53 protein-coding genes and 1 pseudogene (1 of these 54 only partly in view) are annotated in these 56,469 nt (G+C 70.5%); 23 read left to right on the top strand and 31 right to left on the bottom strand.

The window, feature by feature from the left end; genetic code table 11:
- Together L6E10_RS10275 and L6E10_RS10270 are read left to right on the top strand one after the other, a co-directional pair.
- Window positions 1–620: the 3' portion of a YafY family protein gene (locus L6E10_RS10275; protein ID WP_236219109.1), read on the top strand. Its footprint begins 343 nt before the window's first position; 620 of the gene's 963 nt are visible here — the last part of the coding sequence; its start codon lies beyond the left edge, outside the window; its stop codon occupies window positions 618–620.
- Window positions 617–1,537 (top strand): sigma-70 family RNA polymerase sigma factor, encoded by a 921-nt coding sequence (locus tag L6E10_RS10270; RefSeq protein ID WP_236219107.1) that lies wholly within the window; start codon window positions 617–619, stop codon window positions 1,535–1,537. The genes L6E10_RS10275 and L6E10_RS10270 overlap by 4 nt, the downstream gene beginning before the upstream one ends.
- Here the strand turns inward: L6E10_RS10270 and L6E10_RS10265 are convergent.
- Window positions 1,497–3,260 (bottom strand): LamG-like jellyroll fold domain-containing protein, encoded by a 1,764-nt coding sequence (locus L6E10_RS10265; protein WP_236219105.1) that lies wholly within the window; start codon window positions 3,258–3,260, stop codon window positions 1,497–1,499. The two genes, L6E10_RS10270 and L6E10_RS10265, sit on opposite strands and share 41 nt — an antisense overlap.
- An 82-nt stretch (window positions 3,261–3,342) precedes the next feature.
- Here L6E10_RS10265 and L6E10_RS10260 point away from each other — a divergent pair, with 82 nt between their 5' ends.
- Entirely contained in the window at window positions 3,343–4,062 is a 720-nt protein-coding gene (locus L6E10_RS10260) for a sulfite exporter TauE/SafE family protein (protein ID WP_236219104.1), read from the top strand.
- Complete coding sequence (locus tag L6E10_RS10255) at window positions 4,059–4,322, top strand: hypothetical protein (protein WP_236219102.1); 264 nt, start codon at window positions 4,059–4,061, stop codon at window positions 4,320–4,322. Before L6E10_RS10260 ends, L6E10_RS10255 begins: the two co-directional genes overlap by 4 nt.
- Here L6E10_RS10255 and L6E10_RS10250 read toward each other — a convergent pair.
- The 8 genes from L6E10_RS10250 to L6E10_RS10215 form a co-directional block, all read right to left on the bottom strand.
- Window positions 4,307–5,905 (bottom strand): alpha/beta hydrolase, encoded by a 1,599-nt coding sequence (locus tag L6E10_RS10250; protein ID WP_236219100.1) that lies wholly within the window; start codon window positions 5,903–5,905, stop codon window positions 4,307–4,309. The two genes, L6E10_RS10255 and L6E10_RS10250, sit on opposite strands and share 16 nt — an antisense overlap.
- 105 nt (window positions 5,906–6,010) lie before the next feature.
- Window positions 6,011–7,609 carry an alpha/beta hydrolase gene (locus L6E10_RS10245; RefSeq protein WP_236219098.1) on the bottom strand — a complete coding sequence of 533 codons (1,599 nt, stop codon included), beginning with the start codon at window positions 7,607–7,609 and terminating at the stop codon, window positions 6,011–6,013.
- 63 nt (window positions 7,610–7,672) lie between these two features.
- Window positions 7,673–8,644 carry an L-histidine N(alpha)-methyltransferase gene (egtD, locus tag L6E10_RS10240; RefSeq protein WP_236219096.1) on the bottom strand — a complete coding sequence of 324 codons (972 nt, stop codon included), beginning with the start codon at window positions 8,642–8,644 and terminating at the stop codon, window positions 7,673–7,675.
- Entirely contained in the window at window positions 8,641–9,366 is a 726-nt protein-coding gene (gene egtC / locus L6E10_RS10235; RefSeq protein WP_236219094.1) for an ergothioneine biosynthesis protein EgtC, read from the bottom strand. The genes egtD and egtC overlap by 4 nt, the downstream gene beginning before the upstream one ends.
- Before the next feature lie 4 nt (window positions 9,367–9,370).
- Window positions 9,371–10,660: an ergothioneine biosynthesis protein EgtB gene (egtB, locus tag L6E10_RS10230; protein WP_236219092.1), complete on the bottom strand. Its 1,290-nt coding sequence runs from the start codon at window positions 10,658–10,660 to the stop codon at window positions 9,371–9,373.
- Entirely contained in the window at window positions 10,657–11,856 is a 1,200-nt protein-coding gene (locus L6E10_RS10225; protein ID WP_308102765.1) for a glutamate-cysteine ligase family protein, read from the bottom strand. The genes egtB and L6E10_RS10225 overlap by 4 nt, the downstream gene beginning before the upstream one ends.
- Before the next feature lie 140 nt (window positions 11,857–11,996).
- Window positions 11,997–14,465 carry a PQQ-dependent sugar dehydrogenase gene (locus L6E10_RS10220; protein ID WP_236219089.1) on the bottom strand — a complete coding sequence of 823 codons (2,469 nt, stop codon included), beginning with the start codon at window positions 14,463–14,465 and terminating at the stop codon, window positions 11,997–11,999.
- 162 nt (window positions 14,466–14,627) lie between these two features.
- Entirely contained in the window at window positions 14,628–14,780 is a 153-nt protein-coding gene (locus L6E10_RS10215) for a hypothetical protein (protein WP_236219086.1), read from the bottom strand.
- A 206-nt stretch (window positions 14,781–14,986) separates the two neighbouring features.
- Between L6E10_RS10215 and L6E10_RS10210 the strand changes: the two genes are divergently transcribed.
- Both L6E10_RS10210 and L6E10_RS10205 read left to right on the top strand, forming a co-directional pair.
- Window positions 14,987–15,580, top strand: coding sequence for a TetR/AcrR family transcriptional regulator (locus L6E10_RS10210; protein ID WP_236219085.1), 594 nt, complete (start codon window positions 14,987–14,989; stop codon window positions 15,578–15,580).
- A gap of 31 nt (window positions 15,581–15,611) precedes the next feature.
- Window positions 15,612–16,898 carry a cytochrome P450 gene (locus tag L6E10_RS10205; RefSeq protein WP_236219083.1) on the top strand — a complete coding sequence of 429 codons (1,287 nt, stop codon included), beginning with the start codon at window positions 15,612–15,614 and terminating at the stop codon, window positions 16,896–16,898.
- 160 nt (window positions 16,899–17,058) lie between these two features.
- Here the strand turns inward: L6E10_RS10205 and L6E10_RS10200 are convergent, their stop codons facing one another.
- On the bottom strand, window positions 17,059–18,534 hold the full coding sequence (locus tag L6E10_RS10200) for a peptide MFS transporter (RefSeq protein ID WP_236219081.1): 1,476 nt from the start codon (window positions 18,532–18,534) through the stop codon (window positions 17,059–17,061).
- Window positions 18,535–18,707: 173 nt separating this feature from the next.
- Here L6E10_RS10200 and L6E10_RS10195 point away from each other — a divergent pair, with 173 nt between their 5' ends.
- Window positions 18,708–19,241 (top strand): TIGR03086 family metal-binding protein, encoded by a 534-nt coding sequence (locus L6E10_RS10195; protein ID WP_236219080.1) that lies wholly within the window; start codon window positions 18,708–18,710, stop codon window positions 19,239–19,241.
- 188 nt (window positions 19,242–19,429) lie between these two features.
- Here L6E10_RS10195 and L6E10_RS10190 read toward each other — a convergent pair whose 3' ends face one another.
- Window positions 19,430–19,897, bottom strand: a complete 468-nt coding sequence (locus L6E10_RS10190) for a GNAT family N-acetyltransferase (protein WP_236219078.1) — start codon at window positions 19,895–19,897, stop codon at window positions 19,430–19,432.
- Window positions 19,894–20,394 (bottom strand): DUF4262 domain-containing protein, encoded by a 501-nt coding sequence (locus tag L6E10_RS10185; RefSeq protein WP_236219076.1) that lies wholly within the window; start codon window positions 20,392–20,394, stop codon window positions 19,894–19,896. Before L6E10_RS10185 ends, L6E10_RS10190 begins: the two co-directional genes overlap by 4 nt.
- Window positions 20,395–20,521: 127 nt before the next feature.
- Here L6E10_RS10185 and L6E10_RS10180 point away from each other — a divergent pair, with 127 nt between their 5' ends.
- Together L6E10_RS10180 and L6E10_RS10175 are read left to right on the top strand one after the other, a co-directional pair.
- Entirely contained in the window at window positions 20,522–21,358 is an 837-nt protein-coding gene (locus L6E10_RS10180) for a helix-turn-helix transcriptional regulator (protein WP_236219074.1), read from the top strand.
- Complete coding sequence (locus L6E10_RS10175) at window positions 21,355–21,528, top strand: DUF397 domain-containing protein (RefSeq protein ID WP_236219072.1); 174 nt, start codon at window positions 21,355–21,357, stop codon at window positions 21,526–21,528. The genes L6E10_RS10180 and L6E10_RS10175 overlap by 4 nt, the downstream gene beginning before the upstream one ends.
- Here L6E10_RS10175 and L6E10_RS10170 read toward each other — a convergent pair.
- On the bottom strand, window positions 21,502–22,065 hold the full coding sequence (locus L6E10_RS10170; protein WP_236219070.1) for a TetR/AcrR family transcriptional regulator: 564 nt from the start codon (window positions 22,063–22,065) through the stop codon (window positions 21,502–21,504). The two genes, L6E10_RS10175 and L6E10_RS10170, sit on opposite strands and share 27 nt — an antisense overlap.
- A 116-nt stretch (window positions 22,066–22,181) precedes the next feature.
- On the opposite strand from L6E10_RS10170, the gene L6E10_RS10165 reads away from it, so the two are divergent.
- The gene (locus L6E10_RS10165) at window positions 22,182–23,111 is read left to right on the top strand and encodes a chlorophyllase (RefSeq protein WP_236219068.1); all 930 of its coding nucleotides are present in this window, start codon (window positions 22,182–22,184) and stop codon (window positions 23,109–23,111) included.
- A gap of 56 nt (window positions 23,112–23,167) precedes the next feature.
- On the opposite strand, the gene L6E10_RS10160 is transcribed toward L6E10_RS10165, so the two are convergent.
- The 5 genes from L6E10_RS10160 to L6E10_RS10140 all read right to left on the bottom strand — a co-directional run bounded on the left by L6E10_RS10160 (window position 23,168) and on the right by L6E10_RS10140 (window position 28,005).
- Window positions 23,168–23,917 (bottom strand): YebC/PmpR family DNA-binding transcriptional regulator, encoded by a 750-nt coding sequence (locus L6E10_RS10160; protein WP_090103135.1) that lies wholly within the window; start codon window positions 23,915–23,917, stop codon window positions 23,168–23,170.
- On the bottom strand, window positions 23,914–24,546 hold the full coding sequence (gene pdxT, locus L6E10_RS10155; RefSeq protein WP_236219066.1) for a pyridoxal 5'-phosphate synthase glutaminase subunit PdxT: 633 nt from the start codon (window positions 24,544–24,546) through the stop codon (window positions 23,914–23,916). Before pdxT ends, L6E10_RS10160 begins: the two co-directional genes overlap by 4 nt.
- Before the next feature lie 54 nt (window positions 24,547–24,600).
- Window positions 24,601–25,269, bottom strand: a complete 669-nt coding sequence (locus L6E10_RS10150) for a VOC family protein (RefSeq protein ID WP_236219064.1) — start codon at window positions 25,267–25,269, stop codon at window positions 24,601–24,603.
- A gap of 71 nt (window positions 25,270–25,340) precedes the next feature.
- Window positions 25,341–26,678, bottom strand: coding sequence for an amino acid permease (locus L6E10_RS10145; RefSeq protein WP_236219132.1), 1,338 nt, complete (start codon window positions 26,676–26,678; stop codon window positions 25,341–25,343).
- 139 nt (window positions 26,679–26,817) lie between these two features.
- Entirely contained in the window at window positions 26,818–28,005 is a 1,188-nt protein-coding gene (locus L6E10_RS10140; protein WP_236219062.1) for a PLP-dependent aspartate aminotransferase family protein, read from the bottom strand.
- 74 nt (window positions 28,006–28,079) lie between these two features.
- On the opposite strand from L6E10_RS10140, the gene L6E10_RS10135 reads away from it, so the two are divergent.
- Window positions 28,080–28,520, top strand: a complete 441-nt coding sequence (locus tag L6E10_RS10135) for an Lrp/AsnC family transcriptional regulator (protein WP_090103141.1) — start codon at window positions 28,080–28,082, stop codon at window positions 28,518–28,520.
- Here L6E10_RS10135 and L6E10_RS10130 read toward each other — a convergent pair.
- Together L6E10_RS10130 and L6E10_RS10125 are read right to left on the bottom strand one after the other, a co-directional pair.
- A complete protein-coding gene (locus tag L6E10_RS10130; RefSeq protein WP_090103143.1) occupies window positions 28,517–28,825 on the bottom strand; it encodes an AzlD domain-containing protein in 309 nt (102 codons plus the stop codon). The two genes, L6E10_RS10135 and L6E10_RS10130, sit on opposite strands and share 4 nt — an antisense overlap.
- Complete coding sequence (locus tag L6E10_RS10125) at window positions 28,804–29,469, bottom strand: AzlC family ABC transporter permease (RefSeq protein ID WP_236219060.1); 666 nt, start codon at window positions 29,467–29,469, stop codon at window positions 28,804–28,806. The genes L6E10_RS10130 and L6E10_RS10125 overlap by 22 nt, the downstream gene beginning before the upstream one ends.
- Window positions 29,470–29,557: 88 nt before the next feature.
- On the opposite strand from L6E10_RS10125, the gene L6E10_RS10120 reads away from it, so the two are divergent.
- Window positions 29,558–30,112 (top strand): helix-turn-helix domain-containing protein, encoded by a 555-nt coding sequence (locus tag L6E10_RS10120; RefSeq protein ID WP_236219058.1) that lies wholly within the window; start codon window positions 29,558–29,560, stop codon window positions 30,110–30,112.
- Here the strand turns inward: L6E10_RS10120 and L6E10_RS10115 are convergent.
- A complete protein-coding gene (locus L6E10_RS10115) occupies window positions 30,109–31,560 on the bottom strand; it encodes a chromosome condensation protein (RefSeq protein WP_236219056.1) in 1,452 nt (483 codons plus the stop codon). The two genes, L6E10_RS10120 and L6E10_RS10115, sit on opposite strands and share 4 nt — an antisense overlap.
- Window positions 31,561–31,735: 175 nt before the next feature.
- Here L6E10_RS10115 and helR point away from each other — a divergent pair, with 175 nt between their 5' ends.
- On the top strand, window positions 31,736–33,907 hold the full coding sequence (gene helR / locus L6E10_RS10110) for an RNA polymerase recycling motor ATPase HelR (protein ID WP_236219054.1): 2,172 nt from the start codon (window positions 31,736–31,738) through the stop codon (window positions 33,905–33,907).
- 111 nt (window positions 33,908–34,018) lie between these two features.
- Window positions 34,019–34,720 carry a hypothetical protein gene (locus L6E10_RS10105; RefSeq protein ID WP_236219052.1) on the top strand — a complete coding sequence of 234 codons (702 nt, stop codon included), beginning with the start codon at window positions 34,019–34,021 and terminating at the stop codon, window positions 34,718–34,720.
- A gap of 53 nt (window positions 34,721–34,773) precedes the next feature.
- Here L6E10_RS10105 and pdxS read toward each other — a convergent pair whose 3' ends face one another.
- Window positions 34,774–35,667, bottom strand: coding sequence for a pyridoxal 5'-phosphate synthase lyase subunit PdxS (gene pdxS, locus L6E10_RS10100; protein ID WP_090103153.1), 894 nt, complete (start codon window positions 35,665–35,667; stop codon window positions 34,774–34,776).
- Between the two features lie 235 nt (window positions 35,668–35,902).
- On the opposite strand from pdxS, the gene L6E10_RS10095 reads away from it, so the two are divergent.
- Window positions 35,903–37,960 (top strand): elongation factor G-like protein EF-G2, encoded by a 2,058-nt coding sequence (locus L6E10_RS10095; protein ID WP_236219050.1) that lies wholly within the window; start codon window positions 35,903–35,905, stop codon window positions 37,958–37,960.
- Here L6E10_RS10095 and L6E10_RS10090 read toward each other — a convergent pair.
- The 3 genes from L6E10_RS10090 to L6E10_RS10080 all read right to left on the bottom strand — a co-directional run bounded on the left by L6E10_RS10090 (window position 37,896) and on the right by L6E10_RS10080 (window position 41,313).
- Window positions 37,896–38,426 (bottom strand): class I SAM-dependent methyltransferase, encoded by a 531-nt coding sequence (locus L6E10_RS10090; RefSeq protein WP_236219048.1) that lies wholly within the window; start codon window positions 38,424–38,426, stop codon window positions 37,896–37,898. The two genes, L6E10_RS10095 and L6E10_RS10090, sit on opposite strands and share 65 nt — an antisense overlap.
- A gap of 125 nt (window positions 38,427–38,551) precedes the next feature.
- A complete protein-coding gene (locus tag L6E10_RS10085; RefSeq protein ID WP_236219046.1) occupies window positions 38,552–40,033 on the bottom strand; it encodes a CoA-acylating methylmalonate-semialdehyde dehydrogenase in 1,482 nt (493 codons plus the stop codon).
- Window positions 40,030–41,313 carry an aspartate aminotransferase family protein gene (locus L6E10_RS10080; RefSeq protein ID WP_236219044.1) on the bottom strand — a complete coding sequence of 428 codons (1,284 nt, stop codon included), beginning with the start codon at window positions 41,311–41,313 and terminating at the stop codon, window positions 40,030–40,032. Before L6E10_RS10080 ends, L6E10_RS10085 begins: the two co-directional genes overlap by 4 nt.
- A gap of 107 nt (window positions 41,314–41,420) precedes the next feature.
- Here L6E10_RS10080 and L6E10_RS10075 point away from each other — a divergent pair, with 107 nt between their 5' ends.
- Window positions 41,421–43,013 carry a PucR family transcriptional regulator gene (locus tag L6E10_RS10075; protein WP_236219042.1) on the top strand — a complete coding sequence of 531 codons (1,593 nt, stop codon included), beginning with the start codon at window positions 41,421–41,423 and terminating at the stop codon, window positions 43,011–43,013.
- A 31-nt stretch (window positions 43,014–43,044) separates the two neighbouring features.
- Here L6E10_RS10075 and L6E10_RS10070 read toward each other — a convergent pair whose 3' ends face one another.
- Window positions 43,045–43,491, bottom strand: a complete 447-nt coding sequence (locus L6E10_RS10070; RefSeq protein WP_236219040.1) for a hypothetical protein — start codon at window positions 43,489–43,491, stop codon at window positions 43,045–43,047.
- A 527-nt stretch (window positions 43,492–44,018) separates the two neighbouring features.
- Here L6E10_RS10070 and L6E10_RS10065 point away from each other — a divergent pair.
- Both L6E10_RS10065 and L6E10_RS10060 read left to right on the top strand, forming a co-directional pair.
- On the top strand, window positions 44,019–44,642 hold the full coding sequence (locus L6E10_RS10065) for a bifunctional 2-polyprenyl-6-hydroxyphenol methylase/3-demethylubiquinol 3-O-methyltransferase UbiG (protein ID WP_236219038.1): 624 nt from the start codon (window positions 44,019–44,021) through the stop codon (window positions 44,640–44,642).
- Window positions 44,643–44,678: 36 nt separating this feature from the next.
- Window positions 44,679–45,185, top strand: coding sequence for a hypothetical protein (locus L6E10_RS10060; RefSeq protein WP_236219036.1), 507 nt, complete (start codon window positions 44,679–44,681; stop codon window positions 45,183–45,185).
- Window positions 45,186–45,224: 39 nt separating this feature from the next.
- Here the strand turns inward: L6E10_RS10060 and L6E10_RS10055 are convergent, their stop codons facing one another.
- On the bottom strand, window positions 45,225–45,506 hold the full coding sequence (locus L6E10_RS10055; protein WP_236219034.1) for a hypothetical protein: 282 nt from the start codon (window positions 45,504–45,506) through the stop codon (window positions 45,225–45,227).
- 125 nt (window positions 45,507–45,631) lie between these two features.
- Here L6E10_RS10055 and L6E10_RS10050 point away from each other — a divergent pair, with 125 nt between their 5' ends.
- The 5 genes and pseudogenes from L6E10_RS10050 to L6E10_RS40750 form a co-directional block, all read left to right on the top strand.
- On the top strand, window positions 45,632–47,140 hold the full coding sequence (locus L6E10_RS10050; protein WP_236219032.1) for an NCS1 family nucleobase:cation symporter-1: 1,509 nt from the start codon (window positions 45,632–45,634) through the stop codon (window positions 47,138–47,140).
- Entirely contained in the window at window positions 47,137–47,979 is an 843-nt protein-coding gene (locus tag L6E10_RS10045; protein ID WP_236219030.1) for a nitrilase-related carbon-nitrogen hydrolase, read from the top strand. Before L6E10_RS10050 ends, L6E10_RS10045 begins: the two co-directional genes overlap by 4 nt.
- Entirely contained in the window at window positions 47,976–49,361 is a 1,386-nt protein-coding gene (gene hydA, locus L6E10_RS10040; protein WP_236219028.1) for a dihydropyrimidinase, read from the top strand. Before L6E10_RS10045 ends, hydA begins: the two co-directional genes overlap by 4 nt.
- A gap of 17 nt (window positions 49,362–49,378) precedes the next feature.
- On the top strand, window positions 49,379–50,371 hold the full coding sequence (locus tag L6E10_RS10035; RefSeq protein ID WP_236219026.1) for a TIGR03842 family LLM class F420-dependent oxidoreductase: 993 nt from the start codon (window positions 49,379–49,381) through the stop codon (window positions 50,369–50,371).
- 16 nt (window positions 50,372–50,387) lie between these two features.
- A pseudogene (locus L6E10_RS40750) lies at window positions 50,388–52,340 on the top strand (tetratricopeptide repeat protein); the annotation flags it as partial.
- A gap of 83 nt (window positions 52,341–52,423) precedes the next feature.
- On the opposite strand, the gene L6E10_RS10030 reads toward L6E10_RS40750, so the two are convergent.
- From L6E10_RS10030 to pgsA, 4 genes are read right to left on the bottom strand one after another with little or no spacing between them, the layout of a single operon-like run.
- Entirely contained in the window at window positions 52,424–53,371 is a 948-nt protein-coding gene (locus tag L6E10_RS10030; protein WP_236219025.1) for an NUDIX hydrolase, read from the bottom strand.
- The gene (locus L6E10_RS10025) at window positions 53,368–54,480 is read right to left on the bottom strand and encodes a glycosyltransferase family 4 protein (protein ID WP_236219023.1); all 1,113 of its coding nucleotides are present in this window, start codon (window positions 54,478–54,480) and stop codon (window positions 53,368–53,370) included. The genes L6E10_RS10030 and L6E10_RS10025 overlap by 4 nt, the downstream gene beginning before the upstream one ends.
- Window positions 54,477–55,379, bottom strand: a complete 903-nt coding sequence (locus L6E10_RS10020; RefSeq protein ID WP_236219021.1) for a phosphatidylinositol mannoside acyltransferase — start codon at window positions 55,377–55,379, stop codon at window positions 54,477–54,479. Before L6E10_RS10020 ends, L6E10_RS10025 begins: the two co-directional genes overlap by 4 nt.
- Window positions 55,376–55,978, bottom strand: a complete 603-nt coding sequence (gene pgsA / locus L6E10_RS10015; protein ID WP_236219019.1) for a phosphatidylinositol phosphate synthase — start codon at window positions 55,976–55,978, stop codon at window positions 55,376–55,378. Before pgsA ends, L6E10_RS10020 begins: the two co-directional genes overlap by 4 nt.
- Window positions 55,979–56,469: the final 491 nt, after the last annotated feature.

The raw sequence follows: 56,469 nt of genomic DNA, 5'->3' as shown, positions 1-56,469 counted from the left end.
GGCTGCGCCGGCGGGTGCAGGCGCTGCAGGCGCACACCACCGCCCTGACCGCCGCGGGGCCGACGGTCGACGCGGAGACGCTCACGATCATCGCCGCCGCCTGCCGCGACCACCAGCAGCTGCGGTTCACCTACGCCTCCACGCACGGCGGGCCCTCGAAGCGGCTGGTCGAGCCGCAGGGCCTCGTGCACACCGGCCGCCGCTGGTACCTGGTGGCGTGGGAGGTGTCCAAAGAGGACTGGCGGACGTTCCGCGTCGACCGCGTCGAGGGAGAACCGGCGCTCGCCGCGCGGTTCACCCCGCGCGAGCCACCGGCGCGGAGCCTCGGCGAGTTCGTCTCGCGGCAGATCTCCTCCAACGTCTACACCTACCAGGCGGTGCTGACGATCCACGCGCCGCTGCGGGAGGTCGCGGACCGCACGTCGCCGATGTCCGCGTCGCTGGAACCGGTCGACGACGGGAAGTGCCTGATGCGCACGGGTGCGGACGCGCTCGAACGGATCCTGTGGCACCTGCTGTTCCTCGGCTTCGAGTTCGACGTGCACGAACCGGCGGAGCTCAAGGACTACATCCGCACCCTCACGGACAGGTTGCAGAACTCGATCGGAGCGCGGGCATGACGGTGGACTTCGAGACCGCGGCCGATCCGTTCCGGCGGGAGCTGCTGGCGCACTGCTACCGGATGCTCGGGTCGCTGCACGACGCCGAGGACCTGGTGCAGGAGACGTACCTGCGCGCGTGGAAGGCGTACGGCAACTTCGAGGGCCGCTCCTCGGTGCGCACGTGGCTGTACCGGATCGCGACGAACGCCTGCCTGACCGCGCTCGACGGCCGCGCGAAGCGCCCGCTGCCGTTCGGGCTCGGTACCCGCGGCGCCACCGAGGACGACCCGCTGAGCCAGGACCACGAGGTCCCGTGGCTGGAGCCGTTCCCGACAGACCCGGCCGCGATCGTCACCGAACGGGAGTCCACCAGGCTCGCGTTCGTCGCGGCGCTGCAACACCTGCCGCCGAGGCAACGAGCGGTGCTGCTCCTGCGCGACGTCCTGCGGCTCAGCGCCGCCGAGACCGCCGACGAGCTCGACATGACGGTCGCGGCGGTGAACAGCGCTCTGCAACGGGCGCACGCGCAGCTGCGGGACCTCACCGAGGACGAGGTCGTCGAGCCCGCGGACGCCAAGCCGCTGCTCGACCGGTGGGTGAAGGCGTTCGAGGCCAAGGACATCCCGGCGATCATCGGGATGTTCGCCGAGGACGTCGTCTGGGAGATGCCTCCGTTCCCGCAGTGGTACCGCGGCCCGGAGATGGTCGCGTGGCACCTCGAGCACCAGTGCCCGGCGGTTCCGCACGGCGCCAGGATGATCGCCGCCGAGGCGAACGGCCAGCCCGCCCACGGCCTCTACCTCCGCGCGGGGGACGGCGTGTTCCGGCCGTTCAACCTCCAGGTGCTGGAGGTGCGCGGCGACCGGATCACGCGCGTCTCGTCGTTCTTCGACCTCAGTCTGTTCCCGCGGTTCGGGCTGCCTTCGACCGCATGAACTCGGAGCGGTCCAGCGCGCGGTTGACGACGCGCAGGTCGCCGATCCAGCCGTGCAACGACTTCTCGACGACCCTGTTGTAGGCGTAGGCGCCGACGAGCCACGGGTCGCCGGCCGCCGAGATGCCGCGTGCGGGCGTGGAGGGGTTGCGCAGCAAGGGAGAGCCCTCGACGTACAACGTCGTGTGCGTGCCGTCGTTGACCACGGCGATGTGCCACCACGTCTCGTAGTCCATCTCGTGGCCCCAGTTCGTGGAGATGCCCGCCTGGTTGCGCGGGAACGCGGCCCACTGCAACTGGCCGCCGCCGGCGACGTTCAGCGTGGCGATCGGCTCGCTCGGGTCGTCGCCCGTCTTGCCGGCCGCCGAGCCGGGCGCGAGCTTCGTGAACAAGCCGCACCACGGGTGGTCGAACCCGGCGGGCAGCTTCAGGAACGCCTCGATCGTGTACCCGCGCTCGAACGTCTCGCGGTTCAGCGGCGCCGAGTCCACGGTGGACAGGTGGCCCTGCTTGCCGAAGTACAGCGAGCGGTGCGACGGCGCGAACCGGTGGTGGTCGTCGGAGGCGGTCACCGTCCCGTTCTGCCGCAGGTCGTTGCCGTTGCCCGACAGGTCTTCCAGGCTCTCGCCGAGCCGCCAGTACGCGACCGTGCCGCGCACCAGCACGTCCCGGACGGGTTGCGGGGGCGGCAGCACCGGCGGCGAGAACCGGGCGAACCGCTGCTCGAAGTCGATCGGCACGCTGAACCGGTCGGCCGGTCCGGTCAGCTCGACCTCCTTGCGTTCCAGCGGGTTGAGCGCCTTCTTGCCGAGCAGCCACGGCGACAGCGTGCGGACGTCGACCACCCCGCGGTCCAGGTCGAAGTGGTAGAGCCGGATCATCGCGCCACCGCCGTAGTAGCGGTCCTGGTAGTTCGTGATGTGCACGTGGACGTCGTTGCCCGCCGCGTTGCGCAGCGTCGCCCGCGCGGGCGGCCAGAAGTGGCCGTTCAGCGTCAGGAAGACCTGGTCGTTGTCCTTGATCAGCTCGTTCCACAGCTTGCGCCCGTAGTCGGACATCGCCGCGGCGCCGTCACCGCCGTCGTACGCGAGCTCGTGCGTGGTGAGGATGACGGGGAGCGCCGGGTGCTGCTCCAGGACCGAGCGCGCCCAGGCGAAACCCCGGGCGGACATGCGCCAGTCCAGGGCGAGGACGAGCCACTCCCGGCCGCCGGCGCGGAAGACGTGGAAGGTGTTGTAGCCGTCGGCGCTCGCCCCGCGGAACGTCGGCGACCTGCGGAACCGCTGCGGCCCGAACCGGTCGAGGTAGGGCGTGCGGCCGCGCTGGTCGTCGAGGCGCGAGTCCGGCACGTCGTGGTTGCCCGCGAGCACGCTGTAGCCGACGCGCCGGCGGTCGAGCACCTCGAACCGCGCGCTGATGTCGTCGATCTCGCTCTGGCGCGCGTTCTCGACGAGGTCGCCGAGGTGGCTGACGAAGACGATGTTCTCGGACCGCTGGTGGTCGACGAGGTACTGCAGCGTCGCCTTCAGCGGCGCCGAGTCGCCGCGGTCCAGGTCGAACATGTACTGCGTGTCCGGGATCACGGCGAGCGTGAACCGCCGCGACTCGGGGTCGGGACGGCCGCCGACAACGTTGTCAGCGGCTGCGGAGCCGGGCGTGACCAGGGCGGCAGCGGCGGCGGTCGCACCGGTGCCGAGCAGGAAGGAGCGGCGGGACGCGGTCATGGCGCGGAGCGTAGGTGCGCCCGGCCAACGCCCGGCGAACGGCGAGGAAAGCCTCGGACACCGATCTGTAGCATCGCTAAGCATGTCCTGGGGGTTGCTGGCGGTGGCCGGGGTGGTCGTCGCGTGCGGAGGGTTGTTGCAGGGTCTGATCGGCTTCGGGCTGGCACTGGTCGCCGTGCCGCTGCTCGCGCTGCTGGACCCGGCGCTCGTTCCCGTGCCCGTGCTGGTGGTCGCCTGCGCGCACGCGGTGATGTCGCTCGCGAGGGAGTTCGGCCACGTCGACTGGCGTGGCGTCGGCTGGGCGATGCTCGGCCGCCTGCCCGGAACGGCCGTCGGCATCTGGATCGTCGACTCGCTCGACCGCAGGAGCTTCGGCGTGGTCGTCGGCGGCGCGGTGCTGGCGTGCGTGCTGCTGTCGGTCACGTCGTGGCGCCCGCGCCCCACCCCGCCGTCGCTGGTGACCGCGGGCGTGGCGAGCGGATCGTTCGGCACGGCCACGTCGATCGGCGGCCCGATGGTCGCGCTGCTCTACCAGGACCAGGCGGGGCCACAGGTGCGGGCGACGCTGGCGGCGTTCTTCGTGCTCGGGTCCGGCGCCTCGCTCACCGGGCTGGGCGCCACCGGCAACGTCACGGCGCACGCGCTGTGGAGCGGGGTGCTGCTGATCCCGTTCCTGGTGGCCGGTTTCCTGCTGTCCGGGCCGTTGCGCGCGAGGGTCGACGCCGGAGGTGTCCGGACGCCCACGCTGGTCGTGGCGGGGACGAGCGCGGTGGTGCTGATCATGCGGAGCGTGCTGTCGTGAAGCTGTGGGTGTTGCCGGGGATCGGGGCGCTCGCGGCGCTGACGCGGGCCGTGCACGGGCCGCTGTGGGGCTCGGAACCCGAGAGCTACCAGACGCTGCGCGGCGTCGAGATGAGCCGGCGGTTCACGGAGATCGAGGTCGTCCAGGTCTACGACCCGGTGTGGCTGACCGTCGCCGCCGTGCTGGCCGTCGCCGCCGCGGTGGCGGTGCTGCACGAGCACCGCCACCGCTTCAGGCGAGGAGATCAGGCGAACGGCTGAACGTTCGGCTGGAACACCTGCCCGTCCGCCGGAGCGACCAGGTCGACGAGGTACTTCGCCACGACGGCGTCCGTGCCCGCCGAGCGACCGAGGATGCAGTGGCCGAACGCGTCGACGCTCACCAGGCGCGCGTTGCCGAGCTGCTTGGCCATGCGCTGCGCGAACAGGTACTGCGTCGCCGGGTCGTAGTAGTTGCCCACCACCACGACCGGGTTGGGCGTCTTGCGGTTCCACGGGCCGATCCAGCGGTCCGGGTGGCGCGCCGGCCACGTCGGGCACGTCAGCAGGTCGGACGCGGCCTGGTAGCGGCCGAACGTCGGCGACTCCCGCTCCCACTTCGCCGCGGTGCGCTCCCAGTTGCGGTTGGTGCGCGAGAACGGCTTGTCGGAGCAGTTCACGGCGTAGTAGGAGTCGTCCGAGGTGTACGGGGTGTCCGGCAGCGGGTCGACGTCCATGCGACCGGCGTTGTTGTTCAGCGGCGCCGGGAGCTCCACGGCGGACTGGACGCCGAGGGACGCGGTGGTCGCCGTGGACGGGTTCAGCGCCAGGTGGATGCTCTGCAGCCACGCGGCGAGCGGGGCGATCCGGGCGATCGAGTACAGGTCACCCGCGACCCGGCCGACCACGTCGGACAGCGTCACCTGCGTGCCGTTCGGCAACGTGACCGGCCCCTGGCCGAGGGCCTTCTTGATGTTCTCGAACTTCCCCCGCGCGTCGCCCGCGAACGCGCACTTCTCCGCGCCCACGCTGTCGCAGCGCTTCAGCATCGCGTCGAGGGCGATCTCGAACCCGTCGGCGCGCTGGCGGTCGTACTCGGCGCCGTTGGTGAGGCGCAGCTTCGGGTCGACGTTGCCGTCGATCACCATCGCGCGGGTGCGCTGCGGGAAGATGTTCGCGTACGTCGAGCCGATCAGCGTGCCGTACGAGAAGCCGACGAAGTTGAGCTGCCTGTCGCCCACCGCCTCGCGCAGGACGTCGAGGTCGCGGGCGACGGCCTCGGTCGACATGTGGTCGAGCAGCGGACCCGCGTTGATCTTGCAGTAGTCCGTGTAGACCTTGGACTGCCGGATCGAGCTCGCGATCTCCGCCTTGGTGATCGGCAGCGAGTACCAGCCCTCGTTGACGGAGTCGGCTTCCTCCTGGGTGCGGAAGCAGCGCAACGGGGCGGAGCGGGCGACACCGCGCGGGTCGAAGCCGATCACGTCGAACCGGTCGAGCACCGAGGGCTGGAAGTAGTTCTTCGCCACGGCACCGCGCAGCAGGCCGGAGCCGCCGGGACCGCCGGGGTTGAGGAAGATCGAGCCGATCTTGCGCGACGGGTCGTTCGCCGGGCGCTTCATCATGGCGATGCCGGTCTTCTCCCCGCGCGGGCGCGAGTGGTCGACGGGCACCTCCTGGACGGCGCACGTGAGCCGGGCCCGCTCCTCGGGCGTCACCGAGGCGGGCAGGCCGGCGAGGACGTCGGCCGCGCACTGCCCCCAGGCAGCGGGTCTGACGGAGGAGGCGTCGGCCTGGGCGGAGGCCGTGCCCAGGCCGGAAACGATGGTGCCGAGCACGAGCGCACTCGCGAGCGCGACACGCACTGGAACAGAGGATGACGTCACGGATGCACCCCATCACCCAGGGTGCACCGTTTGTACCCGCCTATCGTCGGGTTGTCCGGCGACAGGCGGGCGATCCGGGACGGATCAGAACGGTTGCGCGTTCGGCTGGAAGAGCGAGCCGTCCACGGGTGCGGTGAGGTCGACGAGGTACCTCGTCACCGCCGCGTCGGCGCCGGCCGAGTCACCGAGGATGCAGTGGCCGAAGGCGTCCACGCTGATCAGGCGGGCGTTGCCGAGCTGCTTCGCCATCCGCTGCGAGAACAGGTACTGCGTCGCCGGGTCGTAGTAGTTGCCCACCACGACGATCGGGTTCTCGGTGTGGCGGTTCCACGGCCCGATCCAGCGGTCCGGGTGGCGTGCCGGCCACGTCGGGCAGGTCAGCAGGTCGGACGCGGCCTGGTAGCGGCCGAACGTGGGCGACTCCTGCTCCCACTTCGCGGCGGTGGAGGCCCAGTTGCGGTTGCTGCGGGAGAACGGCTTGTCGATGCAGTTGACGGCGTAGTACGAGTCGTCGCTCGTGTACGGCGTCTCCGGCAGCGCGCGCACGTCCGCCTTGCCGCCCAGGTTGCCCAGCAGCGGAACGTCCACAACGGACTGGATGCCCGGTGCGGCGGCCGACGGGTTCTGCGCCACGTGGATCGACTGCAGCCACGTGGTCAGCGCCTTGAACGTGCTCGGGCTGTAGAGGTTGCTCGCCGTGCGGCCGACGACGTCGGTCAGCGTCACCTGCGTGCCGTTCGGTAACGTCGTCGGGCCCTTGCGCAGCGACTCGCGGAGGGCGTCGAACTTCTTGCGGGCGTCACCGGCGAACGCGCACCGCTCGACCCCCACGCTGTCGCAGCGCTCGAGCATCGCGTCGAGCGCGATCTCGAAACCGCGGGCGCGCTCGCGGTCGTACTGCGCGCCGTTGGTCAGGCGCAGCTTCGGGTCGACGTTGCCGTCGAGGACGAGCGCGCGCGACCGCTGCGGGAAGATGTTGGCGTAGGTGGCGCCGAGCAGCGTGCCGTACGAGAAGCCGACGTACGTGAGCTGCCTGTCCCCGACCGCCTCCCGCAGGACGTCGAGGTCGCGGGCCACCGCTTCGGTCGACATGTGGTCGAGCAGCGGACCCGCGTTGATCTTGCAGTAGTCCGTGTAGACCTTGGACTGCCGGATCGAGCTCGCGATCTCCTCCGAGGTGGTGGGGAGCGCGTACCAGCCGGCGTTGACGGCGTCGGCCTCCTCCTGGGTGCGGAAGCAGCGCAGCGGCGCGCTGCGGCCCACACCGCGCGGGTCGAAGCCGATGAGGTCGAACTTCTCGAGGACCTCCGGCGTGAAGAAGCTCCCGCCGTAGGCGCTGTAGATGAGGCCTGCGCCGCCGGGGCCGCCGGGGTTGATGAACAGCGAGCCGATCTTCTTCGCCGGGTCGCCCGCGGGGCGCTTCATCATGACGATGCCCGTCGAGTCCCCGCGCGGACGCGAGTGGTCGACGGGCACCTCCTGGACGGCACAGCTGACCCTGGTGCGTTCCGCGGCGGGGATCTCGGCGAGCACGTCCGCCGCGCACGGTCCCCAGGCGGCGGGTCTCGCGGTCGAGGTGGTCCCGGGCTGGGCCGACGCGGAGCCCAGGCCGGTGATGACGGTGCCGAGCGCGACCGCGCTGACGAGCGCAACGCGCACGGCCCGCGTTGATGCAGATGTCATCGATGCAGCCCATCACCGAGCGAGCACCGCGTGTACCCGCCTATCGGATGGTTGTGGCCTCGATTACAGGGCTCGGGCGAGCGAGACCGCGAACCGGTCCTGCCCGTCGGTCCACCACCGGTGCAGCGCGAACCCGGCGTCCTCCAGCTCCTGCTTCACGCCCTCCTCGCGGAACTTGGCCGACACCTCGGTGCGCAGCTCCTCGCCCTCGCGGAACTCCACGGTCAGGTCCAGCTCGGCGAGCGTCACCCGCATGGCCCGCCGGGCGCGCAGGCGCATCTCGATCCACTCCTGCTCGGCGTTCCACAGCGCCACGTGCTCGAACGCCTCCACGTCGAAGTCGCCGCCGACCTCGCGGTTGAGCACGTTCAGCACGTTGCGGTTGAACTCCGCCGTCACGCCCTGCGCGTCGTCGTACGCCCGCACCAGCGTGTCGCGGTCCTTCACCAGGTCCGTGCCGAGCAGCAGCCACTCCCCCGGCTCCAGCACGTCGCGGACCGTGCGCAGGAACTTCTCGCGCTCCTCCGGGATCAGGTTGCCGATCGTGCCGCCGAGGAACGCCACCACGCGCGGCGACTCACCGGGCAGCAGCGAGAGGTGCTGCGTGAAGTCGCCGACCACGCCGTGCACGCGCAGGCCCGGGTAGTCGGCCATGATCGCGTGCGCGGCCTCGGTGAGCGCCGACACCGACACGTCCTGCGGCACGAACTCCCGCAACGTCCCGTGCTCCCGCAACGCGCTGAGCAGCAACCGCGTCTTCTCCGACGAGCCCGACCCCAGCTCCACCAGCGAGTGCGCGCCGGTCGTCGCGGCGATCTCGCCCGCGCGCTCGGCGAGCACCTCGCGTTCGGCACGGGTCGGGTAGTACTCGGGCAGCCGGGTGATGTCCTCGAACAACGCGCTGCCGGCGGCGTCGTAGAACCACTTCGGCGAGACCCACTTCGGGTCCGCGGTCAGCCCGGCCCGCACGTCGGCGCGGAGCGCGTGGGCGGCGTCCTCGGGCGTGAGGTGAACGTCCAGCACCGGCTCGGTCATATCGGTCGAACCTCCACAGTGGATGGAACGGCGGTGACCACGTGCCGGTCGGGGATCTCCCGCCAGCCCGGGTCGTCGTCAAGCGGTTCGGACGCGAGAGTCACGCCCTGTGCCTTCTGCAGCACCCACAGGGCGTGTGTCCACGTCGTCCCCACGAGCACTTCTCCGTTGGTCAGCAGGAAGTTCAGGCGCGACCGGGGTGCCGCGTCCGCAACCTCGTGCACGAGTGCAACAAGCGCCTGCGCCGGGTTCTTCCCGGTCTCCAGGCGGCGTCGCAGGACCGTCCACAGCAGCGCGGAGTCGGTCGGCGCGTCCATGGTGAGCAGGTCCGCCACGTCCAGCGCCTTCGCGAGGCCCGCCACGGTGTGCGGCCAGCCGTCCACGCGTCCGTTGTGGCTGAAGAGCCACGTGCCGTCGGTGAACGGCGCGCACGCCGCGTCCGACACCGGCATGCCCGTGGTCGCCGAGCGCACCGCCGCGAGGAACGCCGTCGACTCCGTGGCGGCGAGCTGGCGCAGGTTCGGGTCGCTCCACACCGTGCCGGCGCGCCGGTACCGCACCGGGCCGGGGAACCAGCCGACGCCGTAGCCGTCGACGTTGACCGTTCCCCCGGACCGCATGTCGCCGGGCGCGTACGACTGGCGCTCCAGCGAGTGCGGTGCGTCGTACAGCGGCCAGGAGACGGGCACGGCGGCGCCCAGGTAAGCCAGGTGGCGGCACATCAGCCTAGGCGTCCCTGGCGCAGCGGAAGCCGGCGAAGATCTGCCTCCTGATCGGGTAGTCCCAGTTGCGGAACGTCGAGCGGATCGCGGAGGAGTCCGTGCCGAACGAGCCGCCGCGCAGCACCTTGTAGTCCGGTCCGAAGAAGACCTCGGAGTACTCCCTGTACGGGAACACCTCGAAGCCCGGGTACGGGCCGAAGTCGCTGGAGGTCCACTCCCACACGTCGCCGATCAGCTGGTGCACGCCGCTCGGCGTCGCCCCCGCCGGGTAGGCGCCGACCGGGGCGGGGCGCAGGTGGCGCTGGCCGAGGTTCGCGTGCTCCTCGGTGGGTTCCTCGTCGCCCCACGGGTAGCGGCGCGTGCGGCCGGTCGCCGTGTCGAAGCGCGCGGCCTTCTCCCACTCCGCCTCGGTGGGCAGGCGCTTGCCCGCCCACCTCGCGTACGCCTGGGCCTCGTGGAAGCACACGTGCACAACGGGTTCGTCCGGCACGATCGGCTCCGTCACGCCGAACGCCGTGCGCACGAACGAGTTCTCCTCGCGCTGCCAGAACCTCGGCGCCACGAGCTTCGCCGTCGTGCGGTGCTCCCAGCCCTCCTCCGTCCACAGGCGACGGTCGTCGTAACCGCCGGCCAGGACGAACTGGGCGTACTCGCCGTTCGTGACCGGTGTCGTGTCGATGAAGAACGAGTCGACGTGCACGGCGTGCGCCGGGCGTTCGTTGTCCAGGGCCCACGGCTCGTCCGAGGTGCCCATCTCGAACGGGCCGCCCGGGATGAACACCTCCGTCGTCGGGACGAGGGCGCCGGGCGGTGGCGCGGGCGCGTGCAGGACCGGGTCGCCCTTGCGCAGCTGGTGCGTGGCGAGCATCGTCTCGTCGTGCTGCTGCTCGTGCTGCACGATCATGCCGAACGCGAAGCCGTTCTCGACGAGCCGGCGGCCCTCCAGCGGCACCTCCTCCAGCACGTCGAACACCTTGCCGCGCACGTCGGCGACGTACTGGCGCGCTTCCCGCGGGTTCAGCAGCGGCAACTCGGGCCGCACGCTGCGGCCGTACTTGAACGCGTCGTAGTACTCGTCGATGTCGCTCCTGACCGGTTCGCGACCACCCACGTCGCGCACGAGCCAGAGCTCCTCCTGGTTGCCGATGTGCGCCAGGTCCCAGACCAGGGGCGACATCAGCTTCGAATGCTGCCGCACGAGGTCGTGCTCGTCGACGGCGTCGGTCAGGGCGGTGGAACGAGCGCGCGAACGCAACAGTTCCTCCGCCACCTGCTCGCGGAGTTGTTCGGTCACAGCTTCCCCTCAAGCTCCCGGCTGATGGTGCTGATCTGTTCTGGAGAGAGGCCCGTGCGGGGCAACGCCTCGATGCCCAGGGCCACGACGTCCTCGGCGGCCCGCGCGACGCGGTCGTCCGCCAGCCCGTGCCGTGCGGCGACGAGCCACCGCCCGGCGGCCCGTTCCGTCGCCGCCAGCACACCGTCCACGACGGACGGGTCGCTGAACAGCGCGACGAGCAGCGCACTCGGCGCGATCCACCCTCCCGGAGGGGGCGTGTCGAGGTATCTGATCTCGATGTACCCGCGCGGCCGCACCGGCGGGAACATCAACGACAGGTGGTAGTCCAGGTCGTCGCTCGTGGGGCGGCGGTCGTGCGCCCCGCCGATCCACTCGGCGAACGTGAACCTGCGCGGCGGGATCCAGCTGGAGCCGGGTCCGCGCACCGCGATGACCGGCGTGTCCAGCACTCTGCGCGCGTAGGCCCCGGCCGGATCGGCGCACACGGCACTCGGCCTGGTGCGCACGGGATCACAGCCGTAGAGCGTCCTCATGCGAGCGGACGCCCAGCCCTCGTGCAACCCGCCGATGCTCGGCGAGTTCGCGAACAGCGCGATCATCACCGGCCCGAGCTGGTGCACGGCCGCCCAGCGGTCCTGCAGGTGCTTCTGCTCACCGAAGTCGAGGCACACCTGCAGCCCCGCGGTGTTGCACATCATCGAGATGCCGTCCTGGCCGAGCTCGCCGAACGCGTGCTCCATCGCGGCGTACCGCGGCACCCGCAGCATGCGCGTGGGACGTCGGTGCTGGTCGGCGCCCTTGTCGCCGAGCACGAGGCCGTGGTCCGCCAGCAGGGCGGTGAGGTGCGAGATGTCCTGGGTGACCGTGCGGAGGAGGTCCGGGAGGCTGGTGCAGGGAGGAGTGGAGATCTCGACCTGCCCGCCCGGTTCGACGGTCAGCGGGGTGCCGCTGGGAAGCGGCCTCTGGGGGCTGTCCGGAACGAGAGTGGGTGGTGCGTGCCCGCCGAGCGCTGTGGCGAGCCTGTGAGGATCGAGGACCCTGGTGGGATCTTCGGCGTGGTGGACGGTCCACTCGAGCTCCACGCCGAAGAGCCTCGGAGGTCCGTGCTTGAAGCAGACCGAGGCGACGTAGGCCTCGGCCTCGGCGCGGTCGGCGAACACCGCCGGCGCCGGCTGGTCACGCAACGCAGTCACCGTTGCCACACTCCCCGTGATCGTCTGGCCCGATCGACGCTACACGCGGGGTCTGACACTCGCAGCTCTGAAATCCTTACGAAACAAGTGAAGTGCCCGTGTGCAGGCGTGCACACGGGCCCTTGTCCCACTACGTGGAGCTATGTCCTGACATTCGAACGCCCCGGTGACACCGGCTCGGCGGTTGACGCGCCGCCGTCCTCGTACACGACGTCGATGTGCAGGAGCCGGTCGTTGCCCGCCGACCCGTCCCTGTCCGCCGACGTGGTGAGCCAGATGTCGCCCTCCCGGTCGACTTCGACGGTGCGCAGGCGCCCGTAGGTGCCCTGGAAGTAGGTCTGCTGCTCGACCAGGTTGCCGTCGGCGTCGATGCGCATCCGGTAGATCCGCTGGCCCATGGTCGTGGCGACGAAGACGTGGTCGTTGATGATCGTCAGGCCCGAGGGAGAGGCCTGCGAGGTCGGCCAGGTCTTCTTCGGCGGCACGGTGCCGGCGCAGTCGCCGATCGTGCCCTCGCAGGGCTGCCAGCCGTAGTTGCCGCCCTTGGTGATCAGGTTGACCTCGTCCTGCCGCGAGTTGCCGAACTCCGACGCCCACAGCCTGCCCTGCGAGTCGAAGTCGAGGCCCTGCACGTTGCGGTGGCCGTAGCTGAAGATCGCACTGCCGGGGAACGGGTTGTCGGACGGGATGGAGCCGTCCGGGTGGATGCGCAGGATCTTGCCGGCGTAGGTGCTGAGGTTCTGCGCGTTGTTGCCGTTCTGCGCGTCACCGGTCGAGATGAACAGGTAGCGGCCGTCCGGGCTCAACCGCAGACGCCCGCCGTTGTGGTAGCGGTTCTTCGGCACGCCGTCGAGCAACGTCGTCCAGCCGGTCAGCCCCGAGCCGTCGAAGTGGGCCCTGACCACGCGGTTCCCGTCGCTGTAGGTGTGGTAGAGGTAGACGAACCCGTCGGTGGCGAAGTTCTTCGACACCTCGATGCCGAGCGCGCCGCCCTCGCCGTTGGTGCCCATCGCGTCGGGCACCTTCCCGATGACGGTCTTGGCACCGGCCTCGGTGACGCGCAGGACGTTCAAGGTCTCGCGCTCGGTCACGAGCGCCGAGCCGTCGGGCAGGAACGCGAGCCCCCACGCCACGTCGACGCCGGACGCGATCTGCGTGACCGCGCCGGGGTTCGGCACCCCCGTGCCGCCACCGGCAGCCGGGCTCGCGGAGATCTGGTTCGAGAACGCCGAGAGGTTGCCCGCCGCGTCCTTCGCCCGCACCTTCACCGCGTACGTCCGGCCGGTGGTGAGCCCCGCGACGGTCGCGCTCGTGGCCGAGCCGTCCGCGGTCTGCTTGAGCGCGCCGTCGAAGTGGATCTCGTAGCCGGTGACCGCCACGTTGTCGGTCGAGGCGCCCCACGCGATCGAGACGCTGGTCGAGGTGGCGCCGGTCGGCCGCAGCGTGCCCGGGGTCGTGGGCGCCTGGCCGTCCACGGGCGCGGGCCCGGTGCGGCCGGCGACGTTGTTCGAGGCCTGCGAGACGTTGCCCGCCCGGTCCTTCGCGAACACCGTCCAGTCGTACTCGGTGTCGGCGCGCAGGCCGGTCGCGGTGGCCTCCAGGACGTCGCCGACGCTCGTGACGAGCTGTCCGTGCTGGTAGATGTCGTAGCCGGTGACGCCCACGTTGTCGGTGGCCGCCTCCCACCTCAGCGAGACCGAGTCGTGGGTGGAGCCGACGAACCGCAGGTCGCGCGGCGGCGTGGGCGCCTCGTCGTCCGGCGGGCCGACGAGCACGGCGGTCAGCTTGTCGGCGTTGGGGCCGCCGTTCGCCGTCGTCGCGGTCGCCCTGATGCGGTTGGCACCGGCGTGCAGGGTGGCTTTGACGGTCCGCGTCCGCCACGTCGTCCACGCGCCCGTGCCGGGGAACGACACCGTCTGGGCGTTGGCTCCGTCCACCGCCACCGAGAGGGGCCGGTCGGTCGTCGAGCCGTTGGCGTACCGGAACGTGAGGTCGTGTTCACCACCGGACTCGGCATTGACCACGTACTCGACGGACGAACCGATGACGTTGGCGTAGTTCACGAAGCCGCGCCCGGAGAAGCCCGCCCAGTTCGACTCGACGACGCCCCGGCTGATCACGGCGTCCTCGGCCTCCTGCTCCGCCGCGGCCTCCTCAACCTGCACGTAGTCGAGGTGAGGACCACCGGTGGCCCCCGCGGACGTGAGCTTGATCCTGTTGGCGCCCGCGCCGAGCGTGACGGTGTTCTCGGCCGACCCCCACGTCGTCCACGCGCCGGTGCCCGCGAAGGCCCGGTCGTCCACCGCCAGGCCGCCGTTGACGCTGATGTCGACCGGGCGGGGATCGGCGGTGCCGTTGGCGTAGCGGATCACCAGCTTCGCCCGGCCCGCCCGGGCCGCGGTGACGGTGAACTCGACGGAGCTGCCCGCGACGTCGCCGACGTCCACGAACCCGGCTCCGGAGAACCCGGCGCGGTCCGACGCCACCACGCCCTGCGAGACCACGGCGTTCTCCGCCTCGTACCGCACCGGCGCCGCTTCGGACTCCGGTGCCGACATCACTGCGACGGCTGTCGTGCACACGACGGCCATCGCCCCGAGCGTGCGCATCGCCCGGCTTCTTCTCGGTGCCACTGTTGTGCCTCCCACGGGGGATCACGACGGAGCGGCGGCGGATTGTCTGGAAAGTTCCTCGACTTCGGCGCGCTTCAGTGCGCGGCAGCCCAGTCAACCCTGTCCCGGCGACGTTGGAAAGCGTTTGCCGGCATCCCGTCACCGCTCCCGGTTCTCGGCGAGCGCGGCGATGAGGTCGGAGACGCCGCGGGTGAGCAGCAGGTCGACGACGTGGACACCTGTCGACTCACGCCGCTGCCAGCCCAGGCGCTCGGCGAGCGTCGACAGCTTGGTGACCTCCGGGGTGTCCATGGCGGCTGAGGATATTGCCGGGAGGGCGGACGGGAGGCCAGGCGCGGCCGGAGATCCACACGAAAGGACGGCACAGGGGCGGAGGCGGTGTGGTGGTCGCGCGAGCCGCGCCACCCTCGCCCGCAGCCGGGAAGATCACACCGGCGGACCCACCAATCCGTACGTACGGATTGGATTTCCCGCCCTCCCCCTGCCACCATTCTCCAGTGCCCAGGGTGAGCCAGGACCACCTCGACGCCCGCCGCCGTCAGATCCTCGACGGTGCGCGTGCCTGTTTCGCGCGACACGGCTACGAGGGCGCCACGGTACGCCGTCTCGAAGAGGCCACGGGACTGTCCCGCGGTGCCATCTTCCACCACTTCCGCGACAAGGAGTCGCTCTTCCTCGCGCTGGCCGAGGACGACGCCCTGCGGATGGCGGACGTGGTGGCCGAGCAGGGCCTCGTCCAGGTCATGCGCGACCTGCTCGACGAGCCGGAGAAGCGCACCGGGGAGCACGCGGCCGACTGGCTCGGCACGCGCCTCGAGGTCTCGCGCCGGCTCAGGACGGACCCGGACTTCCGGGCGCGGTGGGCCGAGCGGAGCGAACAGCTCACGGCGGCCACGCGGCAGCGGCTCATCCGGCAGCGCGAGGCGGGCAACCTGCGCGACGACGTCGACGTGACGGTGCTGACGAGCTTCCTCGAACTGGTCCTGGAAGGCCTCGTCTCGCACCTCGCGATGGGCCTGCCGGCGGACGACATGGAGCCGGTGCTCGACCTGGTGGAGGAAACCGTGCGGCGTCATCGCCGCAGCTCTTGAGAGTTCGCCACGCGAACACCACTGTGGTCCCATGTCGACGCTGAAGACCACCGCCCAGCTCTTCGCGCTGCGCACGCTCGTCCGCGGCTACGCGCTGCTCGGTGACCCCTACGCGGGTGTCCTGGCCTCGCCGCCGGACCGCGACCCCTACGCGATGTACGAGAAGGTGCGCGCGAAGGGCGACATGGTGCGCAGCCGCATGGGCGCGTACGTCACGCCGAGCCGCGCGATCTGCGACTCGGTGTTGCGGGACAACAGGTTCATCACCGCCACGTTCGACGAGGCGTCGATGGTGCCGGTCACGCTGATCAAGAACGGCGAGAAGATCGTCAACCCGGTGCAGGACTCGTTCCTGATGAAGAACCCGCCGGACCACACGCGGCTGCGCAAGCTCGTGCAGCCGTTCTTCACGCCACGCGCGCTCAAGGACCGCACAGCGTCCATCCAGAGGATCGTCAGCGACCACCTCGACCGCCTCGGCGACCGGTTCGACGTCGTCGGCGAGTTCGCGTCGCAGGTGCCGATCCAGGTGATCGCCGACCTGCTGGGCGTGCCGGACGAGGACAAGGCGATCTTCGCGCGCTGGGGCAGCTCGCTCGCCGAGACGCTCGACGGGGTGTGGTCGCACAAGCAGCTCAAGGACCTGCACGCCACGATCGTCGAGTACAACGACTTCATCGACGTCCTCATCGCGGAACGCCGCCGCAACCCCAAGGAGGACATCGTCAGCCACCTCGTGACGCGGCACGAGGACCTCAGCCGCGAGGACCTGGTCGCCACGACCGGTCTGCTGCTCTTCGCCGGGTTCGAGACGACGGTGAACCTGATCGGCAACGGCGTGCTCAAGGCGTTCGAGAACCCGCACACGGTGCTGCCGCTCGCGCAGAGCCCGGAGTACGCCGAGGGGTTCGTCGAAGAGGTGCTGCGGCTCGACCCGCCCGTGCAGTACACGATCCGCTGGCCGCGGGAACGCCTGGAGCTCGCCGGCGTCCCGGTGCCGAAGGGCACGCCGGTCATGCTGGTGCTGGCGGCGGCGAACCGCGATCCGCGCGTCTTCAAGGACCCGGCGAAGTTCGACCCGACCCGGTCCAACGCGCGCGAGCACCTCGCGTTCAGCGCGGGCATCCACTACTGCATCGGCGCCGGGCTGAGCCGCATCGAGGGCGCGATCGCGTTGCACGAGCTCTTCAAGCGCTTCCCGAACCTCGCCCAGGACGGCCCGGTCGCGCGCAGGAGGTCGAAGCTGATCCGCGGCGCCTTGCGACTTCCGGTGCGCGCGAACGAAACCAAACGGTCACTGGCAGTGAAGCCGAGCTGACCTGAAGCGAGATTTGTTGCGTTACGTGCGCTACTTCACCCGCGTGGAGCAATGTTCGTGCCCCAATGACACATCTCCGTAGTGCATCCTTAGGAACGAGAGGGAGACCCGCCGCACCGCCGCCGCGACGGGCCTCCCTCTCGCCTCATCCGCGGGAGCCCTACTCCACGCCCGCCATCAGCTTGCGGATCGACGGGGCCGCCACCGCGAGCGCGCCGCCGAGCACCACGGCCGCGCCGCCCAGCGTGAGGAAGTACGCCGACGGGCTCGTCGTGTAGAACTTCACGAGCTGCGCGGCCACACCGGTACCGGCCGAGGTCGCGAGGAACCACAGGCTCATCGTCTGCGACGCGAATGCCTTGGGCGCCAGCTTGGTCGTGGCGGACAGGCCGACCGGCGAGAGCATGAGCTCACCCGCGGTCATGATCAGGAACATCAGCACGAGCCACATCGGCGTCACCTTGCCGCCGGCGGCCGAGTTGCTCGCGAAGAACATCAGCACGAACGACAGGCCGACGAGCACCAGGGCACCGGCGAACTTGCGCGGGGTCGAGGGAGCCCGGTGGCCGAGCTTGATCCACAGCCACGCGAAGACCGGCGCCAGGGCGATGATCATGATCGGGTTGATCGACTGGAACCAGGCGACCGGGAACTCCCAGCCGAACACGTGGTTGTCGACGTTCGAGTCGGCGAACTCCGCGATGACCGAGGCGCTCTGCTCGAAGATCAGCCAGAACATCGCCGCGGCGATGAACAGCGGGATGTACGCGATGACGCGCGGCTTCTCCTCCGGCAGCGTCTTCGGGCTGCGCAGCATCACGGTGAAGTACGCGATGGGCAGCACGATCGACATGATGCTGATCATCAGGATGACGCCCTCGACGCCACCGAGGACGTACGCGAGCACGCCCAGCGCGGCGATGGCGACGGCGACGCCGCCGATGAGGCCGTAGACGCGGCCCTTCTCCTGCACGGGCAGCGGGTTCGGCGGCACGGCGGCGGAACCGCGGAGGTTCTTGCGGCCGACGCGGTACTGGACCAGACCGAGGGCCATGCCGACCGCGGCGACGGCGAACCCGGCGTGGAAGCCGATGCCGTCCGCGAGAGCGCCGGTGATCAACGGGGAGATGAAGCCGCCGATGTTGATCGCCATGTAGAACACCGTGAAGCCGGCGTCACGACGCGAGTCGTCCTTGGCGTAGAGGCCGCCGACGACGGTCGAGATGTTCGGCTTGAGCAGGCCGGTGCCGAAGACGATGAAGATCAGGCCGATGTACACGCCGGTGATGCCGATGGGCAGCGCCAGGGCGATGTGACCGCACATGATCAGCACGCCGCCGTAGAACGTCGCGCGCTGGCCGCCCCAGACGCGGTCGGCGAGCCAGCCGCCCGCGACGCCGGACATGTAGACCGCTGTGCCGTAGATGGCGACGACGGACAGGGCCAGCGCCTTGTCGACGCCGAGACCGCCCTCGGACACGGCTGTCCACAGGTAGAGGCCGAGGATGGCCTTCATCCCGTAGAACGAGAACCGTTCCCAGAGTTCGGTGAAGAACAGCGTGGACAGGCCTCGGGGATGCCCGAAGAATCCCTTGTCCTGCGCGGAGATGCTGGCGCTGGGTGCGCTCACAGTCATCGCCCTCTCGTGTCAACGATGTCACGGCGGATCCGGTCGAGATTACGCCGAACGCTCGTACGGTTTGCAAACGGGGTTGCGTCCGAGTGGCCCAACTCTCACGCCGGGGTGCGGGGTTGGGCAGGATTTGATGCACTGCTGGGATGGACTTGATCCAGGCGCACGGAGTGGCGATGACGGAGTTCGACCGGCGGGTGCGGGAGATCGCACCGGACCAGTGGACACTCGGCACCCCCTGCCGGGAGTGGTCGGTCAGAGACCTGGTCGGCCACCTCGTCCACGAGCAGCTCTGGGCACCGGAGCTGCTGGCCGGCTGCACGGTGCGGCAGGTCGGCGATCGCTTCGACCACGACAACCTGGGCGAGGAGCCCCTCGTGTCGTGGGTCTTGGCGGCCGCGGCGGCGCGCGAGGCGTGGCTGGAGCCGGACGCGCTGAAGAAGACGGTGAGCGTGTCGTCGGGGACGATCGACGCGGAGGAGTACTGCTGGCAGATGACGGTGGACCTCGCGGTGCACGCCTGGGACCTGGCACGCTCCATCGGCGCCGATGAACGCATAGACCCTGACCTCGTGTCGTCCGTGCTGTCCTACGTCGAACGCAACATCGACGACTGGAGCGGCTCCTCGATGTTCGACTCGCCTGTTCCGGTTTCCTCGGACGCCGACGACCAAACTCGGCTGATCGGCCTGCTGGGGCGCAAGCCGTAGCCGGTCACCGGAGTCCGAAGCGCCCCGCTCCGCATCCCCCTCGCCTCCTGCGGGGCGGGGCGCTCTTCCCCCGTGACGGCCGCGGATCCCCCCGGACCGCCGCCGCACCGCTGTTCTACCCGCTGGTCGTTGTCCACTGTCGGGACGATCCGAACGGACAACGAGCTCCGGACAACGCCGCGGGGACGTCAGACGAGCTTCTGCTCCAGGCTGACGCACCGGATGCCCACGGCGTCGAGGTGCTCGCTGACCCGCACGAACCCGGCGCTCTCGTAGAACCTCAGGTTCTCGTCGCTCTCGGCGCCGGTGAACAGCCAGACGACGCGCACGCCCTCCGGCGCGTGCTCGCCGATCGCCCGCAGCAGCCGCCGCCCGACGCCACCGCCCTGCACGTCGGGCGCGACGGCCAGCCGGGCGACCTCCATCCGCTCGTCGTCGACGCGGCTGCGCACCGACCCGACGAGCCGCGTGCCGTCGAACGCCCCGAGCGCGGGCGTGCCGCAGGCGAGGTGCCGGCGGATCTCGTCGAGCGTCTCGACCAGCGGCGGCAGGTCCCAGGCCCCGTACCGGCGGGCCTCCTGGAGGTACGCGGCGCGCTGGACCGTCATGACCTCGCCGGCGTGCCCCTCCGTCAACGGTCCGATGTGGACGCTCACGGGCCGGTGACCCCCGGCGTCCAGCTCTCCGGGACACCGCTCTCGGTGAGCACGAGCTGGTGGTCGCCGAACCCCTCCGGCGCGTCCGGCTGCCAGGGCCACCTGCCGTCGGGCGTGGGCACGATGATCTGCAGGGCCGCGAAGTCCGACCCGTCGTAGAGCAGGTACGCGCTGCCGAAGAACTCGGGGTAGAAGCCCTTGTAGACCCGCTCGAACACGATCGGCACGCCGTCGAAGAAGTCGTCGTAGAGCTTGCCGGGCACGAACCGCTCCCCCTGGCTCGCCCGCCCGACGTAGGCGTTGATCAGGTTTTCGCCCATGCCCTGCGGCAGCCCGATCACGACGGCCTCCGCCACGCCGAACCGGCGCCACGCCCCCACCGAGAACACGTACCCCGCTCCCTCGGAGTCGGGGTTCACAACGATGTTCATGTGGCCGTGCCGGTCGGCCGCGGAGAGCAGCCGGGCCCTCAGCTCGATGTCTTCGTCGGAAAGCACGCCATCCACCCTACGGCACGCTTTTGGTGCCTTAGGCCTGCTTAGAGCTGTTCCAAGGCTCCCACCTTCAGGCACATTTGATCGGAAACGATAGGGCGCGACCCCGCGCGGCCCCTACTTTCCGTGGATGCCCAAGAGATCGTCCAGCGTGGTGGGCCGCGAGTTCGGCAACGGCGTCCGAGCAGCCGTCGAGCGCACCGGCCTGACCCAGCGCAGGCTCGCCGAGCTGCTCGGCTGGCAGGAGGCCAAGATCTCCGACCTGCTCGCCGGCAAGGGCGGCGCTGACGAGTTGGAAGTCGCCACGCTGCTCGCCTACTGCCGTACGCCACTTGATGAGCGCGAACGCCTGCTGGCGCTGTTCCGCGAGTCGGGCAACGTCTTCCTGCAGATCCCGGAGGACGGCCTGCCGGACCAGGCTCGAACTTTGATCAACCAGGAAAAGGAGGCCGACGAGATCATCGACTGGTCGATGGTCCTCGTACCCGGCTTGCTCCAGATCCGCGAGTACATCGAGGCCGTCACCGCCAAAGCACGGACGGTCCCGCCGGAGAAGATCCAGGCGACGGTCGCAGCCAGAGTTACCCGAGCAGAGATTCTCGAATACGACCGAACCTTCACCTTCTACATGCACGAACAGGCGGTGTGGCTCCCGGTCGGCGGCGAGGAGGTGTGGCGTGAGCAGCTCGCTCACCTGCTGCGGATGTCGGTGCGGAAGTACATCAGCATCCGGATCGTGCCGAGGTCGATTGGCATGCACGCGGGCGCGGCAGGCGACTTCCGCCTGATGAAGTTCCCGAAGTACCCGTCCGTCGTCTACATCGAGAGCGTCAAGTGCGGCTTGTTCTTCGACGACAAGGGAACCGTCGAGGTCTACGAGAACATCCTGAAGGATCTCGCGGCTGTCGCCCTGGATGAGGAACAATCGAGGGCGGTGATCAACAGCATCTTGGAGGGTCTCCAATGACCGCATGGCGCAAGAGCAGCTACACCGGCGACGGCAACAACTGCGTGGAGATCGGTCAGGGAGTCGGCATCCGGGACAGCAAGGCTCCGGCCACCCACCTGCCCGTCAGCGCCGCCGCCTGGCGTGCCTTCCTGGCGCTGGCCTCAGCCCCGGCACCCGTCGAGCAGTAGGCCGACGGTGATCCGCGCGTCGTAGCCGGGGTCGACGCGCTCGGCCCCGGCGCAGATGTCCCCGATCGCGCGGAGCAGCTGGTACGCGGGGACGTCCGACTTGATCTCCCCCGCCTCCCGCGCCGCCGCCAGGATGTCGTCCAGGACCGGCAGCAGGCGTTCGAGGAACAGTCCGTGCAGCGCGGCGAACCCCTCGGGGTCGTTGCGGCTCGCCGCGGCGAGGCCGCGCTTGGTCACGAGGAAGTCCACGAACAGGTCCACCCAGCTCCGCAGCGCCGCGAACGGCGAGTCCGCCGACGCGAGCAGCGCGGGTCCTGCCTCGGCGCACGCGTCGACCTGGTGCCGGTAGACGGCGACCACGAGGTCCGCGCGCGTCGGGAAGTGCCGGTAGATCGTCCCCATGCCCACGCCCGCCTCGGCGGCGATCTTGCGCACGGGCGCGTCCACGCCGTCGCTCACGAACACCGCCGCGGCGGCGTCGAGCAGCGCCTTCTCGTTGCGCCGGGCATCCGCCCTCTTCCCGGTCGACTCCGCCACCGGCACACCTCTCCCACGTTCGCGCTTGCCAAACGGAACAGCGCTCCGTATATTCGGAACTGCGCTCCGGTTCAGAGTCTACAGCGCGCTCACGCACTCGCAGAAGGACACCTGTCATGCCTTTGACCAGCACCGCCGTGCCCACGTTCGCCACGCCGATCATCAGTGTCAAGCCGGTCGTGCTGCCCGCGCCCGGCCGCGGTGACGACCTCCAGGTGCGGGTGTCCGCACCCACGTCCGGCACCGGTCTCCCCGTCGTCGTCTTCGCCCACGGCTTCAGCCAGTCGATGTCGTCCTACGACCCGTTGGTGGACTTCTGGGCGAGCAACGGCTTCGTGGTCGTCCAGCCGACGTTCCTCGACTCGGTGACGCTCGGCCTCACGCCCGCCGACCCCCGGTACCCGGAGATCTCGCGGTTCCGCGTGGAGGACGTCCAGCGCGTGATCGACGACCTCGACGTCGTTCTCGGGGCGGTGCCGGGACTTCCCGACCGCGTCGACCGCGACCGCCTCGCCGTCGCCGGGCACTCGTGGGGCGCGCAGACCGTCGGCATGCTCCTCGGCGCGCGCGTTCTCGGCGCCGACGGCGAGCCCGGACCCGATCTGACCGACTCCCGCGTGAAGGCCGGGGTGCTGTTCGCGTCGACCGGCTTCGGCGGCGAGGACCTGACGCCGTTCGCCAAGGAGAACTTCGGCTCGTTCATGTCCCCGGACTTCGAGCGGATGAGCACGCCGTTCCTCGCCGTCGCGGGCGACGCCGACCAGTCGGTGCTCAGCACCCGCGGTCCCGACTGGTTCACCGACGTCTACCACCACGCGCCCGGCGCGCGCGGCCTGCTGACGCTGTTCGGCGGCGAGCACTCGCTCGGCGGGATCCACGGCTACAACGCCACGGACACCACCGACGAGAGCCCGGAGCGGGTGGCGGTGATCCGCCGGGCGTCCTGGGCGTTCCTGCGCGACGCCCTCGGCCTCGACGACGTGGCGTTCAAGCAGGTCCAAGCCGAGCTCGCGGAGTCCGGGACCGGTCGCGTCGACGTCCGCTGAAACGCGAAAACGCCGGTCACGCGTGCTGCGTGACCGGCGTCCGTCCGCTTCGGGATTCAGCCGACCTCGGCCATGACCTCGTCGGACACGTCGAAGTTCGCGAAGACGTTCTGCACGTCGTCGCAGTCCTCCAGCGCGTCGATCAGCTTGAAGATCTTCTTCGCGCCCTCGGCCTCGAGCTGCACCGAGACCGACGGCAGGAAGCTCGACTCGGCCGACTCGTAGTCGATGCCCGCGTCCTGCAACGCCTTGCGCACCGGGATGAGGTCGCCCGCCTCGGACACGACCTCGAACGACTCACCGAGGTCGTTGACCTCCTCGGCACCGGCCTCCAGCACGGCCAGCATCACGTCGTCCTCGGACGTGCCCGCCTTCGGCACGATCACGACGCCCTTGCGGCTGAACATGTACGACACCGAACCGGGGTCGGCCATCGAGCCGCCGTTGCGCGTCATCGCCGTGCGGACCTCGGTCGCCGCGCGGTTGCGGTTGTCCGTGAGGCACTCGATGAGCACCGCGACACCGTTGGGGCCATAGCCCTCGTACATGATCGTCTGCCAGTCGGCGCCGCCGGCCTCTTCGCCGCCACCGCGCTTGCGGGCGCGCTCGATGTTGTCCAGCGGCACCGAGTTCTTCCGGGCCTTCTGGATCGCGTCGTACAGCGTCGGGTTGCCGTCCGGGTCACCACCACCGGTGCGGGCCGCCACCTCGATGTTCTTGATCAGCCGCGCGAAGAGCTTGCCGCGCTTGGCGTCGATGGCGGCCTTCTTGTGCTTGGTGGTCGCCCACTTGGAGTGGCCGCTCATTTCTCCTCCGAACCAGTCGAACCACGAACCATGTCCACGAACAGGCGGTGGACGCGCTCATCCCCCGTGAGCTCCGGGTGGAACGCCGTGGCCAGCACGTTGCCCTGCCTGACCGCGACGATCCTACCGGCGGCATCGCCCGCCTCAGCCGTGATGGGCACCGTAGCGAGAACCTCGACCTCCCCGCTCACCGCCTCCACCCAGGGTGCCCGGATGAACACCGCGTGCACGTTCTCCCCCGCCAGGTCGAGGTCGGTCTCGAACGAGTCGACCTGCCGCCCGAACGCGTTGCGCCGCACCGTGATGTCCAGCCCGCCGAGCTGGTGCTGGTCGTCGCGGCCGTCGAGCACGTCGTTGGCCAGCAGGATCATGCCCGCGCACGACCCGTACGCCGGGAAGCCCGCCTTGATCTTCGCCCGCAGCGGCTCCAGCAGCTCGAAGTTGTCGAGCAGCTTGCTGATGGTCGTCGACTCGCCGCCGGGGATGACGATCCCGTCCAGCTCGTCCAGCTCCTCGGCCCTGCGCACGGGCCGCGCCGTGACGTCGCACTGCGCGAGGGAGACGAGATGTTCCTGGACGTCGCCCTGCAGGGCGAGCACACCGATGACGGGCGGGGCAGCGGCAACCATGTTCACCAGCATATTCGAGGTTCTCCGGCCCGCCGACCACCCCGCCCGTGATGATCACGGCCCGGGGTGGCGCACCCGGAACGCGAGTCCTTCCGGGCTGCTCACCCTCTCCCGGCCGTTCTCGGCGAGGACCACGAGTTCCCACCGGGGCGTGGTGGTGCTCGCGGCGACGAAGTCCGCGTGGGCCGGCGGTGCTCCGGTCGTCGCGGCGTAGAAGCGCCGGGCCTCGTCCGGCCGCTCGCAGGCGAGCACCATCCGGTCCGGCGTCCCCGGCAGGCCGGGCGGGAAGGACCAGCCGCTGAACCCGTGCGGCCGCCACAGCGAGAAGGCGGCGCCGGCCGGGTCGAGCAGCGTCGCGAGCCTTCCCCGGTTCCCCGCGTCGAAGGGCGGCAGCAGGAGCCGGCCGCCGTGCGCCACCGCGGCTTCGGTGCGGCGGTCGACGTCGTCGACCCTCAGGTAGAAGGCGACGTGGGCGGGTGTTCCGGGCGGGTAGACCGGGTTCGCGAGGTCGCTCACCCCGCCGATCAGCCGGCCCCCGGCGGAGATCGTGGTGGCCTTCCGCCAGTCCTGCTCGTCGACCGCGAAGCTCCAGCCGAAGGTCTGCGCGAAGAAGGCGGCCGTGCCCTCCGGGTCGCGGGTCTTCAGGTCCATCCAGCAGAACTCGTTCAACGCCCCCAGGCGGTTCGTCAACGCCGCGCTCCTCTTCGTGTCGATGTCGGACATCGAACACGAGAACACCGCGGGCCGCCTCCCTCGTGAGGAGACGGCCCGCGGCGTGAACCCCGCCGACCAGATCAGTCGACGGACACCAGCCGCTCGGACCGCACCGGCTGACGCGACTTCACGAAGCGCCACCCGACGAACAGCACGAGCGCGAGCACGGGGATGGACCAGAACGCGATCTTCTCCGCGGTCCCGGCGAACGCCATCTGCCCGATCACCAGCGCGAGGAACGCGAGCGTCCCCCACGACGTGTACGGCGCGCCGGGCATCCGGTACGAGGGCCGTTCGATCTCGCCGGCCATCGCCTTCTTGCGCAGCCGCAGCTGGCAGATGATCAGCGTCGCCCACGTCGACACGACGCCCAGGGACGCCACGGCGATCGCGATGTCAAAAGCTTCCTTCGGCACGGTGTAGTTCAGGACGACGCCGAACAGGTAAGCCGCACCCGTGAAGAGAATGCCGCCATAAGGAACGTGACGGGAGTTCATCTTGCCCGTGAACGCGGGGGCCTCGCCCTTCTGCGCGAGCGAACGCAGAATGCGCCCGGTCGAGTAAAGGCCCGAGTTGCACGACGACAATGCGGCCGTCAGAACCACGGCGTTCATGATGTCACCGACCGCCGGGATGCCCAATGCGGAGAACACGGTGACGAACGGCGATTCAGTGCCCGTGAAGTGGTCCCAGGGCAGCAGCATCGTCAGCAGCAGGACGGAGCCGACGTAGAAGATCGCGATGCGGTACACAACGCCGTTGATGGCGCGCGGCATGATCTTCTCGGGGTCCTTGGTCTCGCCGGCCGCGATGCCCACGAGCTCGATCGCCGAGTAGGCGAAGACCACGGCCTGCAGCGTCATCAGCGCGACGCCGAAGCCCGCGGGGAACAGGCCGCCGTGGCCGAGCGTGTTGGAGACCGACGCGGTCGTGCCGCCGATGTCCGCCGCCGCGATGACCAGGCCGATGCCGGTCACGAGGAACACGACGATGGCCGTGACCTTGATGACGCTGAACCAGAACTCCAGCTCGCCGAACAGCTTGACCGACAGCATGTTGATGCCGACCAGCACGAACAGCGCGACCAGCGCGGTGATCCACTGCGGCAGGTCCGGGAACCACTTGTGCATGTAGATCGCGACGGCGGTGATCTCGGCGATGCCCGTCATCGCCCAGTTGACCCAGTACATCCAGCCGGACGTGAAGCCCGCCCAGGGGCCGATGAACTCGCGGGCGTACTCGACGAAGCTGCCGGAGACCGGGCGGTGGAGCACGAGCTCGCCCAGCGCGCGCATGACGAAGAACGCCGCGAGACCGCACAACGCGTAAGACAGGATCAGCGACGGCCCCGCCGTGGCGAGGCGTCCGCCCGCGCCCAGGAAGAGGCCGACGCCGATCGCGCCACCGATGGCGATCATCTGCACCTGGCGCTTGCTCAGCGCTTTGGTGTAGCCGTCCGCATCAGTTTCCACAGAACTCACGAGGAGGTTCCTTCCGAAAACGGAAAACGCTCGCGTCGGAACCTCCCGCGCCCCGACGCGCTGATGCGTCGGAACCCTAGTGAGTGGCAGTCATCACCAAGAAATCAGTTGGGGAAGGCTTAACGTAAGCGACGTCACACAGCGCCGCGTTCAAGTCCGCCCAAATGTCCTCGACGTGCTCGAGGCCCACGGAAATGCGCAGCAAATTGTCCGGAACGCCAGAAGCGCGCAGATCATCACCCGGAACCAGTCGGTGCGTCAGGGCCGAGGGGTGCTCGATCAGGGTGTCGACCGATCCCAGCGAGACGGCCGGCGTGATCAGCTCCAGCCGGCGCACCACCTCGACCGGGTCGCCGTGGACGCCGAACGCGATCATCGCGCCCGTCCCCCGCATCTGCAGCGATGCCGTCGGGTAGCGCACGAACTCGACGGCGTCGTGCTCGGCGAGGCGTGCCGCCAGCACCGCCGCCGACCGGGACGCCGCCTCGACGCGCAACGGCAGGGTCGCGAGGCCGCGGTGCAGCAGGTAGCCGCCGAGCGGGTGCAGCACCGCGCCGGTGATGATCCGGACCTGCCGCAGCGCCGCCGCCCGTTCCTCGGAGCAGGCCACGACGCCGCCGAGCACGTCGCCGTGCCCGCCGAGGTACTTGGTGCCGGAGTGCAGGACGTACGAGGCGCCGTGCAGTGCGGGGTTCTGCAGGACCGGCGTCGCGAAGGTGTTGTCGACCATGACCGGCACGCCGCCCGCCTGGCGCACGACGTGGTCGATGTCGACGAGGTCGAGGTTCGGGTTGGCCGGGGTCTCGACGACGACGAGCCCGGTGTCCGGCCGGATCGCGGAGGCCACCAGGCCCGCTTCGACGTACGTGGTCGTGACGCCCAGCAGACCCGACGACAGCAGGTGGTCGGTGCCGCCGTACAGCGGCCGCACGGCGACGACGTGCGGCTTGCCCGCCATCACGCAGGCGGCCTGGACCACGGCGGTGACCGCCGCCATGCCGCTGCCGAACGCCACGGAGGTCTCGGTGTGCTCGAGGGCCGCGAGCGCCTGTTCGAACCGGGCGACCGTCGGGTTGTGCAGCCGCGCGTAGACGGGCGAGCCGGCCCGCGCGGCCCCGGTGGCCCAGTCCCCCAGCGCTTCCCCGCCGAGTGCCTGGTCGGGCACGGGGTAGGTGGTGGACAGGTCGATGGGAGGTGCGTGCACGCCGAGCTCCGCGAGGTCGTCGCGGCCCCCGTGCACTGCGATGGTCTCGATGCGCGTCATGGCCCGAATGGTGAAGACTTCCTCGGACGAACGGACAACGAACCGCAGCCGATTCGGTGGAACGGAGAAGAGCCGTGCTGGATTCGATCGACGAGGCCATCGTGCGGGAGCTGCGGAAGGACGCGCGGCTGCAGAACAAGGACCTGGCCGAACGCGTCAACGTCGCGCAGTCCACCGCGGTGGTCCGGCACCGCGCGTTGCGGGAGCGCGGCGTCATCACCGGCTACCACGCGGAGATCGATCCGAAAGCCGTCGGGCAGCACGTGCAGGCGATGCTCGCGGTGAAGATCCGCCCGCACACCAAGGAGATCGTCGACCCGTTCATGGCGTACGTGCTCTCACTGCCGGAGACGCTCGCGCTCTCCCACGTCACGGGCCCGGAGGACTTCCTGGTGCACGTCGCCGTGGCGGACGTCGGCCACCTGCAACGGCTCGTGCTCGACAAGTTCACGAGCCGCCGGGAGGTCACGGAGGTCCACACGAACCTCCTCTTCTCCCACGTCCGCAAGCACTAGCCGACCCCGAGGAGCCTCAGCCCGGCCGTCGTGGCGGCCGCCAGCACGATGACGACCACGAACGGCAGCTTCCGCCACGCCGCGAGCCCGCCGACGACGACACCGAGCGCGAGAGCCCAGCCGCCGAACTGCTTGCCGTTCGTCAGCGCCGAGACCGCGACCAGCGCCAGCAGCAGCACGGTCGCGCTCGCGGAGATGATCTCGCGGACCCGGTCGGGCAGCGTGACGCGGTCGCGCAGCAGCGGGCCGGCGAAGCGGATCGCGAACGTCCCCGCGGCGAGGATCAGGACTGCGGTGACGGGCACGGCTCCTCCTTCTTGCTCCGGAACGCGACCAGCCCGGCGAGCGCGAGCAGCACCGGCACCCCCGCGGGCAGGAACGGCGTGGTCACGAGCGCGATGACGGCGCCCGTGAGCGCCGCGTTGCGGGTGGCGGCGTCCTTCAGGGCGGGCAGCGTGAGCGCGAGCATCGCCGCGGGGAAGGCCGCGTCCAGCCCGAACGTGCCCGGGTCGCCGATCGCCTGCCCCGCGAGCGCCCCGATGAGCACGCCCGCGTTCCAGGTGAAGAACAACGACACGCCACACGCCCAGTAGGCCGCCCGCGCTCTCGCGGGGTCCCTCTGCGCCATCGCGAACGCCGTGGACTCGTCGATCAGCAGGTGGCTGCCGACGATCCGCGCGAGCCAGCCGTTGCCCAGCACGTCGCCGACCGCCAGGCCGAACGGCAGGTGCCGCGCGTTGAGCACGAGCCCGGCCAGCACCGCCGCGGCAGGGCTGCCACCCGAGGCCACGATGCCCACGGCCATGAACTGCGAGCCACCCGCGAAGATCACGAGCGACATCAGCACCGGCATCCACCACGGCAGGCCGGAGCCCACCGAGATGGCGCCGAAACTGGCACCGGTCACCGCGGCACCGAGTGCCACCGCGGCGACGTCACGCAGGAGCACCGCATCAAGAGTTCGCCAGATCGAACGGACCACCCATTAAGATGAACACCTGGGTTAGGTGTTCGTCAAGACGAACGGATGGACTTCTGTGTCGAACGCACCACTCGACCTGATCGCGGCCAACCTCCGGCGTGAACGCGATCGCACCGGCATGTCGCTCTCCGAGGTGGCCAAGAAGGCGGGCATCGCGAAGTCGACGCTCTCCCAGCTCGAGTCCGGCGCCGGAAACCCCAGCGTCGAGACCCTGTGGGCGCTCGGCGTGGCCCTCGGCGTCCCGTTCAGCCGGCTCGTCGAACCCGCCGTCCCCCGCGTGCAGGTCATCCGCGCGGGCGAAGGCCCCGTCATCCACTCCGAGCGCGCGCACTACTCCGCGACTCTGCTGGCCGCGTGCCGTCCGGGCACCAAGCACGACCTCTACTGGCTGGCCCTCGAACCCGGTGGCGCCCGCGAGTCGCTCCCGCACGTCCCCGGCAGCGTCGAGCACATGATCGTGGCCTCGGGGCGGTGCCTCGCCGGGCTCGCGGACGACCCGATCGAGCTCGGGCCCGGTGACTACATCGTCTACCCCGGTGACCTGCCGCACATCTGCAAGGCGCTGGAGCCGGGGACGACCGCGGTGATGGTCATGGAGCACACGGTCTAGATGTGCAGTGCGGCCTCGACCGAAGCCATGACTCCACCCATCTCCCCGTCGTTGTGGAACGCGCGGTCGTAGACCACGTCGAGGGTCAGCCGTCCGCCCACCGTCCCCACGAACATCGCAGGTACCGGACCCCGCAACGTCGCGGCGAAGCGGCTACCGGTGACACGCGGGACATCGGGCAGCGCGGGATCCTCCACGACACCGATGTTCGACACCATGAACGTCATGGTCGGCGGGGGCGCCGGTGAGAGGCTCTGGGCCAGCAGGGTCCGCTGCGGTTCGGCCCGCTCCAGAGCCTCACGCAGACCTGCGGCGACGCGCGCACCGACCTCGGCCGGTTCGTCGTCGGCAGCGACCGGGACGGTGACCAGGCACGGAAGAGCACCGCACAGCTGGGCGTCCGGATCGATCGGCGGGGCGAGTCGTTCACGAAAGTCCACCGGGATGCACAAGGTGACCGGGAGCGGGCCGCCGGCTTCGGGTGCCCGGGCTCGTACCGCGCCGGAAACCGCTCCGCACATCAGGCTCGTCACCGAGATCCGGCTCGCGCGGGCGAACTCGGTGACCTCGGTCGTCGTCGCCTGGTCGAGTTCGAGGTGCTGCACGCCGAAGCCGGACGGCGGCACGCCGGGGCCCCCTGACAGGACCGCGGGCTCTTCCACCACTTCGGGCGTTTCCGGCCGGCCTGGCGCGTATTTTCCGGAGAAGAGTTCTTCCAGCCCGGCCTCGAACACCGGGCGGGGCGCCGAGGGCGGGAATTCGCCGCGCAGGAGAGTGGCGTAGATGCGGAGCAGAGCTCGCGAGAGGACCAGCACCAGCCTGGCGTCCGAAACGGCGTGGTCGACGGAGAGCGTCAATGCCGCGGTGTCAGCCGTCTGATGTAGCGACAATTGACTGACCATGCCGTCTTCGATCCGCCGGGAAATGTCTTGCTCGAAGCTGTCCGCACCGGCGGTCACCTTCGACATGCTGTCCTGCAAGGCGAACCCGAAACCGTCCTGACCCTCGATGATCCTGCAGCGCAACAGCGGGTACTCGTCACCGAGCCGCTGCCACGCGTCTTCGAGAAGCACCGGGTCGAAAGTTCCGGCGAAGGCCGTGCGGACCACGACTGGGCCGAACCCGGCGAGGATGAAAGCCGTCTCGCTGGCGGTCAGCGCCCGTTCGGTGGTAGGCATCGATTCCCGCCCTTGCTTGCATGGTCGTCGGTTACGGCCGTGAACCTCTCCCATCGCCGGAGCAGCTGTCAACACCGGGAATGAGGGAAGCCCGTTTTCCCGGCGAAATGACCGAGTGGGCATGCGGGCTGCACCCTCGATGCGGTCGAATCGTGTGTCGTCGATACAACGGCTTTCACTGCTGTGGCGACGCCAGAAGCAGCAGCCGGGCGAGGTGTGGTCCGCGCCTTCCGGCGCGCTGCCGAGCGGAGCGGCGCGATCACCCGCCATGACGAAGAGTGAGGCATCCGGAGGCAAGGACTACGCGGGGCCTGCACGCGCACGTCACGCCGTGGTGCGATTTCTCCCACTTAACCGTATAGCAGAAGGGGGGCCTTGCCACAAGGCCCCGTTCATCGTTCACACTCGACGCCTCATGCCACAACACAGGCGCACTGGGGAGCACGTGGGGTACGAAGAAGAACTGCAGTCCGAACGCGACTACGTGGCCGGGCTCTACGCACGGCTGGACAACGAGCGTGCGCGCGTGAAGGCGGCATATCAGTCCGCGCTGGGTGGCACCGGCGAGACCGCGATGGAGCGGGACAACGAGGTGCGTGCCCGGCACCGCGAGATGAAGCGCCTGAACGTGGCCGACTACGGGCTGTGCTTCGGCCGGCTCGACAGCGTCGGCGGGGACGTCTCCTACATCGGCAGGATCGGCCTGTTCGACGAGTTCGACGACTTCGAGCCGTTGCTGCTCGACTGGCGGGCACCGGCGGCGCGGCCGTTCTACACCGCGACCGGCGCGAACCCCGAGGGCATGCGCCGGCGCCGCCAGTTCCTCACCCGGCGCCGCGAGGTGGCCGCGTTCACCGACGAGGTGTTCGGCAGGCTCGGCGAGGACCAGAACGACGTCGCCCTGCTGGAGGCGCTGAACGCGCCGCGCGGCGAGGGCATGCGCGACATCGTCGCGACGATCCAGGCCGAGCAGGACGCGATCATCCGGCTCGACCACCCCGGCGTGCTGGTGATCGAAGGTGGTCCCGGCACCGGCAAGACGGTCGTGGCGCTGCACCGCGTCGCCTATCTGATGTACACCCAACGAGAGCGCATGGAACGGCACGGCGTTCTCGTCGTGGGCCCGAACCCGGCGTTCCTCAACCACATCAGCCGGGTGCTGCCGTCGCTCGGCGAGTCCGACGTGGTCTTCTCGACGGCCGGCAGCCTGTTGCCCGGCCTGCTCGCGACGGCGGAGGACACGCCGGAGGTGGCGCGGCTCAAGGGTTCCCGCAAGATGGTCGACGTGCTGAAGGCGGCGGTCTCGGCGCGGCAGCGGATCCCGGAGGAGCCGATCCCGATCGGCATGAAGGACGTCGTCGTCCCCATCGGACCGGACGTCGCCGAGTGGGCGCGGCAGGAGGCGCGCGACAGCGGCCTGCCGCACAACGAGGCCCGCGCGGTGTTCCGCGAGATCATCACGTACGTCCTCACCGAGCGCGCGATCGGCCGGATCGGCAAGAACTGGATGTCCCGCTCGGACAAGGAGGCCTGGGAGGACATGCGCTCGGGCCTGGTCAAGGACCTCGCCGACGACGACGGCTTCCTCGCGGCGCTGGACCTGCTGTGGCCGATCATGACGCCGTTCGAGCTCCTCTCGTCGCTGTACACCTCGCCGGAGGCGCTCGCGGCGGCGGGCGCCGACCCGTCGCTGCACCGCGTGGACGGCGAGGCGTGGACGGTCTCGGACGTGCCGTTGCTCGACGAGCTGCACGACCTGCTGGGCAAGGACGGCACCGAGCAGGAAGCCGACCGGGCCGCGGCGGCCGAACGCGCGGCCGAGGCCCGGTACGCGTCCGAGGTGCTGGAGAGCATGGTCAACCGCGTCGACCACATGGACGACGAGGACCACCTCTTCGCCTCGGACATGCTGGACGCCGAGGACCTGGCCGTGCGCTTCGAGCAGCACGACCAGCGCACGCTGGTGGAACGCGCCCTCGCGGACCGGAGCTGGACCTACCGGCACGTCGTGGTCGACGAGGCCCAGGAACTGTCCGAAATGGACTGGCGAGTGCTGATGCGCCGCTGCCCCGGCCGTTCCTTCACGGTGGTCGGCGACCTGGCGCAGCGCCGGGCCCCGGCCGGCGCCACGTCGTGGGGCGAGATGCTGGAGCCCTACGTGCCGGGCCGCTGGGAGTACCGCTCGCTGACGGTCAACTACCGCACGCCCGCGGAGATCATGGCCGTCGCCGCGCGGGTGCTGGCCGAGTTCGCCCCGGACGTCCAGGCGCCGGAATCGGTGCGCGCCAACGGGATCCAGCCGTGGGCGCGCCAGGTCACCGCCGACGAGCTGCCCGGCGCCATCGCGGAGTTCGTCGCGGCCGAGGCCGCTCTCGAGGGCACCAGCGTCGTGATCGGCCCGCCCGGCGTGCCCGGCACCGTTCCCGCGGCGGAGACCAAGGGCCTCGAGTACGACTCGGTGCTCGTCGTGGAGCCGGAACGGATCCTGGCGGAGGGACCGCGTGGCGCGGCGGAGCTGTACGTGGCGCTGACCCGCGCCACGCAACGGCTCGGCGTGCTGCACCACTCGCCGCTGCCGGCGGCTCTGTCCGGCCTGGCCGAGACGGTGCGCACATGACCCGTTGAGCGGGACCGGGCGGAGGCGCCCGGTCCTAGGATGGGCGGAAGTCCGGTGGGACTGCTCGCGTCGGCCAGACGATCACATCCACGTCGCGCCGAGGGGCTTCCCATGACGACTCCGCCCATCCCGCCCGCCACGCCGGAGGAGTCCGGGGAGCGCCCGGACGTGTGGGCGGCACCGGACCGCGCCACCCCGTTCGTCAGCTACCCGGCGGCCGCTCTCCCGCCTCATGGCACGCCGCCGAAGCAGTCGTCCCGTGTCGGCCTGGTCATCGCGTCCGTGCTCGGCTTCCTGCTCATCGCGACGGTGTCGACCGCCGTGTACCTGCTCCCGAACGGCGGCGGTTCCGCTTCGGGCAGCAACGTGAACTCCAGCCCGCCCGTGATCTCGACGTCGGTCCTGCCGTCCGCGACCGCGGGTGACTGCGTGAAGCTCACGGGCGCGTCGTTCAACGTGAAGTACGAACAGGTGCCGTGCGGCACGGGAACCCACAACTACACCGTGAGCAAGGTGCTGGGCTCGCAGAGCGAGAAGTGCGGCGAAGACCCCGGCTCCTACATGAAGTACCACGGTCACTCGGGCCGCAAGAGCGTCAACATCTGCCTGATCCCGGCCTTCGTCGACGGCCGGTGCTACCGGTTCACGACGTTCTCGCTCAGCGGCGAGTTCGAGACGCCCCCGTGCGGCGGGCTCGAGGTGGTGCGGGTGAAGGTGCTCACGAACACCGCCGACAAGACGGCGTGCGGACCGTCCCCCGCGCTCGCGTACCCGGACATCAAGACGACGTACTGCTTCTCCCGGACGGGCTGAGAACGCCTGAGGGCGCACCGCCGGAAGCGGTGCGCCCTCAGGCGGGAGCTGACCTACCAGCCGCGCTCGGCCAGGCGGTGCGGCTCCGGCACGTCCTCGACGTTGATGCCGACCATGGCCTCACCCAGGCCGCGCGAGACCTTGGCGATGACGTCGGGGTCGTCGTGGAAGGTGGTGGCCTTCACGATGGCCTCGGCGCGCTGGGCCGGGTTGCCGGACTTGAAGATGCCGGAACCGACGAACACGCCCTCGGCGCCGAGCTGCATCATCATCGCGGCGTCGGCCGGGGTCGCGATGCCGCCCGCGGTGAACAGCACCACGGGGAGCTTGCCGTTCTGCGCGACCTCCTTGACGAGCTCGTACGGCGCCTGGAGCTCCTTGGCGGCCACGTAGAGCTCGTCCTCGGGGAGGTTCTGCAGGCGGCGGATCTCCTGGCGGATCTTGCGCATGTGCGTGGTGGCGTTGGAGACGTCACCGGTGCCGGCCTCACCCTTGGAGCGGATCATGGCCGCGCCCTCGGTGATGCGGCGCAGGGCCTCGCCGAGGTTCGTCGCACCGCAGACGAAGGGGACCGTGAAGGCCCACTTGTCGATGTGGTTCGCGTAGTCGGCCGGGGTGAGCACCTCGGACTCGTCGATGTAGTCGACGCCGAGCGACGCGAGGACCTGGGCCTCGACGAAGTGGCCGATGCGGGCCTTGGCCATCACCGGGATCGAGACGGCGTCGATGATTCCGTCGATCAGGTCGGGGTCGCTCATCCGGGCGACGCCGCCCTGGGCGCGGATGTCGGCGGGCACGCGCTCGAGAGCCATGACGGCGACGGCGCCCGCGTCCTCCGCGATCTTCGCCTGGGTGGCGTCGACCACGTCCATGATCACGCCGCCCTTGAGCATCTCGGCCATGCCGCGCTTGACGCGGGCAGTGCCCGTGACCTGATCAGTGCTCACCGGGGCAACCTTTCGCGAGGGGAAGTTCTGGTGAACTCACGGTACGACCGTTGTGGCCCCCTCTCCCAAGCCACTGGGGCCACATTTCGGAATGCCACTTCACGATCAACGCAGGTCGTGACGCCGGTCACCCAGAAGTGGCGTGAACGCCGGTCGGCGACCGGATGGGTCTCCGGGCTTGTCCTGCGCCGTCAACAGGTGTGAGATCGGACACTACGACTTGACGGAGGTCGCCATGGGAAGCAAGCACTCCGACAACGGCTCATCGGCAGGCGCGGTCGCTGTGGACGACCCGGCCAAGGTCCGCAACGTCGTGCTCGTGGGACCGTCCGGCGCGGGCAAGACGACGCTCACCGAGGCCCTGCTCGCCACCACCGGCGTGCTGACCCGCGCGGGATCGGTCACCGAGGGCACCACGGTTTGCGACCACGATCCGGCGGCGGTGCGACAACAACGGTCGGTAGGCCTGGCCGTCGCCCCCGTCCAGCACGGGGACGTCAAGATCAACCTGATCGACACCCCCGGCTACGTCGACTTCGTGGGTGAGCTCAGGGCAGGACTGCGGGCCGCGGACGCGGCCCTTTTTGTTGTGAACGCCTTCGAGGGCGTCGACGCGGCCACCATCGCGTTGTGGGAGGAGTGCTCTCTCGTGGGCATGCCTCGCGCCGTCGTGATCACGCGCACGGACCACCACCGTGCGAACTTCGCCAACGCGGTGATCGAGTGCCAGGCCGCGTTCGGTGCCGGCGTCGTGCCGCTCTACGTGCAGGAGGGCGACTCGCTCGTCGGCCTGCTGACCTCCGGTGAGAACCACCCGGACGAACGCGCGGCGTTGATCGAGGGCATCATCGCCGAGAGCGAGGACGAGACCCTCATGGACCGCTACCTCGCGGGCGAGGACATCGACCAGGACACGCTGATCGCCGACCTGGAAACCGCCGTCGCACGAGGCTCGTTCCACCCCGTGATGCCCGTGTGCGCCGCAACCGGCATGGGTCTCACCGAGCTGTTGGACGGCATCGCGCGCGCGTTCCCCTCACCGCTGGAGCACGAGCTTCCGTCCGTGACGTCAGTCGACGGCATCCCCCAGCCCCGCATGGCCCCTGACCCGGACGGGCCGCTCGTCGCCGAGGTGGTCCGCACCGCCGTGGACTCCTACGTCGGCCGCGTGTCGCTGGTCCGCGTCTTCTCGGGCACCCTGCGCCCCGAACGCCCCGTGCACGTCTCCGGGCACGGCATGGCCGACCGCGGCCACGAGGACCACGACGCCGACGAACGCGTGGCCCACATCTACTCGCCGTTGGGCTCCACGCTGCGAGAAGTCCCGTACTGCGTCGCCGGCGACCTGTGCGCGCTGACGAAGCTGACCACCGCCGAAACCGGCGACACCGTCTCCGCCCCCGAGCAGCCGCTGCTCATGGCGCCGTGGGACATGCCGGAACCGTTGCTGCCCATCGCCGTCGTCCCGCGCACCCGCAGCGACGAGGACAACCTGGCCCGCAACCTCAACCGCCTGGTCGCGAGCGATCCCACCCTGCGCCTGGACCGCAACGCCGAAACGCACCAGATGGTGTTGTGGTGCATGGGCGAGGCCCACGCCGACGTCGTCCTGGCGCGCCTGCGCGCGGGCGGAGCCGAGATCGACACCGAACCGGTCCGCGTCCCGTTCCGCGAGACCTTCGCGGGCTCCGCCAAGGGCCACGGCCGCCACGTGAAGCAGTCCGGCGGCCACGGCCAGTACGCCGTCTGCGACATCGTCGTCGAACCCCTCCCCCGGGGCTCCGGCGTCGAGTTCGTCGACAAGATCGTCGGCGGCTCGGTGCCGAACCAGTTCATCCCGTCCGTCGAGAAGGGCGTCCGCGCCCAGTTGGAGCGGGGTCTCCACGACGGCACCCCGGTGGTCGACGTCCGCGTGACGCTCGTCGACGGCAAGGCGCACTCCGTCGACTCGTCCGACGCCGCCTTCCAGACCGCGGGGGCGCTGGCGTTGAAGGAGGCCGCCGCGGCCGGGCGGACCCAGTTGCTGGAGCCCGTGGACGAGATCGCGATCCGGTTGCCCGACGAACACCTGGGCACCGTGCTCGGGGACCTGTCCGGGCGGCGCGGGCGGGTGCTCGGGACCGAGGCGGACGAGGGTGGGCGGACGGTGATCCGCGCCGAGGTGCCTTCTTCGGAGCTGCTGCGGTACGCGATCGAGCTGCGGTCGCTGACTTCGGGGACCGGGACCTTCACGCGCCGGTTCTCGCGTTACGACCCGGTGCCGGAGTCGCTGGCGGCACGCGCCGGCAGGTAGCACCGCTCGCTCGCGTGCTCCCCCGCGAGTCCGGCGCGCGGTCGAGGCGGGCCGTCACCACGAGACCCGCCTCCGCCAACGCCCGCACCTCCCCGTCCGGGTCGAGGAACCGGAACGTCAGGTCGACCTCGTCACCCCACCACGCGGTCAGCGTCCGCGCCTGGCCCGCCGCGGTCTGCGCGTCCCGCACGTGGAACGCCACCAACGCCTGCCCGCCAGGCTTCAACACCCGCGCGAACTCCGCGTAAGCCGCAGCACGTGCAGCGGCATCGAGGTGGATGACCGCGTACAGGCAGACGAGCGCGGATACCGACTGCGACCGCACGGGCAGCGCGGTCATGTCACCGGCACAAGCCGGAACAGCGGCGTGCGCGCACATCTCCGGTGACAGGTCAACGCCGACCACAGCCACCCGATCGGCCAGGTAGGCGGCGACGTGCCCGGGCCCGCAGTCGACGTCGAGCACAGACCGCCCGCCACCACGCCGAGCAGCGCGCGGTCCAGCGGTTTGCCGGCGAGCTCGCCGCTCAGCTCGGACGCGTAGCGCGCGGCCACGCGGTCGTACGAGCGGCGAGTGCTCACCGGTCCGCTCTAGGTGTTCTGGGGGAACCCCAGGTTCACGCCGCCGTGCGAAGGATCGAGCCACCGCGACGTGACCACTTTGGAGCGCGTGAAGAAGTGCACGCCGTGCGGCCCATACGCGTGTGAGTCACCGAAAAGCGATTCCTTCCACCCGCCGAACGAGTAGTAGGCGACGGGCACGGGGATCGGCACGTTCACGCCGACCATGCCCACCTCGACCTCGTTCTGGAACCGGCGGGCCGCGCCGCCGTCGTTGGTGAAGATCGCGGTGCCGTTGCCGTACCGGTTCGCGTTCACCAGCTCGACGGCCTCCTCGTAGGTGTCCCGGCGGACGACCGACAGGACCGGTCCGAAGATCTCGTCGGTGTAGATCGTCATGTCGGTGCCGACGTGGTCGAAGAGGGTCGGGCCGAGCCAGAAGCCGCCCGCGTCGCCGTCGATCGGGTGGTCGCGGCCGTCGACGGCGAGCACGGCGCCCTCGACGACGCCGGCGTCCAGGTAGGACGCCACCTTGTCGCGGTGGGCGCCGGTGACCAGCGGTCCCATCTCGCACGCCGAGCCGGAGCCGACCTTCACGCCGGCGATCCGCGACCTGATCCGGTCGACCAGCGCGTCGCCGACGTCGCCGACGGCCACGACGACCGAGATCGCCATGCAGCGCTCACCCGCCGAGCCGAAGCCGGCGGACACCGCGGCGTCCGCGGCCAGGTCGAGGTCGGCGTCGGGCAGGACGACCATGTGGTTCTTGGCGCCGCCGAGCGCCTGCACCCGCTTGCCGTGCGCGGTGCCGGTCTCGTAGACGTACCGGGCGATCGGGGTGGAGCCGACGAACGAGATCGCCTTCACCACGGGGTGTGCCAGCAGCCGGTCCACCGCCACCTTGTCGCCGTGCACGACGTTGAGCACGCCGTCGGGCAGCCCGGCCTCCGCGAACAGCTCGGCGATGAAGCAGGCCGCCGACGGGTCCTTTTCGGACGGTTTGAGCACCACCGTGTTGCCGCAAGCGATTGCGGTGGGCACGAACCACAGCGGCACCATCGCCGGGAAGTTGAACGGCGAGATCACGCCGACGACCCCGACGGGCTGCTGGATCGAGTAGACGTCGACGCGGGTCGACGCGTTCTCGGAGAAGCCGCCCTTGAGCAGCTGCGGGATGCCGCACGCGTACTCGACGGACTCGAGTGCGCGCTGGACCTCGCCCGCCGCGTCGGACACGACCTTGCCGTGCTCGGCCGAGACGATCTCGGCCAGCTCGCCCTTGCGGTCGTCGAGGAGCTGGCGGAACTTGAACATGACGGTCGAGCGCTGCGCCAGGGACGCGGCGCGCCAGGACGCAAACGCTTCCGCGGCCACGGCCACCGCGGCGTCCACTTCGGACACGGACGCGAAGGCCACCTGCGAGGCGATCTCGCCGGACGTCGGGTCGTAGACGTCGCCCTGCCGCTCGGGGGTGCCGTCCCAGGGCTTGCCGCCGATCCAGTGCCTGATCATGCGCGCTCCACCGCCTGCGCCAGGATCGCCAGAGCCTCTTCGAGCTCGTCCTCGGTCAGGGTCATCGGCGGGGCCAGCCGGATCACGTTGCCGTAGAGGCCGCCCTTGCCGACGAGGAGGCCGAGCGCCTTCGCCTCGCTGAGCACGGTGGCGGCCGCGGCGGCGTTCGGTTCGCCCTCCGGGCCGACGAACTCGACGCCGACCATCAGGCCCTTGCCGCGCACGTCGCCGATCACCGGGTGCTTGTCGGCGAGCGAGCGCAGGCCGCTGATCAGGCGTGAGCCGAGCTTGGCGGCGTTGGCCTGCAGGTCGTGCTCGAGCAGGTAGTCCACGGTGGCGAGCGCGCCTGCCGTGGAGATCGGGTTGCCGCCGAAGGTGGAGATCGAGTTGGCGGTGATGGAGTCCATCAGGTCGCCGCGGGCGACGACGCCGCCGATCGCGAGCCCGTTGCCGAGGCCCTTGGCGAACGTCATCGCGTCCGGCACCACGTCGTGCGCCTGGATGCCCCAGAAGTGCTCGCCGGTGCGGCCCCAGCCGGTCTGCACCTCGTCGGAGACGAAGAGGATCCCGTACTCGTCGAGCACGTCCTTGAACGCGCGGAACAGGCCGTCGGGCGGGGACGTGAAGCCGCCGACGCCCTGGATCGGCTCGGCGATCATGCAGGCGACGTCGCCGGAGGTCGTGGTCTCGATGACCTCGCGCAGGTCGTCGACGCAGGCCTTGACGTAGTCGGCGTCGCACAGCGACCTGAACGGCGAGCGGTAGCGGTAGCCACCGTGCACCCAGCTGACCTTGATCGGCGACAGCGCGGACGCGGACCAGCCCCGGTTGCCCGTGATGGCGACCGTGGCGAACGCACGGCCGTGGTAGCTGTTGCGCAGCGCCAGGACCTGCTCGCTGCGGCGGGCCTGGGTGGCGAGCATGAGCGCGGTCTCGTTGGCCTCGGTGCCGGAGTTGGTGAAGAACACCTTGGCGTCCGGGATGCCGGAGAGCTCCGCGATCTTCTCGGCCAGCTCGACCTGGGAGCGGATCAGGTACAGCGTGGAGCTGTGCAGCACGCCCGTGTCGAGCTGCGAGCGGATCGCGTCGCTGATCTCCGCGACGTCGTAGCCGATGGCGTTGGTCAGGATGCCCGCGAAGAAGTCGAGGTAGGTCGTGCCCTCGCGGTCGGTCACGCGGCGCCCGCGGGCGCTCGCGATCTCGATGGGCTCGTCGTAGTAGAGGGCCAGCCACTCCGGCATCACCGCGCGGTGTCGTGCCAGCAGCTCCTTGTGGGCCATCACGTCCTCCAGGGGTCTACTCCTGACCTCGGAGTCTGCTGGCGCGCAGGGTTCGCCGCCATGCACAACCTGTACCCGGATCGGCTGGTTGGCATTACGTTGTGTCCATGTACCCGACGGTCGCCGAAGTCGTCGCCCTGCCGGTGATCCGGCAGGGAAGGCCCCGTCTGGTCGCGGGGTCGGCCGGGCTCGGCCGCCGGGTCCGCTGGGTGCACGTGGCGGAGATCGCGGACATCGCACCCCTGCTGCGCGGCGGTGAGCTCGTGCTGACGACCGGCGTGATGCTGCCCGAGTCCGGTCTCGCCCGCTACGTCGAGGAGCTGGCCGCCGTCGGGTGCGCCGGGCTCGTGGTCGAGCTGGGCAGGCGGTGGCGCGACGACGTGCCGGCCGCGCTCGTGACGGCGGCGGAGCACCACGGGTTGCCGCTGCTCACGCTGTCGGAGGAGACCAAGTACGTGGCCGTGACCGAGGCGGTAGTGGCGTTGATCGTGGACGCCCAGCTCGCCGAGCTGCGGGCCGCGGAACAGGTGCACGAGACGTTCACGGCGCTGACGGTCGCCGGCGCGGAACCCTCCGAGGTGCTGCGCGAGGTCGCCCGCACGTCCGGGCTGCCCGTCGTGCTGGAGACGCTCGGGCACGACGTGCTCGCCTACGACGCCGCCGGGCACGACCCCGTCCTGCTGCTCGACGACTGGGCAGCGCGCTCGCGAGCCGTCACGGTGTCCGAACGGACCGCCTACGACACCGCGTCCGGCTGGCTGATCACGATCGTCGGGGCGCGCGGAGCCGACTGGGGCCGGCTCGTGGTGGTGTCGCCGGAGCCGCCCCCGCACCGGCACGTCGTCGTCGCCGAACGCGCCGCGTCCGCGCTGGCCGTGCACCGGCTCGTGGCGCGGGACCGCGAGTCGCTGGAACGGCAGACGCACCGGACGCTGCTGGCCCAGCTGCTCGGCCAGTCGCCGCAGTCGCCGGACCTGGGCGCGCGGGCGGCGGCGCTGGGCGTTCCGCTGGAACGGCGGCAGCTGATCGGCGTGGCGGTGCGGCCGGTCTCGGTGCTGCAGGGGCAAACGCTTGCCACACAGGAGGTCCTGCGCGACCTCGCCGAGGCGACCGCGCTGGCCGGGCGGCGCGTGACGGTGGCGGCGCTCGTCGGCGTCGTGGACGACACGTCGGTGCGGGCACTGCTGTCGGTGCCGTCGACCGTGGGCGTGGAGGGGGTTCTGCGCAAGGTCGCGCGCGAGATCCACCGCACGGCGGCTTCGGAGGTCGTGATCGCCGTCGGCACCACCGTCACGTCGACCGCGGACGTGCGCCGGTCGCTCGGCGAGGCCGCCCACGTGGCCGGAGCGGCGTTGCGGGCGCCGGGATCGCAGCTCTACCACCGGCTCGACGACGTGCGGCTGCGCGGCCTGCTGCACCTGCTGCGCGACGACGAACGCGTGCGGGCCTTCGCGGACCGCGAGCTCGGGCCGTTGCTGGCGCGCGACACGGCGCAGGGCTCACGGCTCGTGGAACTGCTGCGGTGCCTGTGCGAGAACGGCGGCAACAAGTCGGCGGCCGCCGCGGCGGCCCACCTCTCGCGCACCGCCTACTACCAGCAGCTCGGGCGGATCGAACAGGTCCTCGGCGTCTCGCTGGAGGACCCGGAGTCCGTGCTGTCGCTGTACGTCGCGCTGCTGGTGCACGAAATGGGCCCGTGAGCGCGCACGGGCCCATTTTCGACGTGCGAACTCAGCCGTTGATGGTCGGGAGCATGCCCGAGAGAACGGTCGGGTTCTGCACGGCGCCGTTGACCGGCAGCGCGGACAGCGACGGCGACGGCAGGTTGCCGACGCTCGCGGTGCCCGGCAGGTCGCGCGGGTCGGGCAGGCCGGCGATCTCGCCGATCTGGGCCGCGATCGGGAAGCCGACGGAGCGCTCCTGCGCCGCGGCCGGAAGGCCGGGGAGAGCCGGCAGGTCGCCCACGACGGGCAGGCCCACGCGCGGCAGCTGGACGGCGGCACCCGACTGGAGCGGGGTCGCGTCCTGCGTGGCGTCGGTGATCAGCTTGTCCGCGCCCACCTCGGGAAGGCCGGTCCCCAGCTGCGGGGCTTCGGCGGCGCTGGCCGAACCCGCGAGGAGCGGGGCGGCGCTGGCGGCGAGCAGAGCGGCGGCGCGGAACAGTCCGGAACGAGACACAGTTTTCCTCAATCTGGTTTTGGGGACCGATCTTCGATTTCATCGGCGCGTTCAGTTCGCGGATTAACCCGCTCGATCGGGTGTTCAGGGCTTGAACCCCGTGCCACGGGAGTCGCCGCGGTCTTCGTGCGACCTCGTGAAGCATCGGTGACCTGCCGAAAGTGAGCGGGCCACCCATCCGCACGCTCCACCACCACAACAAAAAATGTCTTGTCGTCACGTCGGGACACACGGCCTTCGATCACCGTCGGTACACACCGGACGGCGTAGACCGTCCCTATCGGGTGAGATTGGTGCGCCGGGTCGGGCTGTACCCGGAGGAGGCCCGACCGGCACCGTCCCGTTCGGACTGACCGCCGCGGGCGCACCGGGATCTTTCCGTCCACTTCGGAAGCGCGGAGGTGTTCACGTTGCGCCGTGTGACCCGCGCACTTGACGTGCAACTGTTCTCGTTCGGCTCCCTGGTCCGCACGGCGCACTGCGCCGGTTGATCACGTGACGGCGGCGAACCCGGTAGAAGTGGCCTCATGTCCGCAGACGACGACGCCCGCCGCCTCCAGGCGGCCAACCCGACCGGCTGGTTCGAAGACCTCTACGCGGCCGCCGACGCCGGCACCGCCGCCGTCCCGTGGGACGTCCCCCACCCGCAGGCGCACCTCGCCGAGTGGGCGAACGGCCTCGACGGCACCGGCAGGAGCGCGCTGGTCGTGGGGTGCGGCTTCGGCCGCGACTCCGAGTTCCTCGCCTCGCTCGGGTTCGACGTGACCGCCTTCGACGTCTCCCCCACCGCCATCGCCGCCGTCCGGGCGCGCCACCCCGGGTCCGCGGTGTCCTACGTGGTGGCGGACCTGCTGAACCCGCCCGCCGGGTGGCACCGCGCGTTCGACCTGGTCGTGGAGAACATGACCGTGCAGGCGCTGCCACCGGCGCTGCACGCCGAGGCCGCCGGGAGGGTCGCGGGCCTGACCGGCGGGACGTTGCTGGTGCTGGCCGTGGCGCGGGACGAGGGGCCCGAGCCGGACGGGCCGCCGTGGCCGCTCACGCGGGCCGAGGTCGGGGCCTTCGCGGCGGACGGGCTCACCGAACGGTCGGTCGTCAGGGACAACGGCCGGTGGGTGGCCGAGTTCGTTCGGCAAGTGGCCATGAACTGACAATTCATGGGCGACTTCCGCCGCTTAGCGTGAATCATGCTCGTTCGTCGGCTGATCGCCCGTCTGCTCGACTGGCTCCTGGTGCTGGTCGTGGCGTGGCCGTTGGTCCACGAGCCCGTGCTGGTGGTGGCTTGCGCGGTGGTCTACGACGTCGTGCTGCTCCGCCTGAACACCTTCGGCAAGGCGCTGACGGGGTTGCGGGTCGTGGGTTCCGCGTCCGGCCTGAGCCTGCGGCGGGCGCTGACCCGCACGCTCGTCACCACCGCTCTGCCGGGTGCGGGCGCGGTGCTCGTGCTGGTCGGTCTGGGTTGGCGGGAGCCGGCGCTGATGGCGGGCGTCGGCTGGCAGCAGCCGTGGGTCGTCATCGGCGAGCACGTCACCGTGGGGCCGACCGGCTGGGTCGCGTCGTTGCTGCTGGCCGGAGGGTTCGCGTTGCTCGTGCTGTCCGCCGTGGAGGCGCTGGACCTGCGCGGGACGCGGACGTGGCACGACCGGAAGGCGGGCACGGCCGTGGTGCGGCTCAAAGTCGCTGCGAACTCCTGAACGGGACCGGAGAAGGATCCTCCTGCCCGCACCACACGTCTACCGGTGCGCCCAGGGCGGCTTCGAACGGAACCCGCACCCGTTGAGGAACCGCGGCAGCACGAGCACCACCGGACCGGACAGCCCCGTCCACGCGCCCCACGGCATCGGCTGAACGGGTGCGGGTCCGGCGGAGGGCACCACGCCGTCGGGCCCGGTCCAGCCGAGCAGGCGGCGGCCGCGCGGGCTCGGCGCGGCGCCCGTCGCACCCGCCGCGACCAGGCCCGGGCCATCGAGCAGCAGGCACGCCGGGGCAGCACCATGCCCGACAGCGGAACACAATGTGCGCCGATCATGACAAGCGTGGACACTCTGACACTGCCACACCTGCGGCGGCGGACCCAGGATTCCGGGGTGGAATCAGACCGGGTTGGCGTTGTTTCAGCAGCGTAACAGGGGGTTGAACGATGGCAGTCGAGTCCTCACCGCCCCAGGTCACACCTGACGGCCGCGTCGAACTGAGCGACGTGGGTCCCATCACGGACAGCAGGTTCTTCAACCCCGAACTCGCCCCCGTTCCCGTGCGGCAGCGGACGTGGACGACCTACAACTTCTTCGCGCTGTGGATGGGCATGGCGCACAACATCCCCAGTTACACGCTCGCGGCGAGCCTGATCGCGATCGGCATGGACTGGGTGCAGGCGTTCCTCACGATCACCCTGGGCAACCTGATCGTGCTGGTCCCCATGCTGCTCAACAGCCACGCGGGCACGAAGTACGGCATCCCGTTCCCCGTGTTCGCCCGCGCGTTTTACGGCATCCGCGGCGCGAACCTCGTCGCGTTGCTCAGGGCGTTCATCGCCTGCGCCTGGTTCGGCATCCAGACGTGGGTGGGCGGCAAGGCGCTGCACGTCATCATCGGGCGGCTGGCCGGCGAGAGCTGGGCGAACGCGTCGGTCGTCGTCGGGCAGCCGTGGACGTTGTGGTTGTGCTTCTTCGGTTTCTGGGTCGTGCAGATGCTCGTCATCTGGCGCGGCATGGAGGCGATCCGGCGGTTCGAGAACTGGACGGCGCCGCTCGTCAGCGTCGGGTTCCTGATCCTGCTCGGCTACGTGCTGGTGAAGGCGGGCGGCTTCGGACCGATCCTGCAGACCGGCAGCAAGCTCGGCTGGGGCCCCGACTTCTGGAAGGTCTTCTTCCCCTCGCTGATGGGCATGATCGCGTTCTGGTCGACGCTCAGCCTGAACATGCCGGACTTCACCCGGTTCGGCGGCAGCCAGCGCAAGCAGGTCACCGGTCAGATCCTCGGCCTGCCGACGACCATGTCGTTCATCGCCATCGTCGCGATCCTCACGACGTCCGGCGCGCAGGCGTTGTACGGCGAGGCGATCTGGGACCCGGCGGACCTCGCGTCCCGCTTCGACAGCACCGCCCTGGTGCTGGTCGCGCTGGTGTCGCTGGTGCTGGCCACGATCTCGGCGAACCTCGCGGCGAACGTCGTGAGCCCGTCCTACGACTTCTCCAACGCCTTCCCGCGCCGCATCACGTTCGCCGTCGGCGGCCTGATCACCGGCGTCATCGGCATCGTGATCCAGCCGTGGCGGCTGATCTCCGACCCCAGCATCTACATCTTCGCGTGGCTCGGGTTCTACGGCGGGCTCCTCGCGAGCGTGGCCGGCGTCTTCGTCGCCGGGTACTGGGTGATCAAGAAGACCGAGCTGCACCTCACCGACCTCTACCTGGACGGGCGGGGCGCGTACTGGTTCAACGGCGGCTGGAACTGGCGTGCCGTCGTGGCGACCCTCGTGGGCTCCGTGCTCGCGGTCGGCGGCGCCCACGGAGGTCCGTTCCCGGAGGGCGGCCTGATCCCGTTCCTCAAGCCGCTCTACGACTACAACTGGGTGGTCGGCTTCGCGGCCGGCTTCCTGGTGTTCCTGGCCCTGAAGGACAACACGGCAAAGGAGACGACCAGGTGAGCAACATCATCCGGGCGGCGCTCGTCCAGCAGAAGTGGACGGGCGACAAGGAGTCGATGATCGCGAACGCGGTCGAGCACATCCGCAACGCCGCGTCCCAGGGCGCGCAGGTGCTGTGCCTGCAGGAGCTCTTCTACGGCCCCTACTTCTGCCAGGTGCAGGACGCGGACTTCTACTCCTACACCGAATCGATCCCCGACGGCCCCACCACGGAGCTGATGAAGGAGGTCGCCGCGCAGAACAACATCGTGCTGATCGTGCCGATGTACGAGGTGGAGCAGCCGGGCGTCTACTACAACACCGCGGCGGTGATCGACGCCGACGGCACGTACCTCGGCAAGTACCGCAAGAACCACATCCCCCAGGTGAAGGGGTTCTGGGAGAAGTTCTACTTCAAGCCCGGCAACCTCGGGTACCCGGTGTTCGACACCGCGGTCGGCCGCATCGGCGTCTACATCTGCTACGAGCGCCACTTCCCCGAGGGCTGGCGGGCGCTGGGCCTCGCGGGCGCGAAGGTCGTGTTCAACCCGTCGGCGACGTCCCGGTCGCTGTCGGAGTACCTGTGGAGGCTGGAGCAGCCCGCCGCGGCCGTGGCGAACGAGTACTTCGTCGGCGCGATCAACCGGGTGGGCGTGGAGCCGTTGGGGGACAACGAGTTCTACGGCCAGACGTACTTCGTGTCGCCGCGCGGCCAGCTCGTGGGCGAAGCAGCGTCCGACACCGAGGAAGAGCTCGTGGTGCGCGACCTGGACCTCGACCTGCTGACCGAGGTCCGCGACACGTGGGCGTTCTACCGCGACCGCCGCCCCGACACCTACGAGGGCCTGGTGACGCCGTGAGCACACTCGTCAAGAACGGCCTGGTGATCAACGCGACCGGCTCGCACGCCGCCGACGTGCTCATCGACGGCGAGCACATCGCGGCGCTCGTGACGCCCGGCTTCGCCGTCCAGGCCGACGAGGTGCTCGACGCCGCCGGGAAGTACGTCATCCCCGGCGGCATCGACGCCCACACGCACATGGAGATGCCGTTCGGCGGCACCCAGTCCGCGGACACCTTCGAGACGGGCACGACGGCGGCGGCGTGGGGCGGCACCACCACGATCGTCGACTTCGCCGTGCAGCCCAAGGGCAGCAGCCTGCTGTCCACCCTGGACAGGTGGCACGCCAAGGCCGACGGCAACTGCGCGGTCGACTACGGCTTCCACATGATCATCTCCGACGTGACCGACGAGTCGCTCAAGGAGATGGAGTCGTGCATCGCGGCAGGCGTGAACAGCTTCAAGATGTTCATGGCCTACCCCGGCGTCTTCTACGCCACCGACGGCGAGATCCTGCGCGCCATGCAGAAGGCGCGCGAGACGGGCGCCACGATCATGATGCACGCGGAGAACGGCATCGCGATCGACCAGCTCGTCGCGCAGGCGCTCGCGAACGGCCTGGGCGACCCGGTGCAGCACGGGCTGACCCGGCCGCCGGAGCTCGAGGGCGAGGCCACCTCGCGGGCGATCCAGCTCGCGAAGGTGACCGGTTCCCCGCTCTACATCGTGCACCTGTCGGCGGCACAGGCGCTCGACGCCGTCACGGCCGCACGGGACACGGGCCAGAACGTGTTCGCCGAGACGTGCCCGCAGTACCTGTACCTGTCGCTGGAGGACCTGGCCAAGCCGGGCTTCGAGGGCGCCAAGTACGTGGCGTCGCCCCCGTTGCGCCCCAAGGAGCACCAGTCGTCGCTGTGGCGCGGGCTGCGCACCAACGACCTGTCCGTCGTGAGCACCGACCACTGCCCGTTCTGCTTCAAGGACCAGAAGCAGCTGGGGCTCGGCGACTTCTCCAAGATCCCCAACGGCATGCCCGGCGTCGAGCACCGCGTCGACCTGCTGCACCAGGGCGTCGTGAAGGGCGAGATCACCCGCGAACGCTGGGTCGAGATCGTGTCGACCACGCCCGCGCGCATGTTCGGCATGTACCCGCGCAAGGGCGTGATCGCACCGGGTGCCGACGCCGACGTCGTGGTCTACGACCCGGCGGCCACGCAGACGATCTCCGCCGAGACCCACCACATGGCCGTGGACTACTCGGCCTACGAGGGCTTCGAGATCACCGGCAAGGTCGACACCGTGTTCTCGCGCGGCCGCAAGGTGATCGCCGACGGCGCCTACCACGGTGCGACGGGCCACGGCCGGTTCGTGTCCCGCGACCTCAACCAGTACCTCGTGTAGAGAAAGGCGGAACCGCCGTGGACTTCGGCATCGTGCTGCAGACCGACCCGCCGGCGCGGGACGTCGTGGAAGGCCTCCGCGCGGCCGAGGACTGCGGCTTCCGCTACGGCTGGACGTTCGACTCCTGCGTGCTGTGGCAGGAGCCGTTCGTCATCTACTCGCAGGTGCTCGGCGCCACCAAGGACATCGTCATCGGCCCGATGGTCACCAACCCGTCCACCCGCGACTGGTCGGTGACGGCGTCGTTGTTCGCGACGCTGAACGACATGTTCGGCAACCGCACGGTCTGCGGCATCGGCCGGGGCGACTCGGCCCGCCGCGTGATCGGCCAGAAGCCCGCCTCCCTGGCGACGCTGGGCGACGCGATGCGCGTGATCAAGGAGCTCGCCGAGGGACGCGAGGTCGAGCACCACGGCACCGCGGTGCGGATCCCGTGGGTGCGCAACGGGAAGCTCGAGATGTGGATGGCCGCGTACGGTCCCAAGGCGCTCAAGATGGTCGGCGAGCAGGCCGACGGCTTCATCCTGCAGACCGCCGACCCGGACATCGCCCGGTGGACGATCGGCTCCGTCCGGGAGGCCGCACGGGCCGCCGGGCGGGACCCGTCGGCGATCACGATGTGCGTGGCGGCGCCCGCCTACGTCGGCACGGACGTCCCGCACCAGCGCGACCAGCTGCGGTGGTTCGGCGGCATGGTCGGCAACCACGTCGCGGACCTCGTCGCCCGCTACGGCGACTCGGGTGTCGTCCCCAAGGCCCTGACCGACTACATCAAGGACCGCGAGGGCTACGACTACTCCCACCACGGCAAGGCGGGCAACCGGTCCACCGACTTCGTGCCGGACGCGATCGTGGACCGCTTCTGCCTCGTGGGACCGGAGTCGGCGCACGTCGAGCGGTTACAGGAGCTGAAGGAGGTCGGCGTGGACAACTTCGCGCTGTACCTGATGCACGACGAGAAGGACAAAACGCGCGACGCCTACGGATCGGCGATCATTCCCGCCGTTTAGGTCCATACTGTCGTGCATGTCTGATGATCTGCCGTTACCGGACGTGTCCAACAACGCGGAGGGCACGTCCGGGCAGGTCAACCAGTTCGGTGTCGTCCACGGTGACGTGCACGTCGGCGGTGCCTCCCGGCCGGCCGCGCTGCCGCTGCGGGTGGGCCTGGTGCCGCAGCGCGCCGGGTCGTTCCAGCACCGCGGTGTGGACGTCCCGGACCGCGCCGTCCTGACCGGGATGGGCGGCGTCGGCAAGACCCAGCTCGCCGCCGACCACGCCGAACGGCTGTGGCACGCGGGCGAGGTCCGGGTGCTGGTGTGGGTCACCGCGGCCTCCCGCGACGCGATCGTCTCCAGCTACGCCGACGCGGCCGCGAAGATCACCGGGCGGGCTGGGAGCGCGCGGACGTTCCTGGAGTGGCTCGCCGAGACCACGGAACCCTGGCTGGTCGTGCTCGACGACGTGCAGGCGCCCGCGGACCTGCACGGCCTGTGGCCACCGGCGTCGGGGCGCATCGTCGTGACGACCAGGCGTCGGGACGCGTCGCTGCGCGGCGACCGGCAGGTCGTCGACGTGGACGTCTTCAGCGCCCGGGAATCGGTGGCGTACCTGACTTCCGCGGCCGGTGGCGCCGACGGGGCCGCCGAGCTGGCCGAGGATCTCGGGCACCTGCCGCTGGCACTGGCCCAGGCGGCCGCGTACGTCCTCGACCGCCAGCTCTCGTGCACGCAGTACCGGACTCGTCTGGCGGAGCGGCGCCTTGCCGCCGTGGCACCGGACGACCTGCCCGACGAGCACCGGGCGACGGTCGCGGCGACCTGGTCGTTGTCCGTGGAACGAGCCGACTCGCTGCAACCGCGGGGCGCGGCACGCCCGCTGCTCGCCATCGCGAGTGTGCTGGACGCCAACGGCATCCCGCTGGAGGTGTTCACCTCACCGGCGGTGCTGGGGTTCCTCGGCGTGGCCCCCTCCGACGCGCGGGACGGGCTGAGCTGCCTGCACCGGCTCAGCCTGGTCACCTTCGACGCCGAGGCCGGATCGGTGCGGGTGCACGCGCTGGTGCAGCGCGCCACCAGGGACGCGGCCGACCTGGGCGCCGTCGTGCGCGTCGCGGCCGACGGGCTGGCGCAGGCGTGGCCGAGGACCGAGCGCGGCACCGAGCAGGGGCGAACCCTGCGCGCCAACGCGGAAGCCCTCCTCGCGTCGGGTGGTGAGGCCCTGTGGGACGGCGCCTGCCCCCCGGTGCTGTTCCGCCGGCTGGAAAGCCTGGTCGACGTCGGTCTGCTCGCGGAGGCCGTGGAATCGCTGGAAGGCCTCCTGCCGACCGCCGTCGAACGCCTGGGCCCGCGCCACCGCGACGTCCTGACGATCCGCCGCCTGCTGATCCACTTCGGGAGCGAGACGACCGACCCGGCCGGGGCGATCACCGCCTACCGCCGGCTGCTGGCCGAACTGCTGGAGGCCGTCGGTCCCGACGACGTCCAGACGCTGCTCCTCAGGCGGGGCATCGCGTGCAGCCACGGCGTGGCCGGTGATCCGGCCCGTGCCGCCGCCGACCTGGGCCGGCTGCTCACCGACCAGCTCCGCGTCCTCGGTCGCGACCACGACGAAACCTTGACCACCAGGCACAACATCGCGTTCTGGCGCGCCCAGGCCGGCGACGTCGCGGGCGCGCTCGCCGAAGCGCGACGGCTCCTCGCGGACCGGGTCGGCCTGCTCGGCCACGACAACGTCCAGACGATGATCACCCGCCAGAACATCGCCGACATGATCGGCAAGGCGGGCGACCCGGCTTCGGCGGCGGCGGAGACCCGGCTGGTGCTGGCCGACCGGAGCCGCGTCCTCGGCCCCGACCACGCGCAGACCTCGATGAGCCGGAGCAGCCTCGTGCACTGGCTGTACGAAGCGGGGCAGGTGGCCGCGGCGGCGGCCGAGGCGAGGAAACTGCTCGAGGACCAGATCCGGGTGCTCGGCCCGGCGCACCCCGAGGTCGCGTCCACCCGCGCGTCGTTCCTGTACCTGGCCGAGAAGTCCCGCGAGGCCGCGGGGTTCTGGGACGCTCAGCGGACCGAGCGGGTCTCGCCGTCCCACTCCGAGCCCAGCGACCCCATCAGCTCGGCCAGCTGGACCGGGTACACGGTGTCCTCGGTGGCTTCGAGCTCCTCCGCGCTCCACCAGCGGAACGTGGAGATCGTGGTCTCCTCGACGTCGTCGAAACCCGACGTGTCGACCTCGAGCCCGTCGACGGAGGCGTAGAAGAACCACTCCTCGGCGTCGAAGGTCTCGCCGTCGAAGCTGAACACCGTGCGGCGGCGCCAGATCGGGCCGACCAGCTGCTCCGGCGCGAGCTTCACGCCGGTCTCCTCGAACGCCTCGCGGACGGCCGCGTCGCGCAGTTCCTCGCCGTCCTCGACACCGCCGCCGACGGTGAACCAGAACAGCTCCTGCGGCCGTGCGGGGTCGAAGCCCTGGAACAGCAGCACGCGGCCCTCCGCGTCGGTCAGCACGACGCGCGCGGACGGGCGGGGCTTGAGCATCACCGCGTCGGACTGGGCGGTGGGCTCCGCGATCTCGAAGTACGACGGCTGCGGCGCGGTGCCGGAGAGGCGGAGCCAGCGGACGACCCGGCGGCGGCGCTGCAGGAGCGTGTCGCGCACGGCGTCGTTGTGGACCCTGCGGGCGAGCACGACGCGTTCCTCGGCGTCGGCGAGCTCGAAGGCCGCGGCCGGGGCCAGGGACGAGCGGTCCAAGGCGGCGAGCAGGCCGGAGAGCTCGTTCTCGGCGAGCTCGCGATCGGCGCGGGAGGCGGACTCGGCCTTCGAGGCGGCAGCGGCCAGCGCGGGGTCGAGCAGGGCGCGGACGACGACCGCGCGACGGGCCAGTGCCGCGTCGAGGGCCGCCCAGGCCGCGTCGGTGCGGACGTGCAGGCGGTCGAGGCGGTTCGCGATGCCGAGGACCCAGGCGGCCAGGAGGAGCGCGACCGCGACGACGACCAGGAAGGCGGTCATGCCTCGCTCACCCGGCGAGGGTCGGCGGCGATGGCGGTCTCGTAGACGCGCAGCACCTGGCTCGCGACCACGGACCAGTCGAAGGCCTGCACCCGTTGCGATCCGAGGTCGACGTACTCGGCGCGCAACGCCGAGTCGCGCAGCACCGAGCGCAACGCGTCCGCCAGCGCGGCCGCGTCGCCGACCGGGAACAGCGCGCCCGCCTTGCCGTCGTCCAGCACGCGGCGGAACGCGTCGATGTCGCTCGCCACGACCGCCGTGCCGGCGGACATCGCCTCGGTGAGGATGATCCCGAAGGACTCGCCGCCGGTGTTCGGGGCGACGTAGACGTCGACGCTGCGCAGCATCCGCGCCTTGTCCTCGTCGCTCACCTGGCCGAGCAGGTCGACCCGGTCGGCGTGCGGCCCGTCGAACGAGGACTCGCCGCGGCCCACGACGAGCAGCCGCAGGTCCGGGAACTCGTCGGCGATCAGGCCGAACGCCTCCCACAGGATCGGCATGCCCTTGCGCGGCTCGTCGTAGCGGCCGACGAAGCCGATCGTGCCGCCGGGGCGCGGGTAGCCGTCCAAAGTGGACGCCGAGGCGAAGAAGTCGACGTCGACGCCGTTCGGGATCTCCACCGCGTCGCCGCCGAGGTGCTCGACCTGGACCCGCCGGGCCAGCGCGGACACCGCGATGCGGGCCGTGACCTTCTCGAGGAACGGCTGCAGCACCCCCTGGAACGCCGACAGCATCTTCGAGCGCGGCGTCGAGGTGTGGAAGGTGGCGACGATCGGGCCGTCCGCGACCACCAGCGCCAGGAACGACAGCGACGGCGCCGTCGGTTCGTGCAGGTGCAGGACGTCGAACTGGTGCTCGTCGATCCAGCGCCGCACCCGCGCGTACGAGACGGGACCGAAGCTCAGCCGCGCCACGGACCCGTTGTACGGGATGCCGACCGCGCGGCCCGCGGACGTGACGAAGTCCGGCAGCTGCTGGTCGTCGTCGGCGGGGGCTAGGACGTTGACGGTGTGCCCGAGGCCGATGAGGGCGCGCGCGAGGTCGACGACGTGCGCCTGCACTCCCCCGGGCACGTCGAAGGAGTACGGGCAGACGATCCCGACCTTCACCGGGCGAGCCTCCTGGCCAGCGCGGCACGGCGGCTCTCCGGCAGGTCGGCGAGCCACAGCTTCTGCAGCATGTGCCAGTCGGCGGGGTGCGCGGCGATGTCGGCCGCGAACACGTCCGCGACGGCCTGCGTGGCCGTCTGGACGTTGCTGACCTTGATCGGCGGGTGGATGCGGAAGTGCCAGCCGTCCTCGGTGAACCAGCACCCGACCGGCAGCAGCGCGGCCCCCGTCGTCGCGGCGAGGTGCGCCGGCCCCGCGGGCATGAGCGTCTGCTCGCCGAAGAACGTCACGGGCACCCCGGACGACGTCAGGTCCCTGTCGCTGAGCAGGCACACGACCCTGTTGTCCCGCAACCGCTCGGCCAGCACCGTCGCGGGTGGACAGTTGCCGCCGTGCAGCGGCAGCACCTCGAAGCCGAGGGTCTCGCGGAACTCCACGAACTTGCGGAACAACGACTCGGGCTTCAACCGCTCGGCCACCGTCGTGAACGTGCCGGAGTGGCCGACCAGCCACACCCCGGCCATGTCCCAGTTGCCGCTGTGCGGCAGAGCGGCCACGGCACCGGTGCCCGCCGCGAGCGCCGCGTCGAGGTTCTCCACGCCGGACACCTGCGAGTCGCACTTCTCGTACGCGGCCTTCAGGTCCATCGACGGCAACCGGAACGCCTCGCACCAGTACCGCGCGTACGACCGCACCGAGTCGCGCACCAGCTCGTCGAGCTCCTCGTCCCCCGCCTGCGGAACGACCCGCCGCAGGTTCGCGCGCAACTGGTCGATGCTCGCGCCACCACGCTTCACCGCGTAGTCGGCACCGGCCCGGAACACCCCGCGAGCCCACGACTCCGGCAACAGGCGGATCAGCCGCCACCCGGCGCTGTACCCGAGCGTCGCGAGGTTCACGCGGCCTCCCGCGCCGACTTCGCCACGGCGAAGATCCGCTGCAACACCGTCACCACGGTCATCGCCGCCAGCAACCACAACGAGACGTCCAGCAGGTACGGCACACCCAGCCCCTGCACCCCGGCCCCGACGAGCGCGACGATGAACCGCTCGGCCCGCTCGGCGAGCCCGCCGTCGGCGGACAGCCCGTTCGCGTCGGCACGCGCCTTCACGTACGAGATCACCTGCGACGCCACCAGGCAGATGAACCCGGCCGCCGCCGTCCACCGGTTGCCGGTGTCGAACGCGTACCAGGTCAGCGCCGCGAACAACGCCCCGTCCGCGATGCGGTCACAGGTGGCGTCGAGCACGGCCCCGAACCGCGTCGGCCCCTGCGCGCGAGCCATGGCCCCGTCGATCAGGTCGAGCAACACGAAGAACGCCACGAGCGCGCAGCCGACGAACAACTGCCCGCGGGGGATGAACCACAGAGCGCTGGCAACGGCACCGACCGTGCCGACCACGGTGACGGCGTTGGGCGTGAGGCCACGCGCCAGCAACCACGCCCCGATCGGATCGGTGACGCGCGAGACGGACGCGCGAGCGAAGATGTTCAGCATGGCAGGTCGCAGCCTAGCTGGACTGGTGAAACGCGCGGCTCGCGGGTGAGGCGGCGGCGCGGGTGAGGCGGGGGCGCGGGGAGGCGGGCTGCGGCGGTGGCGTGCTGCGGTGACGGATCGCGGTGGTGGCGGCAGGTGGCGTCTGGCGAGAGGCAGGCCGCGGCTGCAGTGAACAGCGGTGGTGTGCTGCGGTGGCGGCGGCAGGCTGCGACTGTGACGACCCTGGGATGCGCGGTGGCGGTCGGCGGTAGCTCGCGGTGGTCACGGGCGGCGCCTGGCAAGCGGCTGGCCGTGGACGGCGGCTGCGGCGAACAACGGCGGGGCGCGCAGCACGACCCCATTTGCAACGCCCACCACCCCGGTTGTCGGAATGTCAACATTCCTACAACCGACGCTTGTCTGAATGTTGACATTCCGACAAGCGGCACGCTGACAGCCTGGCCAAGACGCCGGAACAGCAGGGAGGGGGACCAGCAGCACCGCACCAGCCG

The sequence above is a fragment of the Lentzea sp. CC55 genome (assembly GCF_021056325.1).
In the GTDB taxonomy this organism is placed as follows: Bacteria; Actinomycetota; Actinomycetes; order Mycobacteriales; family Pseudonocardiaceae; genus Lentzea; species Lentzea jiangxiensis.
The sequence above is the reverse complement of the archived record's forward strand: the minus strand, read 5'-3'. Positions and strand labels throughout refer to the sequence as shown.

Coding starts and splice junctions, on each gene's coding strand:
- L6E10_RS10270 (WP_236219107.1), top strand. CDS start 617: ATGACGGTGGACTTCGAGACCGCGGCCGATCCGTTCCGGCGGGAGCTG.
- L6E10_RS10265 (WP_236219105.1), bottom strand. CDS start 3,260: ATGACCGCGTCCCGCCGCTCCTTCCTGCTCGGCACCGGTGCGACCGCC.
- L6E10_RS10260 (WP_236219104.1), top strand. CDS start 3,343: ATGTCCTGGGGGTTGCTGGCGGTGGCCGGGGTGGTCGTCGCGTGCGGA.
- L6E10_RS10245 (WP_236219098.1), bottom strand. CDS start 7,609: ATGACATCTGCATCAACGCGGGCCGTGCGCGTTGCGCTCGTCAGCGCG.
- egtD (WP_236219096.1), bottom strand. CDS start 8,644: ATGACCGAGCCGGTGCTGGACGTTCACCTCACGCCCGAGGACGCCGCC.
- egtC (WP_236219094.1), bottom strand. CDS start 9,366: ATGTGCCGCCACCTGGCTTACCTGGGCGCCGCCGTGCCCGTCTCCTGG.
- L6E10_RS10220 (WP_236219089.1), bottom strand. CDS start 14,465: ATGCGCACGCTCGGGGCGATGGCCGTCGTGTGCACGACAGCCGTCGCA.
- L6E10_RS10215 (WP_236219086.1), bottom strand. CDS start 14,780: ATGGACACCCCGGAGGTCACCAAGCTGTCGACGCTCGCCGAGCGCCTG.
- L6E10_RS10205 (WP_236219083.1), top strand. CDS start 15,612: ATGTCGACGCTGAAGACCACCGCCCAGCTCTTCGCGCTGCGCACGCTC.
- L6E10_RS10200 (WP_236219081.1), bottom strand. CDS start 18,534: ATGACTGTGAGCGCACCCAGCGCCAGCATCTCCGCGCAGGACAAGGGA.
- L6E10_RS10195 (WP_236219080.1), top strand. CDS start 18,708: ATGACGGAGTTCGACCGGCGGGTGCGGGAGATCGCACCGGACCAGTGG.
- L6E10_RS10180 (WP_236219074.1), top strand. CDS start 20,522: ATGCCCAAGAGATCGTCCAGCGTGGTGGGCCGCGAGTTCGGCAACGGC.
- L6E10_RS10175 (WP_236219072.1), top strand. CDS start 21,355: ATGACCGCATGGCGCAAGAGCAGCTACACCGGCGACGGCAACAACTGC.
- L6E10_RS10165 (WP_236219068.1), top strand. CDS start 22,182: ATGCCTTTGACCAGCACCGCCGTGCCCACGTTCGCCACGCCGATCATC.
- L6E10_RS10160 (WP_090103135.1), bottom strand. CDS start 23,917: ATGAGCGGCCACTCCAAGTGGGCGACCACCAAGCACAAGAAGGCCGCC.
- pdxT (WP_236219066.1), bottom strand. CDS start 24,546: ATGGTTGCCGCTGCCCCGCCCGTCATCGGTGTGCTCGCCCTGCAGGGC.
- L6E10_RS10150 (WP_236219064.1), bottom strand. CDS start 25,269: ATGTCCGACATCGACACGAAGAGGAGCGCGGCGTTGACGAACCGCCTG.
- L6E10_RS10145 (WP_236219132.1), bottom strand. CDS start 26,678: ATGATCGCCATCGGTGGCGCGATCGGCGTCGGCCTCTTCCTGGGCGCG.
- L6E10_RS10140 (WP_236219062.1), bottom strand. CDS start 28,005: ATGACGCGCATCGAGACCATCGCAGTGCACGGGGGCCGCGACGACCTC.
- L6E10_RS10115 (WP_236219056.1), bottom strand. CDS start 31,560: ATGGCGGGTGATCGCGCCGCTCCGCTCGGCAGCGCGCCGGAAGGCGCG.
- L6E10_RS10105 (WP_236219052.1), top strand. CDS start 34,019: ATGACGACTCCGCCCATCCCGCCCGCCACGCCGGAGGAGTCCGGGGAG.
- L6E10_RS10095 (WP_236219050.1), top strand. CDS start 35,903: ATGGGAAGCAAGCACTCCGACAACGGCTCATCGGCAGGCGCGGTCGCT.
- L6E10_RS10085 (WP_236219046.1), bottom strand. CDS start 40,033: ATGATCAGGCACTGGATCGGCGGCAAGCCCTGGGACGGCACCCCCGAG.
- L6E10_RS10080 (WP_236219044.1), bottom strand. CDS start 41,313: ATGGCCCACAAGGAGCTGCTGGCACGACACCGCGCGGTGATGCCGGAG.
- L6E10_RS10075 (WP_236219042.1), top strand. CDS start 41,421: ATGTACCCGACGGTCGCCGAAGTCGTCGCCCTGCCGGTGATCCGGCAG.
- L6E10_RS10065 (WP_236219038.1), top strand. CDS start 44,019: ATGTCCGCAGACGACGACGCCCGCCGCCTCCAGGCGGCCAACCCGACC.
- L6E10_RS10060 (WP_236219036.1), top strand. CDS start 44,679: ATGCTCGTTCGTCGGCTGATCGCCCGTCTGCTCGACTGGCTCCTGGTG.
- L6E10_RS10050 (WP_236219032.1), top strand. CDS start 45,632: ATGGCAGTCGAGTCCTCACCGCCCCAGGTCACACCTGACGGCCGCGTC.
- L6E10_RS10030 (WP_236219025.1), bottom strand. CDS start 53,371: ATGACCGCCTTCCTGGTCGTCGTCGCGGTCGCGCTCCTCCTGGCCGCC.
- pgsA (WP_236219019.1), bottom strand. CDS start 55,978: ATGCTGAACATCTTCGCTCGCGCGTCCGTCTCGCGCGTCACCGATCCG.